The sequence below is a fragment of the Sphingopyxis bauzanensis genome (genome assembly GCF_002205675.1).
Lineage (GTDB): Bacteria > Pseudomonadota > Alphaproteobacteria > Sphingomonadales > Sphingomonadaceae > Sphingopyxis > Sphingopyxis bauzanensis.
This window is the reverse complement of record NZ_NISK01000004.1, coordinates 1-57671: the sequence shown is the minus strand read 5'-3', so window position 1 is coordinate 57671 and position 57671 is coordinate 1. Positions and strand designations below refer to the sequence as shown.

Here is a 57671-nt window from a genome sequence, read left to right as displayed (position 1 = left end):
CAATTCGTTCCTTCCAGCGCGGCGCGGGCCGCAGCGATCGCCTGCCTTACCCGTTCGGGGGCAGTGCCGCCATAGCTGGTGCGACTGGCGACCGATGCCTCGACGGTCAGCGCCGCGAGCACCTCGGATGTTACCGCGGGGTGGATTGCGGTGGCATCGGCGGCAGGCAATGCCGACAGCTCGACGCCCAATTCCTCGGCGCGCTTTACGCAGGCGCCGACGACATGGTGTGCCTCGCGGAACGGCAGCCCGTTTTCGCGCACCAGCCAGTCGGCGAGGTCGGTCGCGGTCGAATAGCCCGACGCGGCGAGCGCGCGCATGCGGTCGGTGCGGAAGGCCAGCGTTTCGACCATGCCGGTCATCGCGGCGAGCGACAGCGCCAGCGCGTCGAAGGCGCCGAACACGGTTTCCTTGTCGTCCTGCAGATCCTTCGAATAGGTCAGCGGAAGACCTTTGACGATCACCGCGAGCCGTTGAAAGGCGCCGAGCAACAGCCCCGCACGCCCCCGCACCAGTTCGGCGGCGTCGGGGTTGCGCTTTTGCGGCATGATCGAGCTGCCGGTCGACCAGGCGTCGGGCAGGCTGATGAAACCGAAGGGCTGGCTGGCCCAGATGACGATTTCTTCGGCGAGGCGCGACAGGTGGATCGCAGCGATCGAGGCGGAGGCACAAAATTCGAGCGCGAAATCGCGGTCGGACACGGCGTCGATGCTGTTCGCCATCGGGCGGTCGAAACCCAAAGCGGCGGCAGTCGCGGCGCGGTCGATCGGAAAGCCGGTCCCCGCGAGCGCGGCGGCGCCGAGCGGCGATTCGTTGAGGCGGCGGCGCGCATCGGCAAAGCGACTGCGGTCGCGGCCGAGCATTTCGACATAGGCGAGCAGATGATGGCCGAGCGTCACCGGCTGCGCGACTTGCAGGTGTGTGAAGCCGGGCATGATGCTGTCCGCATGTTCGTCGGCGCGCGCGAGCAGCGCGGCCTGCATCGCGGCGAGCCCGACGTCGATGCGCTCGCACGCGGTGCGCGTCCACAGGCGGAAGTCGGTTGCGACCTGGTCGTTGCGCGAGCGCGCGGTGTGGAGGCGTCCCGCGGCTTCGCCGACGATCTCTTTCAGCCGCGATTCGACGGTCATGTGGATGTCTTCGAGCGCGAGGTCGACGGGGACGCCGTTCGCGGCGAATTCTTCGGCGATCTGGGCGAGGCCGCGATCGATCTGGACCGCATCGTCGGCGCCGATGATTCCGGCGGCGCCGAGCATCGCGGCATGCGCGCGGCTGGCGGCGATATCTTCTTCCCACAGGCGCTTGTCGATCGGGATCGAGGCATTAATCTCTTGCATGATCGCGGCGGGACCGCCACCGAAACGGCCACCCCACATGCTGCTCTTGTCCGGAGTATCCGTCATTCGCCGCGTCCCAAACCCGTATCTAGCGATCCTCGCCGTCCTGCTGGCCGGATCAATCGCGGGCTGCGATAGGGAAAAGGCGGGCGGCGGGCAACCCGCAGACGGCCAAGCAAATATTTCGGCGGGCCAAGCGGAGGGCGTCGGCCAGTTCGAATATATGATCGACCGCAGCCACAATGGCGAAGCGGCGCCGACCGCGGCCTTCACCGGCCCCGACGACGCGGCGGTGACGCTGGCGGCATTTCGCGGGCGTCCGCTGCTGGTCAATCTGTGGGCGACCTGGTGCGCGCCGTGTGTCGCGGAGATGCCGACGCTCGATGCATTGGCGGCCAAGAGCGGCGAGGCGATGACGGTGATCGCAGTGGCGCAGGATTTGCAGGGCGCCGAGGTGGTCGATCCGTGGTTTCAAAAGGCGGGGTTGAAGGCATTGCAACCCTATCTCGATCCCGAAAACGGCTTGCTCGATGCCGCGAACAGCGCGTTGCCGACAAGCATCTTTTACGACGCCGAGGGGCGCGAGCTGTGGCGTGTCATCGGCGCGATCGACTGGCAGGGTAAGGAAGCGCAGGCGTTGCTGGCGGAGGCGAACTGATCCTCACTGTCGCGTAGCGATGGGGAGGTGGAAGCGCGAAGCGCTGACGGACGGGCCTTGGCGCACCCATCCGCGCGCACGCCATCGCCGCGCTGGGCGACCTTGGCGATCTCGGCCCATGACCGGCCGCTAACCCCTTGTTTCCGGGGGCGATGCGGCGACAAGTTTGACAACTTCCGCGCGCGCCCCTGCCGACCGGTCCGCTCCCTGCTGACAGCGCGCATTTCCCCTGCTAACGCGCCCGCATGACCACGCCCATGTCCCACATCCGTAACTTCTCCATCATCGCGCATATCGATCATGGCAAATCGACGCTCGCCGACCGGTTGATCCAGTTCACCGGCGGGCTGACCGCGCGCGAAATGTCGGCGCAGGTGCTCGACAATATGGACATCGAAAAAGAGCGCGGGATCACCATCAAGGCGCAGACGGTGCGCCTGAAATATAAAGCGCATGATGGCGAGACCTATGAGCTCAACCTGATGGACACCCCGGGCCATGTCGACTTCGCCTATGAAGTGTCGCGGTCCTTGGCGGCGTGCGAGGGCGCGTTGCTGGTCGTCGACGCGGCGCAGGGTGTCGAGGCGCAGACGCTGGCCAACGTCTATCAGTCGATCGAGCACGACCATGAAATCGTCCCGGTGATCAACAAGATCGACCTGCCCGCCGCCGACGTCGACAAGGTGAAAGCCGAGATCGAGGATATCATCGGGCTACCTGCCGACAACGCCGTGCTCGCCTCGGCGAAATCGGGGATCGGGATCGAGGAAGCGCTCGAGGCGATCGTCACGCGCATCCCGCCGCCCAAGGGCGACGCCAATGCGCCGCTGACCGCGATGCTCGTCGACAGCTGGTATGACCCCTATCTCGGCGTCGTCATCCTGATCCGCGTCATCGACGGGGTGTTGAAAAAAGGCCAGCAGATCAAGTTCATGCAGGCGGGTACCACCCACCTGATCGACCGCGTCGGCTGTTTCACGCCCAAGATCGAGCAGCTTGCCGAGCTTGGCCCCGGCGAAATTGGCTTCATCACTGCGCAGATCAAGGACGTCGCTCAGGCGCGCGTCGGCGACACCGTGACCGACGCCAAGCGCCCCGCGGCGGCTGCGCTGCCGGGATTCAAGGAAGTCCAGCCGGTCGTGTTCTGTGGCATGTTCCCGACCGACGCGAACGACTTCGAGAAACTGCGCGAGAGCATCCAGAAGCTGCGCCTCAACGACGCGTCGTTCAGCTTCGAGATGGAGAGCAGCGCGGCGCTCGGCTTCGGCTTCCGCTGCGGCTTCCTCGGCCTGCTCCACCTCGAGATCATCCAGGAGCGGCTGACCCGCGAATATGACCTCGACCTGATCACTACCGCGCCGTCGGTGGTGTACAAGTTGAAGCTCGGCCACACGAAGAATGAGGCGGCAAAGGAAATCGAGCTCCACAACCCTGCCGACATGCCCGACCCGAACCGCATCGACGAGATCGAGGAGCCGTGGATCGAGGCGGTGATTTATGTCCCCGACGAATATCTCGGTTCGATCCTGAAGCTGTGCCAGGACCGCCGGGGGGTGCAGAAGAACCTGACCTATGTCGGCGGCCGCGCGCAGATCACCTATGAACTGCCGCTCAACGAAGTCGTGTTCGATTTCTACGACCGGCTGAAAAGCATCAGCCGCGGTTATGCGTCGTTCGACTATCACCAGATCGGTCACCGCCCCGGCGACCTCGTCAAGATGAGCATCCTCGTCAACAACGAGCCGGTCGACGCGCTGTCGATGATCGTCCATCGCGGCACCGCCGAAACCCGCGGCCGCGGCATGTGCGAGCGGCTCAAAGACCTGATCCCGCGCCACATGTTCAAGATCCCGATCCAGGCCGCGATCGGCGGCAAGGTAATCGCCCGCGAAACCATCGCCGCGCTGCGCAAGGATGTGACCGCCAAATGTTATGGCGGCGACGCGACCCGCAAGAAAAAGCTTCTCGAAAAGCAGAAAGAGGGCAAAAAACGGATGCGCGAATATGGTAATGTGAACATCCCGCAGGAAGCATTCATCGCTGCGCTGCGGATGGGCGACGACACCTGATCGGGCTTGGCAAAAGTGCGGTTGTCGGGTTGGCGCTGCTCCTGGCCGCCTGCGCCGCGGCAACTACCGGACCGGTGAATGGAGAACGGGCGGTGAACGACAAGCCGATCATGAGCTGGCCCGATCTGCTGACCCGCGCCAAACCCATCGCCGATGCGACCGTCCGCTATGGCGAGGACGCGTTGCAGATCGTCGATGTGTGGGTGCCAAAGGGGAGGGGACCGTACCCCGCAGTAATCATGATCCACGGCGGCTGCTGGCAGACCGCCGTCGCCGAGCGCGACATCATGAACTGGATCGCGGACGACCTGCGCGCGCACGGAGTCGGCGTGTGGAACATCGAATATCGCGGCGCCGACCGCGGCGGCGGGTTGCCGGGAACCTATGAAGATGTCGCCCGCGCCGCCGACCTGTTCGTTACCGAGGGCTCAAAGCACGGCTTCGACACCAGCGGTATCCGGATCGCGATCGGCCATAGCGCGGGCGGACATCTGGCGTTTTGGCTGGCGCGGCGCCCCGCGCTGGCCGCGGACGATGCGCTGCGAGGAGCTGATCCGATCCACGTTGATCTCGCGATCAGCCAGGGCGGCTTGCCCGACCTGCGCGCGGGCGCAGCAAGTGTCGGCCATGCCTGCGGCGCCGACGCCCCCGCCGCAATGGCGCGCGGCGACTATGCCCGCACCTCGCCCCCCGAAATGCCGCTCGGCACCTCCCGCGAGGTCCAGTTCAACAACGACCGCGACCATGTGACTCCGCCTGCAACCGGTGCCGCCTACAGTGCCGCGATGGCCAAACGCGGCGTGACGGTGCCGATGGAGGTGACCCGAGGTGAGGGCCATGTCGAACTGATCGCGCCCGACAGCGCCAGCTGGGCGAAGCAGCGCGGCGCGATCCTGACAGCGCTGGGGCGATCGGTCGCCGCGCCTGCATCTCGATAACGATCCGCACCGGACGGGATTTGCCAGCCGGGCGTACGGTGCTTATCATATCCCGATTGGGAGGCTGCGATGACCGCGACGGACGGAAAGGCGCCACGGCGAGCAAAGGCGATCGCGGACATCGCAGTGCATAGCGCGCTGAACGACGGCACGATCATATGCCTGCGCACGATCACGCCCGACGACGAGCAGTTGCTTCGCGAAGGGATCGCGCAATTGTCCGCAGAGTCGCGCTATCTGCGCTTTTTCTCGCCGGTGGCAGTATTGCCCGACGCGGTGATCGAGCGGCTGGTCGATGTCGACGGCCACGACCATATCGCGTGGGGCGCCATCTGCACCGAGTGCGAAGGGCAACCGGCGATCGGCGCGGTCCATGCGGTGCGTTATGACGACGGCGGCCGCGCGGGCGAGTTTTCGGTCGCAGTGGTCGATGAATTTCAGGGGCAAGGGCTGGCGCGGATGATGACTGCGGCGTTGCTCGTCCACTGTCTGTCGGAGGGGTTGGCGGTGCTTGACGTACACATATTGTCGGAAAATGCCGCCGCGAAACGACTGATCAAATCGCTTAATGCCGAATGGACCGGAGAGTCGGCCGGGGTGGCCGAATATCGGCTCGACGTGGCGGCAGGGCTGGCAGCTCTCCGCGCCGATACCGAAGCGCCCGGGGTGCAGGATGTCCTGCGCGCACTCGACGGCGATGCAGCAGGTTCAGCCTAGTCCCTCCCGCCGCCGGGGGTCGCTACCGGCGCCGGTAGGCCGTGGTGCAAGAACGCCAAAACGCTCCGTCCACACCGCCCCATAGCGGCGATAGGATTACAAAGTGGTGACGGGCGTCACATGTGGCACGAAACGCTGAAAAAACTGGAGCACACGACAAAGGGCGCCGGAACCAGGTTCCAGCGCCCTTCACCCTGCCTGTTTAGGGACGGCAGTATTATTTTTGCGTGTCGCCGACGCCGGTTTCCGACGGAGCGATCTCGCCATTATCGTCCATGGCGTTAGCCTTCTCTTCGCCCATTTCTTCGACGACGTCAGCCTTGTTTTCCATGGCTTCCTTGGCCGGACCTTCGGGCATGGCGTCGGCCTGCTCGTCGATCGCGTCAGCCTGAGCTTCGGCCTGATCTTCGACCTTGTCGGCGGCGGGGCTCTGGCAAGCGCCGAGCGCGAGGGCCGAAGTGGCGGCGAGGGTAATGAACATCTTACGCATATTGAGTGACTCCCAAAGTTGACTCCGGGGCTTAACGCGGGGTGAACAATAGGGTTGCAACGAAAACGTCAAATTGCGGAAATGGGTTGGAATTTTGGGTGTTCGCGCGCTGACTGCGCTTATTGCGCGCAAAAAAAAGAGGACGCCGAAGCGCCCTCTTTCGTTTGATCTTCGCGCAATCGCGGTCAGAAGCGCTGTTGGCGCTCGTAAAGGTCACGATAGTGCTGGATACGCGTAACGCGCAGCCCGGGCATGCCGCTGCGATCAATCGAACGCTGCCAGCTGGCAAATTCCTCGAGCGTCAGGCTGTAGCGTTCGCACGCTTCGTCCACGCTGAGCAAGCCGCCATTGACCGCCGCGACAACCTCTGCCTTGCGGCGCACGACCCAGCGCGTTGTCGACGGTGGCGGCAACGAATCGATCGTCAGGGGTTCGCCGAGCGGACCGATGACCTGAGCGGGCCGGATTTTCTGATTCTCGATCATATTCATTCCATGGTTTCTACGTCGGGGGGGGGGTGGTCCGACGCAATTGTCTCTAAATCAGAGGGACTCAACATCGGCTGAAATCCTCTGGTAAACAGGCTGTTCATAGTTTTCGGCAAGGCGTTCACACCGTCCGACAGATCGAAGAAGCGAACGATATGCGGCGCATCTTGCTCCGTCGGACGGCGCGATCCTCCAAGCATTTGCCGTAGCGCGTTAAGGGTTGCGGCGTGCGCCTGGCGAGTCGCGTCCGCTTGCAACAGGCGGACGGTCGGCTGCGCCGCCTGCCGCGCGCTGGACACGGCCAGAATGATGTCAAAGCCGGGCTTCGACAGCCTGGCCGCACCGGCAAGGCGCGGAAATTCGGACGGGGCGATGTTCATGAGGCTGGTCTAGCGCCGACCGCCTAAGGTCACGTAAATGCCTATTTCATGCCTTGTTAGCGAAGCTTAACCCGCGTCAATATCTTGACAGTGATGGCGGAAAAGCTGGCATTTTTGGCGTCTCGTCCCTAGATGGCGCGCATCATGGCGACGATTATTTCTCCTGCCGGGCTTGCCCAGGCCGACTTCCAGCTGGCGATGCCGATGAAAGATCGGCGAATCGTGGTCGCGATGTCGGGCGGAGTCGACTCGAGCGTCGTCGCCGCGCTCGCCGCGCGATCGGGCGCCGAAGTCATTGGCGTGACACTGCAACTTTACGACCATGGCGCGAAGGCAAAGCGCGTTGGCGCCTGCTGCGCGGGGCAAGACATCAAGGACGCGCGCGCGGTCGCCGACCGGCTGGGGTTTGCGCATCATGTCTATGACCATGAAAGCCGGTTTCGCGACACGGTGATCGACCAGTTCGCCGACGAATATCTGAACGGGAGGACGCCGATCCCGTGCGTGCGCTGCAACATGGGGGTGAAGTTTACCGACCTGTTTGCGCTGGCCAAAGAGCTTGGAGCCGACTGCCTTGCGACCGGCCACTATGTCCGTCGCATGATGGGACCGAACGGTGCCGAACTCCACCGCGCGGTCGATCCGGCGCGCGATCAGAGCTATTTCCTGTTTGCGACCACGCAAGATCAGCTCGACTTCCTGCGTTTCCCGCTAGGCGGCATGGAGAAGAGCGTCGTGCGCGAGATCGCGCGCGAACTGGGGCTAGGTGTTGCTACGAAGCCCGACAGCCAGGACATCTGCTTCGTCCCGGACGGCGATTACGCGACACTGGTGCGCAAACTGCGTCCCGAGGCCGACGATCAGGGTGAGATTGTCCATGTCGACGGGACCGTGCTTGGCGCGCACAAGGGATTGATCCATTATACCGTCGGCCAGCGGCGCGGGATCGAGATCGGCGGTCAGGCCGAACCGCTGTATGTCGTGCGCCTCGACGCACCGGCAAAACAGGTGATCGTCGGGCCGCGGCGCGCGCTGGCAGTGGCGGGCGCACGGCTGGGCGAAGCGAACTGGCTGGCCTCGGTCGAGAGCCGCGAGGTGCTCGCTAAGGTGCGCAGCATGGCGCGGCCGGTGTCAGCGCGCGTTTCGGACGACCGGCTGATCTTTAACAATGCCGAATATGGCGTCGCGCCGGGGCAGGCGGCGGTGCTTTACGATGCGGTGGATGAAAGCCGTGTGCTGGGTGGCGGCTGGATCGAAGAGACATTTGCTGCCGGCGCCGGATAAGCCGATGCAACCATTGACATTCCCGCCTGTTGGTTCAGCTTGGACGACAACAACGGGGAGGCAATGATGACCAACTGGATATGGCGCGGCGCGGTGCTTCTGTGGGCCGCTTTTTTTGCGATCGTTGGTTTGCGGGGAGTCATTGATCCGGCGAGCTATTCCGAGACCTTCAATTTCTCCATCACCGGGGTCGCGATCAACACGCTGCGGGCTGATCTGTCAGCCTTTTTCATCGTTGCGTCGGGTGCCGCGGTGTTGGGGGCGCTGGTTCCCGGCTGGGTGCGCGCGTTGCTTGTGCCCGCAGCGCTGTTCGGAACGGCGCTCGTTGGCCGTCTGATCGGCGCGGCGATGGGCGATCCGACCAATTGGGGCATTATACAAGGCATGATTGTCGAGGCTTTGACGGTAGTGCTGATGCTGGCCAGTTGGTGGGCCTTGTCGCGCCCGGGGGAAACGGTGAGCGCCGCGAACAACCCGGGTAATCCCGACGATATACCAAGCTGAAGTGCACCGGCCGCGCCTCAAACGGGGCAGTTATTGTATTTTTCGCTTTTCTGTGAGCACATGTGTGCCGGGTCGCTTCTTTTTCCTTTAATGGTGGAGGGGAGCGCATGGCAGCGGACGACGACAAGCGGGCACGGTCGGACAGACGGTCCACGGATCGGCGTGTCACTGATGATCCCGGTTACAAGGGTCCGGAGCGTCGCAAGGACGACCGGCGCACGGGCAAGGATCGCCGGTTACCCGACGGGGCGTGACGGGCAGGAGACTTTCGTTGACCGAACCGAACATTCCGCGCTTAAGCGTCGACATCGTGTCTGACGTCATGTGCCCCTGGTGCATCATCGGCTGGCTGAAATTTCAGGCCGTACTGGCGCATTTTGAAGGTCGATTGAATTTCCGCGTCCAGTGGCACCCGTTCGAGCTCAATCCCGATATGCCGCCGGAAGGCGAAGATGCCGCAGAGCATGTAATGCGTAAATATGGTATCACCGCCGAACAGAGCCGCGCGAATAGTGGTAAGATGGCGGGCGTCGCCGCAAACCTCGGCTTTGTGTTTAACCGCGGCCCCGATTTCCGGATGCGCAACAGTTTCGACGCACACCGCCTGCTGACGTGGGCGGGTGCGCTGGAAGAGCCCGAGCAGGCGGCAGCGATCGGCGTGCAGACCGCGCTGAAGCTGGCGCTATTTGCAGCGCATTTCACCGACAATCGCGATGTCAGTGATCATGTCGTGCTAGCAGACGTCGCAGCCTCGGTCGGCCTAGACCGCGCCCGCGCCGAGGCGATCCTGGCATCGGGCGAGTTCGGCGAGATGGTCCGCACCGAGGAGACCTATTGGGCGGACCGGAATATCACCGGCGTCCCGGCCTTCATCCTGGACGGCCGGATGCTGATCCCCGGTGCGCAGGATCCCGAGGTGTTTATACGCATCATCGAGAACAAGGTGCTCGCCGCGGCGGCCTGATTGGCGAGGCCAGCGCGCGCCTAATGGTCCGTGGGTTCGTCCGGGGCCGACGGCAAGTCTTCACGCAGCAGCGCGTTCGGACCGGTGAGTTGGCGGGCGATGTCAGCGGCCAGCAGCTGCGCCACGGGATTGTCGAGTTCGGCAGCATATTTGTCGCGTCGGGCGGTCAGATAGGCAGTGCGTTCGCCGGGCGGCAGCGCTGCGGCTTCGCCATAGAGGCGGACGACTTGTAGCCACGGTGCGTTGTCGGTCAGCACATCTTCGGCCCAGCGGCTGAACGGCCCGCCGGCGGCGCGCCAGTGATCGCCCTCCCATTTCAGGAAGAACAGGACGCGCGAGCCGCGTGGGAAGCCGAGACGATAGCATGCGCCCGCCAGGCTTTGCGGATGCGCGTCCTTCAGCTCGTAGGGATTGCTGAGCAGCGCTTCGTCGCGGCTGGCGATCCATCCCGGCATCGCGAACGGGCCGGATGGCAAATCGCCCTTTATCGCCGCAACGGGTTGCACTGCGATTCGCTGTTCGGGAATTGCATCGGGCGCAGCATCGCCGTCCGCAACGGTTGCGAGCAGGATCAGGTCGGCGCTTTCCACTAGCTCCACATTCGTCGGCACGCGGTAGCCGGGCACGACTGAACAGGCGATGGCGGGAAGCGGCGCGGCGACCAGTGCCGCTGCGGCGAACAAGAGCAGGATACGCATCGGGGTAAGGTAGAGCGCGGCGGGGTGGTTGGGAAGCAACCGATGCATTAGGGCGGCTCGTCGGTGGGACTGGATCGAATGCCGCCACCGGGCGTATAAGTCCCGTACTTCGCGGGTTGCCCCGCAAAGCAGCAAGGAGAATGACGATGGCTGAGCATGACCATAGCGCGATCAAGGAACATATGAAGATCATTGGGGCTGACGGCGTCCATGTCGGTACGGTCGATCATCTCGAGGGCGAGCGCATCAAGATGGCGAAGAGCGACAGCGTCGACGGCAAGCACCGCTATCTGCCCGCCGGCCTCGTCGCGACCGTCGAAGGCGACACGATCCGTCTTTCGGCGACCGGCGCGACCGCGGTCGACCTGTTCGAAGAGGCGGAATAGCCCGCAAGATCATCCGGCATCGGTAGCGCGATAGCGCGCACCGGGACCGAAACTGGCCCGCTCTCGGCGTCCGTCGGAGCGGGCCATTTTCGTGTAGCGCTTTGGCAGCGACGGGGCCGTTTGCGATTTTTCAAGACGCGAGGCATATTGGTCGCGCGATGAGTTTGGAGCGAGGGGATAGAGCGCTGCGCAGGCGGTTCGCGCGGTTGGCGGTGTCGGTGCTGCTTTTCGCAGTCGGCTATGCCATCGCAAACCGGTTCCAGCTGACCCATGACGTCGCCTATCGACTGGCGGCAGGTGATCCCCGGAGCGCGATTATCGCGCTGAGCTTCCTAGCGTTGCAAGCGAGCGCATTTCTCGTGGCGCTGCTGTTGTTCTCGCGCCGCTGGGTCGTATTACTGCTGCTACTCGCGGCGCTCTCGATCCTGATCAATATCGGTTACACCCAGATCATTCCCGAGCTGCTAAGCGGCGGGACGCTGGCGTGGATGCTCGCTGAGGTACGCCAGTTTGGCAATGCGGCAGGCGAGTTCGGCGGTGAGTTTCTGTTTGTCGGTGCACAGGTGGCGGCGTCGCTGGCCCTGTTTGTCGGTGCGCGCCGGGTGGCGCGAAGCGTGGTCGCGATTCCGTGGAGCCGGGGAATTGCCGCTGTCAGCCTTGCGATGCTGGTCGCGCCTAGCCTGATCTATCGCCATGCCGAAGTCTGGCCCGAGGGGACGGAGCGGAGCCTCTATGGCCTCGGCTGGGATCTTGTCAGCGCGCCGCCGCCGCCGCCGCGCGCCGCGCCGCCGCTGACCCCATATTCACGGGCCGAAGTACCGCGGCATATTGTCTGGGTGATCGACGAGAGTGTGGCGGAGGCGCCCTTTCGTCGTCTGATTGCGCCGACGTTGGCGAACGTGCCGCACAGCGACTTTGGGATTGCGGCGGCGATGGGGCATTGCAGCGCACCGGCGCAGGTGGCGCTCCGATCCGGGGTCGATGTCCTAAATGTTAGAAAAGACACTGATTTAAGGCGAACGCCGTCAATCTGGGGCTATGCGAAGCGCGCCGGCTATCGCACCATGCTGATCGACGGACAGACCGCCGGCGCGCCGCAGAACCTGTTGCTGGCACCCGAACGTGCCATGATCGACGAATATCGCCCGATGGTCGGTGGCATCGACACCGACCTGAAGATTGCCGACGCGCTGAACGCCCAGATGAAAGGCGGCGGCGAAAGCTTTACCTATGCCGTCCTGCGCGGCGTCCACTTCCAGTATCGCGACCATTATCCGAAAGGTGCGATCCCCGCCGACAGCCCGGTCTCGCTGCAATATGGCACCGCGCTGCGCTGGTCGAAAGCGCGGTTTTTCAATCGCTTGCTGTCAGGCATCGACCGCGAAGCGGTTGCAATCGTCTATACATCCGACCATGGCCAGAACCTGACCCCCGGCGCGCTGCCGCATTGCAGCCGCGAAGGGGTGGCCGACGAATTTCGCGTTCCGCTGCTGGCGTTCCTTCCCGAACGACAGGCGGCGCGCTATACCGCCAGCCCCCGCTCCGGCCATTCGGTCAGCCAGATCTTTCCGGCAACTTTGGGGTGGATGGGCTATGATACGGCGGCGGCCAAGGCGCGGTACGACCACGACCTGACCCGCCCGACCGCGCGCTACGTGTGGTTCGGCCGCACCGTGATCCCGTCTGCCGAGGGCGGTACGGTGTCGGTCACCGCGAGCTCCGATTTTCCGGGCACCGACCGCGAATAGGCCCGACAAGCGCGCGGGGATTTTGTGCAAGTTCAAAGACTCCCCCCGCGAATTGCGCTACAAGCATGCTGCAATCGGGCCGGCACCGGACGGCGTCCCCGATCGGGTCGTTCGGGCTGTGCGACAGGCCAAAAGCGCCGCGCCATCCCCCATGTGGCAATGCATTAGGGGAAAGCGAATGAAGAGTTTTTCGATGAATTCTGTCGCGGCGCTGGTGGCGGCGTCGATGCTGGCGACACCGGTGCTGGCGAAGCAGGTGCCGGGATTGCAGGACCTGGTCGGCGCGCGCGGCGCCGGCGGCGAGACGCAGCTGGAGATGCGCGGCTACACGCATATCGAAACCCACCATGATGGTGACCGCAAGCATAGTTATTGGTGGAACCGCGACAACAAGCAATGCGTGCATATCGTCACGTGGGACGGCCGGTACCAGTCGGTCGAGACCGCGTCGAAGTCCGATTGCAACCAGGGTGGTAGCGAGGACAATGCCGGGGCCGCGGTTGCGGCGGTTGCGGGGATCGCGCTGATTGCGGCGCTGGCAAGCAAGAAGCATCACAAGGACAAGGAATATGACCAGCAGGGGGCCAGCGATTTCGACCGCGGATACCGCGACGGCCTGTATCACGCGCCCTATCACAATTATGGCCGGTCCGACGCCTATTCGAGCGGTTATCAGGCGGGGGTGAACGAGCGCAGTTCGAACCTGGGCCATCATTATGGCGGCGGCGGTTATGCCGAGGTCGGGCAATTTATGGACCTGAACGGCGCGCGCGCGTCGAGCGCCGACAGCGCGATGCGTGACCGCGGGTTCAGCAATGTCGACAGCTTCAAATCGGGCAACACCGCGTACAGCGTGTGGAACCGCCGCGCGAGCCGCCAGTGCGTGCAGATGACGGTCGCCGACGGGCGCTTTTACGACATCCGCGACATCGGCACCCACCCGCGCTGCCGATAAGGGGCAGCGCCATAGCGACTGGCGCCGCGCCGCCGCTGTGCCTATAGGCTCGGCGATGGCGCAGTGGGACCACAGGATAGTCGTGATCGGGCGGTTGCAGGCGAAGCCACTGGCGGCCGGGCAATTGCTGTGCGCGCTGACGCTGACCGGGCTGCTGGCGCGGCAGGCACGCGGCAGCAGCGCGCTGGAAATCGTCGGCAGCATATTGTTCGGCAACCTGCTGGTGACCGCGCTGATCGTGGCGGCGGCGCTGGGACTGACGCATTTTCACCGGCTGTGGCGCCAGCGCGACGCCTATATTTTTCACGACGGTTCGCGGTTGTACCGCGGCAGCGCGGATAGCTGGCCGCTGAGCCTGATCCGCGATGTCGTGGTTTCGCGCAACGAAATCGGCATCGAATCGCTGCGGCTGGTCGTCGACGACGACAGCGAAGTGACGCGCGAGCTGGTCAAGCTGGCGCTGCTCGCCGACCCGCCCGAGGCGGTGCGCGACGGGGTGATGTTCGCGGTCGCGGGAGTGCGCGGGTTTCCGAGCGGGTCGGCGCTGTATTAGCCGGTGCGCGGCGGAATCTGTGGCGCCAAAGTTCAGGAAAGCTCAGCCCAACGCGCCCGAATTACGGCCACCGGTTGCCGACGGGACGTCGTGGCGACGGAAGGTTTCAAACTTGCCACCGCATCGACCCCGGAAACAAGGAGTTGGCGGCTAGGCACGGGCCAAGATCGCCAAGGTTACCCAGCGCGGCGGGGGCATGAAACATCGCAAAGGTCGCACGCGGGCGCGATGCTGGCGCGCAGGGGAACAGCAGGTTATGACGAGTAAAAGAGCCAGACCGCGAGCGCGGCATGGTAGAGAATAGTAGGAAAGGGGTTCTGGGGTGGCGCGTGCGAAATAGGATTCCACGCGGCAGGCGCCGTTCCGGCTCGTCGGTGATGCAGCGAGGCCGATGGCGGGTCCCGGCGGCAGCGCCGGAACCCGCCGGACCATCAGTTCGCGGTCACGGGCGCCGGGGCGGGACTTTTCGCCGGATCCGCGACGGGCGCGGGTAAAGGCGCGGCGGCGGGGGTTGCGGCCACCGGCGCGGTTTCGACGGCGACCGCCATCGGCGCGGGCGCCGCGGTCGGGGTGCCTGCCGGCACCGCAAAGGCCAGCGCTTCCTTGGTGCGGACGCTGAGTTCGCGGCCCGCCGGAATCCGGCCCGATTTGCCGGTGATGAACGCCGCGAATACCCCCGCGAGGATGACGCCGCCAATGGTCGCGACGGTATTGCCTTCGCCCTCCTGACGGAAGGTGCCGGTCAGCGGCACGCGGTTATTGCCGATTTCGACATAGCGCAGCTCGATGTCCATCTTGCCCGACTTGCCGAACGCGCCTTTGCCGGTGCGCCAGGTGATCTCGCCGGTCGCGCGCGTGCCCTTTGGAATCACGATGAAGCCGTCCTGGACGACATTGTGGACGACCGACATGTGAAAGGTGTCGCCTTCCTGGTTGCGCTTGGTTGACAGTTCCTCATTCATGCTCAGCAGTATTTCGGTGTTGGCGGGCAGCATGCGCGCCGGATTCGCGGTCGGCGCCGCGACGGGGACAGCGACCAGCACCGGCGCGGCATCGACCGATGCGGGCACAGCGGGCGCGTCCTGCGCCGCGACCGGAGCGAAGGCAGGCGTGACGAGCGCGAGCGCAACGGCGCCCGCGAGCAATTTCGATTTCATGATTATACCCCCAAATCGGCACGCCCCCTGCGCGCCGTTCACGGTGAAGAACAGGAAATGCGCGAGCCGTCAATGTCGTTAATAATCAGCGCCCTGCGGGGATGGTTCGGATGGGGGGGGATGGTCGTTTGGCCACGCTTTGGTCGTCACCCGCGGAGGAGACTCGCGGCTCGTCCGCCTTGATCCGGGGTCGATGCCGCCGCTGCCGGAATGGAAGCCGGATCAAGTCCGGCATGACGAAGGAGGGGGAGTTGCGCGGTCGCGGCCGTCGCCCGCCTGGCGGCGGCAACCCCAGTTCCTCGGCAAAAAAGCGCCATTCGGGGTTAACCGCCTCGATCAACTCGATCTTTCACTTGCGCTGCCAGTTCTTGATCTGTTTCTCGCGCGTGATCGCGGCGTGCATCGTCCCGGCGAGTTCGAACCAGACGAGCGTTTTGACCGGCGGCGAGGCCTCCGATTACACCACTGCCGAACCGCTGATGGCGATCCCCGTCGCCACACTCAAGGCGCTGCTCGCGGACAAGGGCTATGATGGTGATCGCTTCCGGGAAAGTCTCCTGGTCCGGGGCATCCCGCCTCGCTCGAACCGCAAGGTGCCAGAGCATCCCGACTATCCCCGCTACAAGGTCCGCAACCGCGTCGAGCGCATGTTCAGCAAGCTAAAACAGCAACGACGCATTGCAACCCGCTATGGACAAAACCCTGCTCTCGTTCGAGAGCTTCCTCAACCTCGCCGCCACGCGACTATTGCTGAAATCTTTTGTCAACACGACCTAAATCAAACCGAAAATCCGCCCGCATTGCGCCGGTTTGAGCTCGCCGCCAGCACCTTCTTGCCCTGCGGCGTCAGCGCCCACTTCGCGCCCTGCTTCACCACCAGTCCCAGCGTGACGAGTTCGTCGCGGATCGGGTCGGTGGGGAGTTGCGGGCGGCGGTTCGACAGGCCCTCGAGTGTCGAGCGCTGCGGCTGGCTGAGGATGATGAGTTTTTGTTTTTCGGTCATTTGGTTGGCCTTGATTTGATTGGTTTGCGGCGGGGGTGGTGTTGCTACCCTCCCGCTACGACCAAGGAGCAAGCCCCTAAGTCTCGCTGCCCCTCCCGCTTGCGGGAGGGGCAGCGAGGTTTACTCTGCGGCGATCCCTGCCTTGGCGAACATGTCTTCGCCGTCGGTTTCGGCGGTGATCACCGGGGCGGTATCGTCGTTCGCCTTGGCTTTCTTGCGGTTGTCGAAGCTGGACCAGACATTGTTCCATTCGCCGCGGGTGGCGCCCTTGCTGTATTCGGTGGCGCGCGTTTCGAAGAAGTTGGCGTGTTCGACGCCGTTGAGCAGCGGGGCGAGCCAAGGGAGCGGGTGTTCCTCGATCATGTAGATCGGCGCGAAGCCGAGCTGCCCCAGCCGCCAGTCGGCGATGTAGCGGATGTAGCGCTTGATTTCCTTCGGCGTCATGCCGGGGACCGGCCCCTGTTCGAACGCCAGGTCGATGAACGCATCCTCAAGCCGCACCGTTTTCTGGCAGGTGTCGATGATGTCTTCCTTCACCGCCTTGGTCAGGCAGTCGCGTTCCTTGGTAAAGGTGTGGAACAGCTTGATGATGCCTTCGCAATGCAGGCTTTCGTCTCGGATCGACCAGCTGACGATCTGGCCCATGCCCTTCATCTTGTTGAAGCGCGGGAAGTTCATCAGCATCGCGAAGCTGGCGAAGAGCTGAAGCCCTTCGGTAAAGCCGCCGAACATCGCGAGGGTGCGTGCAATATCCTCGTCATTGTCGACGCCGAACTGCTGCATATAATCATGCTTGGCGCGCATCTCGTCATATTCGAGGAACATGCCGTACTCGCTTTCGGGCATGCCGATGGTGTCGAGCAGGTGGCTGTACGCCGCAATATGCACGGTTTCCATGTTACTGAACGCGGTCAGCATCATCTTGATTTCTGTCGGCTTGAACACGCGGCCATATTTGTCGTGGTAGCAATCCTGCACCTCGATATCGGCTTGGGTGAAGAAGCGGAAAATCTGGGTGAGCAGATTGCGTTCGTGGTCGCTGATCTTCTGCGCCCAGTCGCGGCAATCCTCGCCCAGCGGCACTTCCTCGGGAACCCAATGGATCTGCTGCTGGCGCTTCCAGAAATCGAACGCCCAGGGGTATTCGAAGGGCTTGTAGGTGTTGCGGGATTCTAACAAGGGCATGGCGGGCTATCCTCGGTTCTTGTCTCTTGTTTCGTGTGCCCCGGCGAAGGCCGGGGTCCAGTCTGGCTTGGCGTAAGGCCGCTCCGGGCCCCGGCTTTCGCCGGGGATCAAAGAGGGCGCGTACTTATTGGCAGGCCAGACACTCGTCGTAGTCGGTGGTCTGCAATTCATAGACCGGAGCTTTTGCGGTGTTGTCGGCCTCGACCCCGCCCGCGAAGCCGGCGCGCTGCACCGACTTGGACCGCAGATAATAGAGCGATTTGATGCCGAGTTCCCACGCGCGGTAATGAAGCATGAGCAGATCCCATTTCTCGACGTCGGCGGGAATGAACAGGTTCAGCGACTGCGCCTGATCGATGTACGGGGTGCGGTCGGCCGACAGTTCGAGCAGCCAGCGCTGGTCGATCTCGAAGCTGGTCTTGAAGCAGTCCTTTTCGTCCTGCGTCAAGAAGTCGAGGTGCTGGACGCTGCCGCCGCGTTCGAGGATCGAGTTCCAGATATTGTCGCTGTTCTTCGCCTTGTCGACGAGCAGCGCCTCGAGGTGCGGGTTGCGGATCGAGAAGCTGCCCGAGAGCGTCTTGTGCGTGTAGATGTTCGCCGGAATCGGCTCGATGCAGGCGCTGGTGCCGCCGCAGATGATCGAGATCGACGCGGTCGGCGCGATCGCCATCTTGCAGCTGAAGCGCTCCATCACCCCCTGATCGGCGGCGTCGGGGCAGGGGCCGCGTTCCTTGGCGAGGAGCATCGACGCCTGATCGACTTGGGCGCGGATATGCTTGAAGACGCGCAGGTTCGACGATTTCGCCATCGCGCCCTCGAACGGCAGGCCGCGCGCCTGGAGGAAGCTGTGGAAGCCCATGACGCCGAGGCCGACCGAGCGTTCGCGGCTGGCGCTGTACTTGGCGCGCGTCATTTCGGGCGGGGCGCGGTCGATATAATCCTGCAAAACGTTGTCGAGCATGCGCATCACGTCTTCGATAAAGCCCTTGTCACCGTTCCACTCGTCCCAGGTTTCGAGGTTGAGCGACGAGAGGCAGCAGACCGCGGTGCGATCGTTACCGAGATGGTCGCGGCCGGTGGGCAGGGTGATTTCGCTGCACAGGTTCGAGGTGGTGACCTTGAGGCCGAGATCGCGGTGATGCTTGGGCATCATGCGGTTCACCTGGTCGATAAAGATGATGTAGGGCTCGCCGGTCGCGAGGCGGGTTTCGACGAGCTTCTGGAACAGCGAGCGCGCATCGACGCTGCCGCGGACGCTCTGGTCCTTGGGGCTACGCAGGTCGAATTCGGTGCCGTCGCGCACCGCTTCCATGAACTCGTCAGTGATCAGCACGCCGTGGTGCAGGTTGAGCGCCTTGCGGTTGAAGTCGCCCGACGGTTTGCGGATTTCGAGGAACTCCTCGATCTCGGGGTGCGAGATGTCGAGATAGCAGGCGGCCGAACCGCGGCGCAGGCTGCCCTGGCTGATCGCGAGCGTGAGCGAGTCCATGACGCGGACGAAGGGGATGATGCCGCTGGTCTTGCCGTTGAGGCCAACGGGCTCGCCAATGCCGCGCACGCTGCCCCAATAGGTGCCGATGCCGCCGCCGCGTGATGCGAGCCAGACATTCTCGTTCCACGTCTCGACGATGCCTTCGAGGCTGTCGGGGACCGAGTTGAGGTAACAGCTGATCGGCAGGCCGCGGCCGGTGCCGCCGTTCGACAGCACGGGGGTCGCGGGCATGAACCACAGGCGGCTGATATAATCATAGAGGCGCTGCGCATGCTCCTGGTCATCGGCATAGGCCGACGCGACGCGGGCGAAGAGATCCTGATAGGATTCGCCAGGAAGCAGGTAGCGATCCTCGAGCGTTTCCTTGCCGAAGTCGGTGAGCAGCGCGTCGCGGCTCTTGTCGGTGATGATATCGAATCGGCGCGCGTGGACCTTCGCCTCGCTGCTGTCGTTAAGCTTAGCGGTCGGGGCCGCTTCGGGGGCCGATTCGTTCGCTACTGGCACTTCGTTCTTCGTCAATTCCACCGTCGCCACGTCGCTCGTCTCCACCCGTTCTGTCTCGCGAAAATCCATCTTGTTCGTCCCCGATTGCCCATGCGCCGCAGCGCATATGTTCCTGTCTTGTTCGACTCGGGACGAAGCCCCAGCCTAGCATCTATTCGATCCGTGGGGGCACATATTTTTGGCCGCACGAAGCAGTTTTCCGAGCCCATGTGATATGGGCGACGGAAATCTGCCAATTTTGGCCAAGCACTAATTCTTGGGGTGCCCCCTCGGCCGACCCACCATCTATAGTGCCACGTCGGCGCGACGATGCAAGACAGTAAATGACGGTTTAGGGACTCGGTTCGTCGATATTTTGATTCGTCTCGTCGCGTGCAAGGCGCGATCAGGCGGGGTCGCGCCCGCGTTTCCGAGGGATTGCCCGGATCTCTGTGCAACAGCGATGTGAACGGAATTTTTTCTCGGAAGCCAGACGGCTGTAGTGGCGCCTTGGGCCGATGGTCCCACTGCCGCAGCGAGCATCAAGCGGTCGCGCGGGCCGCGGACAAAAAGAAAGGGCCCCGGCAATGCCGGAGCCCTCTCTCTGAATTTACATCCAGGTTAGGCCGATGCACCACCGTTACCGGTGCCGCCGCCACCCAGAAATTTCCAAAACCAACCCATGTGAAATCTCCTGTCGGCACTGCCCACGAAGAACAGTTAACGGAGCGTTTACCATCTTTTGTAAGGTAAATCGAGTCTTAACCATATAATTGCCGCCAATCTGGCAGTTATGCGGTTCGGTTTTGCGATGGGGCGGAGAGGGTCGCAGCGAGTTCGGAAAATAATTGTGGTTTGCCAAGATGATAGCCTTGGCCAACGTCGCAACCGAGCTGGCCCAAAAGGGCCATGGTTTCGGCATCTTCAATGCCTTCGGCGACCGCAACCGCGCCCAGGCGATGGGCTAGGTCGATGGTCGATTTCACCACTTCGCGGTTCCGCTGCGAATCGCGCATGGTCATCACGAATCGCTTGTCGATCTTGATTTCGTCGGCCTCGATTTCTGTCAGATATTCAAGGTTTGACTGGCCGGTGCCATAATCGTCGATCGACAGGCGGATGCCGGTGCGGCGGAGCTGGGCGAGCGTCAGGCGCGCCTGGCGGCTGTTTTCGATCTGGGCGGTTTCGGTGATCTCGATTGTCAGGATCTCCGGCGGCAAATGATGCGCCGAGAGCATCACGCGGATCGTGCCGACCAGGTCGCTATGATCAAGCAGCGTCGCGGACAGATTGACCGACATGTTGATGCGGTGGCCGCGCTCGTGCAACTGCGCCGCCGACCGGATCGCCTGGTCCATCACGAACAAAGTCAGGCGATAGATGTCCTGGCTCTTTTCGGCCTGGACGATGAACTCGTCGGGCGGGATCGGACCGCGCGTCGGATGCGTCCAGCGCGCCAGCGCCTCGACCCCGACCAGCCGGCCCGTCGAAAGCGCATATTGCGGCTGGAACGCGACCCAGATATCGCCGCCGGTAAGCGCGTCCTCAAGCTGCGAGTGGAAAGAGAGCTGCCAACCGGCGTCGTCCTTTTGGCGCGGCACATATTTGGTCCACAGCGCGCGGGTGCGGATCGCTCGTTCGGCGGCGACGAGCGCGGCAGCCAGACGCTGGGCGTTCGAGCCTTCAAACTCGTCGTTGACCCCGAAAGCGATCGCGACATCGACCCGCAATTCGCCAATCGTCAGCGGCGCGTTGAACAGCGCGGCAAGCCCGGCAAGCTGTCCCTCGATCTGGCTGTGCTGATAATAAGGAACCAGCCAGGCAAAAGTGCCATCTAGGTCGTGATGAAGCGCCGTACCTTGTGACGCGAGCAACAGGCGGCGCGTGACCTGCTCGATCAGTTTGCCAATCCCGTCACCTGGGATGAAAGCAGCGAGATCCTCGAAATTGACGACCTTAGCGGCGACGACCGTCGTGCTGCCAAACGGCGCCTGCGATCGCAGCGCTTCGAAATTGGGGAGACCCGATACCGGGTTTTCGCGCTGGGCTGAACGATGACGATTCGTGCGCGATACGTTCGCACCTATTGTCGCCACCAGAAACAGGCCGGCCCCGATCGAACTGCTGACCAAAATGGTCGTCAGGAGGATCTTGCCTATTATCATGATTCCGACGGTTGCCAGTGCAGCAGCGTTGAACCAACGCGCCCGCCGGAAAGCCATGCCAACGAGCAGCGCAATTACTGCGAAAAGCAGGCCCGGCAGCCATCCAATGTCGATGGGCATGCCACGTTTCAGCGTCTCGGCGCCAACCACATGGATGTAGGCTCCTGGTACACGATCACTGCCCGGAAGATAATGATTGTCTTGAAAAGTGGCTGCCGTCGGTGCGAAGACCACGTCTTTGCCTTCAAGTTCGCGGCGGCCAGCATCACCAGACAGAACGTCCGCAGCACTGACATATGGGATCGTGTCGGTCCTGTACGAATAGTCGAGAGCATAAACTCCGCCCTTGTCGGAGGACCGGTGGGCCAGAAGCGAGGAAAAGCTAGGCACCGGTTTTCCGTCGACTTCCAACGTAATTGGAATGCGCCACACCTGCCAGAATTCATACTGCCATCCGATGCACGCAATCAACGCTTGAGTCCCGAAAGCGGGGCCCGGTAGGTTGGTAAGTTCGGCTTTGCCTCCCTGGGCATTTTTTGCCGAGGCAGCCAGCACGACCCGATTTTGCCACCGCTTCACGGCATTGGCCAGCAGCGCCAAGTCCGGATCATTCTGGCGTCGTTCGTAAGTGAAGTCGATAAACAGGCGCTTAGCACCAGCGTTTTTTATTGCATCGACAACATCGGCGTGCCGCCGCATCGAAAAGTCGTTTTTGCCATATTTGGCGAGCGTCTTTTCGTCGAGCGCAACCACGACGATATCGCCCGAAACCGCCCGCCACGCGAGGCGCCCGATCGCCGCTTCGATGATGCGATCGGCAGGTTCGGCGATCGACGAAAGTCCCGCTGCTACGCTTAGTAGCAGCGACAGCGCGAGCGTGCGCCAGCTGATGATCAGATTTTTGACCGGAATGGGCACCCACGTCTCCAGCAATTGCCGGTTGTGCCTAGTCCCAGATCGTTATCATCGCGTTAATCATGAACAAATTCTTGCCGTTGGCGACGCGAGGAAAAGCGGCTTGAATCTGCCAGTTTCAGGCCAATCTCGGCAGCGGCGCGAGCGCCGCGTCGCCCGCCAGCGCCGAGGGAGCAAGGCCTGTCGCTGCGGGGACAATCTGCCCAAGGTAAAAGCGTGTCGAGGCGATTTTGGCCTCGAGAAACGCGCGGTCGCCGCTGCCTTCGTCGAGTGCCGCCTTTGCCGCCTGATGTTGCAGCGCCATCAGCCAGCCGCAGGTCGCAGTGGCTAGCATCGTGAGATATGGATAGCTGCCCGCGAGACGATCGCCGGTGATTGCGCCGACCATCCAGTCAGTCACTGCGCGGCAGGCATCGGCGAGCTGCTGGAGCTCGGGGAAATCCGCGGCGCCGTGCGCGATATCATCGATCAGCCCGCGGACAAGATCGCCGCCCGCCATGCCAAGCTTACGGCCGACCAGATCGGCGGCCTGAATGCCGTTGGTACCTTCATAGATCGGGGCGATGCGCGCGTCGCGATAGTGCTGCGCGGCGCCGGTTTCCTCGATAAAGCCCATGCCGCCATGGACCTGGATGCCGAGGCTGGCGACTTCGCAGCCGATGTCGGTCGCGTGCGCCTTGACCAGTGGGATCAGGATTTCGGCGCGCATCGCGGCGGCTTCGTCGCCGAGCTTGCCGAAATCGGTCTGCGCCGCGGCGTAATAGGTCAGCGCGCGCGCCGCCTCGGTCTGGGCGCGCATCCGCCACAGCATGCGGCGGACGTCGGGGTGCTGGTCGATCGTCACCGGGGAGCGGTCGATGCCGCCCACGAGCGCCGACTGGACGCGCTCGGCGGCGAAGCGCTGCGCCTGCTGCGTGGCGCGTTCGGCGATCTGGACGCCCTGACAGCCGACGAGCAGGCGCGCGGCGTTCATCATCACGAACATCGCGCGCATGCCGCCCATTTCGGCGCCGACGATTTCGCCTAGGCAATCCTCGTCCTCGCCATAGATCATCACCGCGGTCGGCGAGCCATGGATGCCCAGCTTGTGCTCGATCGACGCGCAGCGCACGCCGTTCGAATGCGCGGGTTTGCCATCGGCATCGAGGCGGTATTTGGGGACGAGGAAGAGCGAGATGCCGCGCGTCCCCTCGGGCGCGCCTGGGGTGCGCGCGAGGACAAGGTGGACGATATTGTCGGTGAGGTCGTGCTCGCCAAAGGTGATGAAGATTTTCTGGCCCTTGATCCGGTAGAGCCCGGCATGTTCGCCTTCGGTGACCTTCTCGGCGGTCGAACGCAGCGCGCCGACATCGCTGCCCGCGGCGGGCTCGGTCAGGTTCATTGTGCCGTTCCATGCGCCCGAGACGAGGTTCGGGAGCCAAGTCTGGCGCTGCTCTTCGGTGCCATAGGCCATCAACGCGTGGATCGCGCCGGGGGTCAGGATGTTGCAGAGGGTAAAGCCCATGTCGGCGGTGCCGAGCGCCTCGATGATCACGGTTGCCAGCGTGAAGGGCAGGCCTTGGCCGCCATATGCTTCGGGTGCGTCGATGCTTCCCCAGCCTGCGTCGACGAATGCCTGATAGGCTTCCTTAAAACCGGGGGGCATCGTGACTTTGCCGTCCTCCCATTTAGGGTTCTGAACGTCGCCGACGCGGTTGAGCGGAGCGTAAACCTCGGCGGCGAACTCGCCGATGCCGTTGACGATCGCCTCGACCATGTCGGGGGTCGCGGCGGCGAATTTGTCGTGCGCAGCCATCGCGTCGATGCGCGCGATATGATCGAGAACGAAGAGTTGTTCGGTGGTCGGTGGCGTATAGGTCATCGTGAGGGTTCCGACTTTGCTGGTGAATCTCGTTGCGCGGGCGCTATAGCGCGGCATGGCCGATGCCTCAAAGCCCAGTCTTGTTCGTGCGTTCGATAGCGCAGCTATTGCGCACGCTGCCGAATTGGTGGCGGCGGGCGAACCGGTCGCGGTGCCGACCGAGACCGTCTACGGCCTGGCTGCCGATGCGCGCAATGCGGAGGCGGTGGCGCGCATCTATGCGGCGAAGGGGCGGCCCGATTTCAACCCGCTAATTGTGCATGTGCGGGATCTGGCGGCAGCCAAGCGGCTAGGGGTCTTCGGTGCGGTTGAATGCGCGCTGGCGGCACGGTTCTGGCCGGGGCCGCTGACTTTGGTGGTGCCGAGGACGACCGACTGTCCGGTCGCAAGCGTCGCGACTGCGGGGCTCGACACGATCGCACTGCGGGTGCCGGGTCATCGCGCGATGCAGGCGCTGCTCGCGGAAACCGGCGCACCGTTGGCGGCGCCGAGCGCCAACGCGAGCGGGGGGGTGAGCCCGACGAAAGCTGAACATGTGTTGGCGACGCTGCACGGCCGGATCGCGCTGGTGATCGACGATGGTCCCTGCATGGCGGGGGTGGAATCGACGATCGGGCGGGTGAAGGATGACGCCGTTGAGGTGCTGCGTCCGGGGCCGGTGACAGCGGAGATGCTGGCCGCGGCAAGCGGGTTACCGGTGATCGGGGTGACGGGATCAGAGATCGTCGCGCCAGGGATGCTTGAGAGCCATTATGCGCCGGGCAAGCCGGTGCGGCTGGGCGCGGTGGATTTTGCGGACGACGAGTTCGGGATCGGGTTTGGTTCGGCGACGGGCGATTACCAGTTGAGCGCAAAAGGCGATCTGACCGAGGCGGCGGCGCGCCTGTTCGATGCGCTGCACGCGGGGGCAGCGGGCGCGAAGGCGAAGATTGCGGTGGCGAGGATTCCCGGCGAGGGGTTGGGCGCGGCGATCAATGATCGGCTTTCGCGCGCCGCGGTGTGATTTTTTGACTCACACAAAGACACAAAGAGGGCGGGGCAGGTACGCCGATGTCGTTCGTCGGTTGCGCGTAGCTCTTTCATGAAATCGCCTGCGGCGACGAGCCCACGCGCGGGGTGTCGACGGCCGTCTTTGTGTCTTCGTGTGAGACTAATCTAAGCCGCTGCCGGTTCGATCGGATCGAGCTGCGGGGTTTTGCGCGCCACGATCAGACAGCCGACGACGATCAGTACCGCCCCGACGATCGTCGGCCAGGTTACCGCTTCATCGAAGAACATCCAGCCGAACAGCATCGCCCACAGGAAGCCGGTATATTCGGTGGTCGCCAGGATTTGCGCTTCGGCGCGGGCATAGGCCCAGCTCAGCAGGAGCAGCGACGTTACCGCGAGGAAGGCGGCGCCGACGAGCGGGATCGCCTGATCGCTGCCGGGAACCGCGAGGAACCAAGGGGCGCCGAGCGCGAGGATCAGCGCGACGAAGCCGTTCTGGAAAAAGGCGATCTCCATCGGCTCGGCCATCTTGGCCTGCCGCCGCGCGAGGATGAGGTTATAGGCATAGAGCAGCGCCGAGGCGACGACCGCGCCGACCGCCCACAGGGCTTCGGGCGCATAGTCGCCGCGGCCGAGCTTGCCCGCGACGATGACCAGCACCCCGGCGATGCCGAGCACCGACGCCATGATCGAGCGCGGCCCGATCTTCTCGCCGAGGAAGATCGCGGCCATGTAGAGCGTCGCGAGCGGGGCAATGAAGGCGATCGCGATCGCCTCGGCCATCGGCAACCGCGCGAGCGCCCAGAAAAAGCTGACCGCCATGCCCGCGACGAACAGTGAGCGAATGGCGTGAATACGTAGCGTTGCGCGGTCGGGCATTGCGGGGCGACTGGCGAAATAGATCGCGCCGCTGAGGATCGTACCGGCGCCGGTGCGCCACAGGACAGCGTTATAGGCACCGATGTCGATCGACAGCCCCTTCATGAGCACGTCCATCGCCGAAAAGGTCGCAATACCCGCGCATGCGATCAGGAACGGGATGACGGGAGAGGCCGAATCGGGGCGCATGACCCGCCACTAGCCGAGGGATTCGGGCTTGCACAACGAAACTAACGCGCGCAGCATCGCGCCGGGTCATGGGTGGAGTGGGGCTATGACGAAACCGAGCAAGTTCGCGCACGTCGTCTATATGACACGGCGCTATGACGCGATGATCGCCTGGTACCAACAGGTGTTCGAGGCCGAGGTCGTGCATCAGGACCCGGCGCTCGCTTTCCTGACCTATGACGACGAGCATCACCGCTTTGCGTTCGCGAACCTCGAGTTGCTGAAACCGGGCGGCGATGGCGGGCGCGGCGATGTCGGGGTCAATCATGTCGCCTATACCTATGCTAGCGCGGGCGATCTGATGGAGGTTTACAAACGGCTGAAGGCGGCGGGGATCACACCCTATTGGCCGATCCACCACGGGACGACGCTGTCGCTCTATTATACCGACCCCGACGGCAACCGGATGGAGTTTCAGGTCGATCACGGCACAGTGGCGGACGCGGTCGCCTATATGCAGAGCGAAGCGTTCGGCGGCAATCCCATCGGGATCGAATATGATCCAGACGAATTGCTAGCGCGTTATGAGGCGGGCGCGAGCGAGGCCGAATTGATGCGAATGCCGGTGGGGCCACCGTCGGGGATTCCGGCGGAGCATGGGATGGTGTGAGCTTTTTATTCTCCCTGTGACGAATTCACGGGGAGGGGTGGAGGGGCTGCGACAGTCGCGCCAATGACCCTCCGTCAGCGCTTCGGGCTGCCGCCTCCCCATCGCTGCGCGACGAGGAGGATTGTTTTTATCGAAACGTCGCTTGTCCCGCACCATCGATATTGAGTTTCTGGCCTGAGCAATAGCTGTTCGCGTCGCTGACGAACCACAGCACCGCCGCGGCCACATCGGCGGGGACGGCGACGCGGCCGAAGGGCATTTTGGCGGCGAGATGCTGGATGTCGTCCTGGCCAGTGATCGCGCGCGAGAGTTTTTCACCCATATCGCTGACGGTGAGCGCGGGCGCGACGATGTTGACGCGGACGCCGTACGCGAGTTCCTCCTTGGCCAGCGTCAGCGCGAGGGCTTCGCCCGCCGCTTTCGCCATCGTGTAGGGGGCGCCATTGGGCGAGTTCACATAGGTCGCAATGCTGGAGATGAAAATGATGTCGCTGCGTGCGTGGGTGCGAAGCTGCGGCAGCGCGAGGCGCGACAGGCGGTGCGGGCCACCGGCGTGGACGGCGAAGAGTTTGTCGACTTCTTCGGGGCTGGTGTCGGCGACCGACTGGCCGCGGCTCGCGATGCCCGCGTTGTTGATCAGGATCGACATTGGACCGAAGTCGGCTTCGACCGCAGCAATCATCGCGGCGCAGGCGGCTTCGTCAGTGACCGACGCTTGATAGGCTTTTGCCTTGCGCCCGATCGTTTCGATTGCGGTGACGGTTTCGGCGGCGGCCTCCTCGCCGCGGGTGAAGTTGACCGCGACGTCGGCGCCCGCCTCGGCGAGCCCGATGGCGATGCCGCGACCGATCCCGCGCGACGCGCCGGTGACGAGCGCGACGCGCCCCGCAAGGTTCATATCGGCCATGTCTCTCTTCCTAATTCATCAGCTCGTTATAGATGCCGTCGTCGCTGCGGCTGGCGGCGTTGCGCCATTTGGGCGCCGCCTTGCGATTGAGCACGCGGCCTTCGGTGTCGAGCACGGCGACGGTGGGCGTGCCCTTGATGCGGAAGCGGAAGCGCTTGGGCACTTGGGGGTTGCGACCAAGCCCGCGGACGTGCGGCATGCCGATGTCGGCATAGACGATCTCGTATCGGTCGCGCACCGCCGCAAACCAGGCGCTGTCGTGACAACCGCCGGTGCCCATCACCAGTAACACGCGCTTGCCCGACGCCTTTGCCGCGGCGAGGGTGATGTCGATGGCGGGCATTGGGTCGGCGTTGAAGGCGTCGCTTTTATAGGCGTCTTCGATGCCGGTGAGGGTGCGTGGGACGGCGCTGTCAGCGGCGAGTGCGGGCGCCATCAGGAGCAGCGAGGCGGCCAGGGTAGCGAAGAATTTGCGGATCATCGGACAACGATAGCAGCGGGGCAGAGGCGGGCAAGGTTTTGCATGACGTTTCCGTCAACGTCAGATAGCCTTTATCCCATGAGCTGGAAAAAAGAGATCGACGAACTCGCGGCGCGGCGCGCGCTGGCCGAGAAGATGGGCGGCGAGGAAAAGGTCGCGCGCCAGCACAGCCGCGGCAAGATGGACGCGCGGGCGCGGCTCGCGGGGATGGTCGATGCGGGTAGTTTTCGCGAGATCGGCAAGATCGCGGGGCGCGGCAAATATGGCCCGGACGGCGAGCTGGAAGACCTCGCCGCGAGTAATTTCATCTTTGGCCGCGCGAATATCAACGGGCGGCCAGTGGTTGCCAGCGCCGACGATTTCACGGTGCGCGGCGGCGCGGCGGATGCGGCGCTGCACCGCAAGTTCGTGCAGTGCGAGGCGATGGCGCATGAATATCGGCTGCCGTTGATCCGGATGATCGACGGCACCGGCGGTGGCGGGTCGGTCAAGACGCTGGAGGATATGGGCTACACCTATATCCCGCATGTGCCGGGCTGGCAGGAGATCATCGCCAATCTCGACACGGTGCCGGTGGTGGCGCTCGCGCTGGGGCCGACGGCGGGGCTCGGCGCCGCGCGGGTGGTGGCGAGCCACTACAGCGTTATGGTGCGCGGGCTGTCGCAGCTGTTCGCGGCGGGGCCGGCGGTCGCGGCGGTAATCGGCGATACGCTCGACCGCGAGGAACTGGGCGGCACCGGCGTGCATACGCGCAACGGCGTTGTCGACGACGAGGTCGCGAGCGAGGCCGACGCGTTTGCGGCGGCGCGGCGCTTCCTGTCGTACTTGCCCTCGTCGATCCATGATCGGGCGCTGCGGACCGAATGCAGCGATCCGGCCGACCGGCGCGAGGAGAGCTTGCTGGCGGCGGTACCGCGCGAAGCCAAGCAGGTTTATGCGATGCGGCGGATCGCGGACGCGGTGTTCGATCGCGGGAGCTTTTTCGAAATGGGTGCGCGTTGGGGGCGGGCGGTGATCACCGCGTTTGCGCGGCTCGATGGCTATCCGGTCGCGGTGCTCGCTAGCGATCCCTCCTATCTTGGCGGATCGTGGGATGCGAAGACGAGTGAGAAGGCCGAGCGGTTCGTCAAGCTGGCCGACCAGTTCCGACTGCCGATCGTGCACCTCGTCGACAATCCGGGCTTCATGATCGGCGGCGAGGCCGAGCGGACGGGGACGATCCGTTACGGGGTGCAGGCGATGAACGCGATCTACCGCGCGACGGTGCCGCTGGCGTCGGTGGTGGTGCGCCGCGCCTATGGGATCGCGGGCAGCGCGATGTCGAATGCCGAGCGGTTCCAGTACCGTTTCGCGTGGCCGTCGGGCGATTGGGGGAGTCTGCCGATCGAGGGCGGGGTCGAAGTTGCGTACAAGAGCGAGCTCGAGGCGGCCAAGGATCCGGCCGCGCATCTGGAGGCGATTCGCGAGCGGTTGAATCGGGTGCGTTCGCCGTTCCGGACGGCGGAGAAATTCGGGGTCGAGGATATTATCGATCCGCGCGACACACGGCCGTTGCTGTGCGAGTTTGCGGACTTGGCATGGCGGGTGTTGCGATAGGCGGCTGATGAACAGATACGTAGTTGCAGGGTGCAGTTTAGGCGTAGAGACATTGCCTGATTTCGTCATCCCCGCGAACCCGAGGCCACCGATGTTATAACTCGGCTGGCGTCGGGCGACGGGTTGTCGTTAGCGAAGTCGAGTATCCCCATCAACGACCCGTGAAGGGTCGCATGGATTTCCCCGCGCTTCGCGCCGGGATGCAGCACGATCTTTCCAACGAGCGAGCGAATGTCGCTCGAAGCATCGAGCCGCGTTTCAGGGTCAGCGAGTGTCTCGGTCAGCCGTTCCACCTTGCGCTTGTAGATTTCGGCGATGCCGGGATGGATGTCTGGAACATCCTGCGGCGCCTCGGCAAGGCGCGCGGTGATTTCGGATTTTTCGCGTTCCAACTCGGCCATGCGCGCCTTCATGGCAGGCTGGTATAGTCCGTCCTCGATCGCAGCCATGATGCCCGCGACGGCCTTGTCGATCTTCGCGAGCGCGCGCCGATCGGTATCGGCCTCAATCCGCCGCTCGCGGTTCTCGCGGTTGATGTGCGCTGTATAGGCTGCGACCGCTGCCTCGATCTTGTCCGCCGACACGAGCTTGTCGGTCATGCCTGCCAGCGCCCTTCGCTCTAATAGCTCGCGCCGGATCGTCCGACCGTTGGTGCAGGCACGACCGCGATGATGACCGGCGCAGCCATAGCGGTCTGCTACGACGATCGCATAGACACCGCCGCAGGCGCCGCATTCAAGGAGCCCCGAGAGAAGATAGGCGGGCCGACGAGCGCCATGCAGCGCGCGCGCCTGTGCGGCTTCCTTGACCGCTGTGTGGCGCTCGGCAAGCGCCGCCTGCTGGCGCTTGACCGCTGCCCAGAGGTCATCGCTGACGACGCGAAGCTCTGGAGCCGCTTTCCGCACCCATTCGCCTTCGGGATTGAGGCGCATGACGCTCTTGCCGGTGCTCGGGTCTTTGACCGAATGCTTGTGGTTCCAGACCCGGACGCCGACGTAAAGCTCGTTGTTGAGGATACCGGTCCCCCGGCGAACATCGCCGCGGATGCTGGTATCGCGCCAAGCCTTGCCCGCTGGCCCCGATATGCCATCGGCGTTGAGGCCGCGCGCGATTGCGAGCGGGCTCTTGCCCGCCGCGAATTCGCGGAAGATGCGCTCGACGATCAGCGCCGCGGCGGGGTCGATCTCGCGCTCGCCGCGCACCAGCTCGCCTTCGCTCGAAAGGCGCCGGATCATGCGATAGCCATAGCCCACCGCCCCAGCCGAGAAGCCCTTCTCAACGCGCCCGCGCAGGCCGCGATGGGTTTTCTTCGCAAGGTCCTTGAGGAACAGCGCGTTCATCGTTCCCTTGAGCCCCACGTGCAGTTCGGAGATTTCCCCTTCAGCGAGCGTAACCAGCGGCACCCGCGCAAACTGCAAATGCTTGAACAGTGTCGCGACATCGGCCTGATCGCGCGACACGCGGTCGAGCGCCTCGGCGAGGACGATATCGAACTTGCCCGCCTGCGCGTCGGCAAGCAGCCGCTGAATGCCGGGGCGAAGAATCATGCTCGCGCCCGAGATCGCGGCATCCTCATAGGCGCCTTCGATCTGCCACCCTTCGCACGCTGCGCGTTCGCGGCAGATGCGCTGCTGGTCGGCGATCGAGGCCGAACTCTGTTGATCGGAGGAATAGCGGGCATAGAGCGCGGCGCGGATCATGACATCTTCCTTTGGAGTAGAGGCAAGCGGACACCGGCCCGCTTGCTCCCCTATGACGGTCTCGCGCGCCATGCCCCTAGGGTCAACGCTCGCGGGCCTTCGCATATTTACGAAAGATCATTGTCGTTGGCGGCTTTCCGCGCCCGCACATGCTCGCGCGCGATGTGTCGTCCGATCGCCTCGGCGATGCGCGTCAGGGCCGCGTCAACCGCGGCAGGAGCAAGTGCGGAAGAGTTGTCATTCGCGGCCGTGAGCGGCCGCGAACGCGGCGCTTCGTCCTTTTTCATACCGGCCCATCGCCAATGGGCCGATTGTCATTTTCGGCGCGGTAGCCGGGCGGGTCGGCGATCCACCGATTGATGGCGGACTCCCACCACCCGGCACCATGCACGCTGATCTGCACCTGCGCGGGGAAGGTGCCCTCGGCGATCTTACGATAGAGGGTGGAACGTGACAGTCCGGTGCGATTGAGAACGGTGGGTAGGCGGATGATCCTTTCGGAGACGGGCATGGCAAACACTCCATCGGCTGGCTTCGGTTGGGCTCCCCTGGATGTATAATTGGCGATACGAAAAAATCGCGCAAGAGTGCCAAAAATGGTGCCATTCGCCTCTGTCGTGTCCTGTCGTTTCTTGGCGTTTTCTTTCGGCTCCCGGCGTGCGATTTTTGGGCGAAATTAATCTCCCATGCTGTCCCAGCGAAGAGCTTTGGTGCCAAGATTTGCACCCTCTCACGTCCCCCCTAGATCGAAAGGGCCGATCCGAATCGGCTGTGTCTCTTGGGCGGCATAATCTGTTTTCCGAGTGGAGATCGGCAGCTTAGCGCCTCGGCTAAGTCTTGGCCGGCCGCAAGACGGCTGTCCGACCTGCGTGAGCGTATTGCGGAACAAGACGAGAGGTACGCACTTAAAATCAACACTCCGCCGCATGGTGCGTCTGCTGCAAATGCAGCGCTCCAAGCATTTAAGTGGAATTGCCAAGAGACCCGATCCCGTCTTCTCGCTGGTCCCGCCACACACCGCCCCGGCACCGATATCAATGCCGGGGCAGGATGCTGGCCTCAAAGAGGCAAGGCAGACGCCGCCAAGACGGGTCCGCTGACCGGAGGAATAACTTCTTCGGATGGCGCCAAGGTGCGGTCTACCCAATCCCTATGGATGTCAACATGACAGTGTCCGGCGATGTCGCAGTTTATAAGTCGGCCGAGAGGGCGGACGAGAAGCCATTAGATATAAGGCCGACAAAGGCCTAGACCCGGTCGATGCTGACGGAGATTCAATGCCTTGCGAGAGCTGCGGGCTTCGCTGATCAGGCGAGCATTTGCCAGACAGACTCCCTTCGCCTGTCCTACCTCGCATTGGCGGCAGGTTGGCGGAAAGTGGCCGCAATGGCTGCATATCAAGACGACTGGCATCGCCTTCACGATTGATCGGGCGCAAATCTGGCCGAGCCGGGAGGACGAAAACGAAGAACGCCTGCTCGATTGTCATGAAAAATCACGCGATAGAGCCGCCGTCGCCGCAATTGCGATTGCCGGAGGCTCGGCGCCTGCGCTGTTACGTGACTTATCAGGCCGGTTCGAGCGCAGGTCGCCGCGGTATGGGAGTCGGGTCGCCAGCATAGGTCTTGGCTGCCGGAGTTTTCAGATGGGCCTCGAGCAGATCGAAGATCACCGCATCTTCTTCGAGGTTGAATTTGCGTGCGAACAGGTCAGGGCTGAGCGTCAGGCGGAGCGCATCGGCAGTGACGAAGGTGCGCGGACGCAGCTTGATATCGCCGTCAGGTATCCAGTCGATCGTGCGTAGATCATCGTTCACCACCTCGCCCTGGTTGGGCTGTTCATGATCAGGGTCTGGAAAAAGGCCTCGTCAGGGAGGAAACTACGACGATAGAAGGCCTTGAAACGCGCGGCGCTGGGGTGATGCACCGCGAACTGGCAGAAGCTGCGCTCACCACTTTCCACTGCGTGCCGATGAAAGGCGTCGCGCCTTTCAGAAAGGTGCGCGGCAACCGCGTGTGATACATCTGTCCCAGCGCTTCGACGAACATATGGCTGACGCGGTTCATGGTCTCGGGGCGGACAGCGCGCTGATCGAGCGCGCGCATATCCGCGGAGCGGCGGATTGCGCTCCGCCTCGCCTGGTTAGACGAAGATTTCGACGGCGATCAGCGGGCGATCGAATGTCAGCCCGGCGGGAATCCCGCCGGTCAGAAGCAGCGCGTCCTGCTGCGCCAGCGCGATCGCATCGCCGTGGACGCGCACCGTCGTCGGCTGCTCGGCTAGCAACAGGCATTGCGCCGCGGTGCTCGGCCGCGCTGTCGTCCAGCAGTCCACCGCTATCCGGCTGCGCCCGCGACGTGCCATGAGGTTGAACACGGTGCAGGGGCCTTCGACGGGGCGGGCCGCAACCGCCGCCTCACCGGCGAACCGGATGGCGCGCGCGCCGGGGGAGATCCGCTGTTCACCGGAGTCGCCGATCGTTAGCAACAGTTCGCGGCGCAACAGCAGGAACGCGCGATCAACCTGGGGCCAGAATGAAAAGGGCCCGGCGGCAGCAATCGTCGCGATGCTCGCGCGCCACCAAAAATCATCTTCGCCCGCGCCCGCCGGAACGGTGACGATATCGTGGGTGATGCCGCCGCCGTTCCGCCACGGCCGCGCGATGTAGGCGCGGCTGGCAAGGTGCAGGACGCCGGTCACCCGGTGATGGCGGGCAGGTCGAGACCTTTGGCGCGGGCGCAATCGAGCGCGATGTCATATCCCGCGTCGGCGTGACGCATCACCCCCGTCGCCGGGTCGTTCCACAGCACGCGCCCCAGCCGTTCGGCGGCTTCGGGGGTGCCGTCGGCGACGATGACCATGCCGCTATGCTGCGAAAAGCCCATGCCGACGCCGCCGCCATGGTGGAGCGACACCCAGGTTGCGCCGCTGGCGGTGTTGAGCAGGGCGTTGAGCAGCGGCCAGTCCGAAACCGCATCGCTGCCGTCGCGCATCGCTTCGGTTTCGCGGTTGGGGCTGGCGACCGATCCCGAATCGAGATGATCGCGGCCGATGACGATCGGCGCCTTCAGCTCGGCGTTCGCGACCATGTCGTTGAACGCGAGACCCAGCCGGTGGCGGTCGCCCAGCCCGACCCAGCAAATGCGCGCGGGCAGCCCCTGAAACTGAATCTTCTCGCGCGCCATGTCGAGCCAGCGGTGGAGATCCTGGTGGTCGGGTAGTAGCTCCTTCACCTTGGCATCGGTCTTGTAGATGTCCTCGGGATCGCCCGACAGCGCGGCCCAGCGGAACGGACCGATGCCGCGGCAGAACAGCGGGCGGATATAGGCGGGGACAAAGCCCGGGAAATCGAACGCATTCTCGACCCCCTCGTCCTTCGCGACCTGACGGATATTATTGCCATAATCGGTGGTCGGCACTCCCGCGGCCTGGAAATCGAGCATCGCGCGGACATGCGCCGCCATCGACGCCTTGGCGGCTTTGGCGACCGCGGCGGGATCGCTTTCGCGCTTGTCGATCCACTCGGCGACGCTCCAGCCGGCGGGAAGATAGCCGTTGACGGGGTCGTGGGCGCTCGTCTGGTCGGTGAGCAGGTCGGGACGGATGCCGCGGCGATACAATTCGGGCAGGATTTCGGCGGCGTTGCCGAGAAGCCCGACCGAGACGGGCTTCTGGTCGGCGCAGCTCTGTTCGATGATCGCCATCGCTTCCTCGATCGTCGCGGCCGAAGCGTCGAGATAGCCGGTGCGCAGCCGCATTTCGACGCGGCTCGGCTGACATTCGATCGCCAGGCACGACGCCCCCGCCATCACCGCCGCAAGCGGCTGGGCGCCGCCCATGCCGCCAAGCCCGGCGGTGAGCAGCCATTTGCCCGCGAGGCTGCCGCCATGATGCTGACGGCCCATCTCGACAAATGTTTCATAAGTGCCCTGCACGATGCCCTGGGTACCGATGTAAATCCACGATCCGGCGGTCATCTGGCCGTACATCGCGAGCCCGCGCTTATCGAGTTCGTTGAAATGCTCCCAGTTCGCCCAGTGCGGGACGAGGTTGGAGTTGGCGATCAGCACGCGCGGGGCGTTTTCATGGGTGCGGAACACCCCGACCGGCTTGCCCGACTGGACGAGCAGGGTCTCGTCGGGCTCGAGCCGCCGCAGCGTTTCGACGATCTTGTCATAGCTTTCCCAGTCGCGCGCGGCGCGGCCGATGCCGCCATAGACGACGAGTTCTTCGGGACGCTCGGCGACGTCGGGATGGAGGTTATTCATCAACATCCGCAGCGGGGCCTCGGTCAGCCAGCTTTTGGCCGACAGTTCGGTCCCGGTGGGCGCCTTGATGATGCGGCTGTTGTCGAGGCGGGTCATGTCTTTCCTTTCGTGGGCGCAGCGAACACGAGGCACGCGCGCAGAATGTCATGGAGAATAGGGGTGAGGCTGGCAGCGCGTGTCGGGTCGAGCGGCTGTGGCCAGTTGGCTTCATCGATGGCGGCGGGCTCGACCAGATAGCCGCGCATTGCCAGTTCTATCTGCACCGCGTGCATGCCGTCGGCCGGACGGCCATAATGGCGCGTGGTCCAGCCGCCCTTGAAACGGCCGTCGAGGACATGGCTATGCCCGCTCGCGGCGCAGACGCCTTCGATTGCCGCCGCCAAGGCGGGATCGCAGGTCACGCGGCCGTTGGTGCCGATATTGAATTGCGGCAATTCGCCGTCGAACAGGCGCGGGACATGGCTGCGGATCGAATGGGCATCGTAGAACACGACGCGGGGGTACAGCGCTTTCAGCCGCGCGATCTCGGCTTCGATGGCGGCATGATAGGGGTCGAACCACCGCGCCCGGCGCCGCGCAATTTCGGCGGCGTTGGGGCCGGCATCGGGGTACAGCGGTTCACCGTCGAAGGTCGTCGCCGGGCACAGCTCGGTCATTGCCTGCCCCGGGTAGAGCGACGCCCCCGACGGATCGCGGTTGACGTCGATGACGCTGCGCGAAATGCCGGTGCGGATCGTCGTCGCGCCGAGGTCGGCAGCAAAATCATAGAGCCGATCGACCCACCAGTCGGCGTCGCGGCGCGCGAGCCATTCCGAACGAAAGGCGGCGCCGATATCGGCCAAGTCGGTTCCCGTGTGCGGAAACGCGACTACGAGCGGCGCCTCGCCGCGCCTGATGTCGAGCCAGTCGGTCATGCGATGCCGGGGAGCAGGTCGCCTGCCGTCGCCGCCAGCGCGCCCGACCGGACGAGCGCGTTTGCCGCCGCGATATCAGGGTGGAAATGGCGGTCGTCGGCGAGCGTCGGGACGCTTTCTCGCAGCAGGCGATGCGCGCGTCCGAGCGCCGCGCTCGATTGCAGCGGCGCGTGGAAATCGACCCCCTGCGCCGCGGCGAGCCATTCGATCGCGATCACCGCGGCGGCGTTGGCCGCCATGCCGTGCAGGCGCCGCGCGCCATGCGCCGCCATCGACACATGGTCCTCTTGATTTGCCGAGGTCGGGATCGAATCGACGCTGGCGGGATAGGCGCATTGCTTGTTTTCGCTGACCAGCGCCGCGGCGGTGACCTGCGGGATCATGAAGCCCGAATTGAGGCCGGGCCGCGGTGTCAGAAACGCGGGCAGCCCCGACAAGGCGGGGTCGACGAGCATCGCGATGCGACGCTCGGAAATCGATCCGATCTCGCAGATCGCGAGCGCGATCATGTCGGCGGCGAAGGCGACGGGCTCAGCGTGGAAATTGCCACCCGACAAAGCTTCATCGGTGTCCGGAAAGATCAGCGGATTGTCCGAAACGCCATTCGCCTCGATCGCCAATGTCGTCGCGGCCTGCCGCAACAGGTCGAGCACCGCGCCCATCACCTGCGGCTGGCAGCGGAGGCAATAGGGGTCCTGCACCCGCGTGTCGTTCTCCAGATGGCTGGCGCGGATCGGCGATCCCGCCATCAGGCAGCGCAGTGCGCCCGCGACCTCGATCTGGCCGCTATGGCGGCGCAGTTCGTGGATGCGCGGGTCGAACGGGGTGTCCGATCCCTTGGCGGCCTCGGTCGACAGCGCGCCGGTGACCAGCGCCGACCGGAACAGCAATTCGGTCTCGAACAATCCCGCGAGCGCATTGGCGGCCGAAAATTGCGTGCCGTTGAGAAGCGCGAGTCCTTCCTTGGCGGCGAGTTCGATCGGCGTCAGGCCGGCTTTTGCCAGAGCTTCGGCGGCGGGCAGACGTTCGCCCGCGACAAAGATTTCGCCCATGCCGATCATCGTCACCGCCATGTGCGACAGCGGCGCCAGGTCGCCACTCGCGCCGACCGATCCCTGCGCCGGGATCACCGGGGTCAGCTCGTGGACCAGCATCGCATCGAGCAACGCGACGGTTTCGGGCCGCACCCCCGACGCGCCCTGCGCCAAGCTGGCGAGCTTGAGCGCCATCATCAGCCGGATGACCGGCACCGGCGACGGATCGCCGACCCCGGCCGCATGGCTGAGCACGATATTGCGTTGCAAGGTTGCGAGGTCGGCGTCGTCGATGCGGACGCTCGCCAGCTTGCCAAAGCCGGTGTTGATCCCGTAAACCGGCTCGCCATGCGCGAGGATGCGGCCGACCGCGGCGGCGCTGGCGGCGATGCGCGGCGCTGATGCCGGGTCGAGCCGGGGCACGGCGCCGCGATAGATGGCGCGCCAGTCGGCGAGCGAGGCGGCGCCGGGAACAAGCAAAATGTCGGTCATCGACCACTCCAGATACGGGCATGGAGCGGGTTATACCCCATGCGATAGACAAGTTCGGCGGGGCGTTCGACGTCCCAGATCGCCAGGTCGCAACGCTTGCCGGCCTCGAGCGTCCCGATGCGGTCGGTCAGCCCGAGCGCCTGCGCGGCATTGCGCGTCACCCCCGCAAGACATTCGGCGACCGTCAGGTGGAACAGCGTCGCGCCCATGTTCATTGTCAGCAGCAACGAGGTGAGCGGCGAGGTGCCGGGGTTGCAATCGGTTGCAAGCGCGATCGGCACACCCGCGAGGCGCAACGCGTCAATCGGTGGCAGGTGCGTTTCGCGAATGAAATAATAAGCGCCGGGCAGCAGCGTCGCGACCGTGCCCGCCGCCGCCATCGCGGCGATGCCCGCATTGTCGAGATATTCGAGGTGATCGGCCGACAGCGCGCGATATTTCGCCGCGAGCGCCGCGCCATGCTGGTTCGTTAGCTGTTCTGCGTGGAGCTTGACCGGCAACCCGGCGCGCTGCGCCGCATCGAACACCCGCCCGGTCTGCGCGGTGCTGAAACCGATCCCTTCGCAAAAGGCATCGACCGCGTCGGCGAGACCGAGCCGCGCGATTTTGGGCAGCATCTCCTCGACCAGAAGCGCGATATAACCGTCGGGATCGGCGGCATATTCGGGCGGCAGTGCGTGGGCGCCGAGGAAGGTAGTCGCGATCTGGACCGGGCGCTTGCCGCCGAGCCGGCGGGCAGCGCGCAGCATCCGGATTTCGCTGGCGGTATCGAGCCCATAGCCCGATTTGATCTCGACCGTCGTGACCCCCTCGGCGATCAGCGCGTCAAGCCGCGGCAGGGCGCCCGCGACGAGTTCGTCCTCGCTGGCTTCGCGGGTCGCGCGCATTGTCGACACGATCCCGCCCCCGGCCCGCGCGATCGCTTCATAAGATGCGCCGTCGAGCCGCATTTCGAATTCGCGGGCGCGGTCGCCGGCGTGGATCAGATGGGTGTGGCAGTCGATCAGTCCCGGCGTCATCCAGCGCCCGTCGCAGTGGATGGTTTCGGCGGGGTCGAGCTCGGGGGCTTCCGCCGCGGCACCGGCGTAGACTATGACGCCGTCGGTTGCGGCGACCAGACCCTGTTCGATCAGGCCCATACCGTCGCCGGCCATTGTCGCCAGCCGCGCGTCGCGCCACACTTTGTCGCATCGCATCGTTCGAATCTCCCTGGGAGCGATCATTGCATCGATCAGCTTTAATGTATAGACATTAATTGTCTACTGAGAGGAATCGGGATGATTGATCAAAATAATGCCGAGAAAACAGTGCATTTCGGCCAAGCGCTGCTGGCTACCGGCTGGGCGGAGAAGGTCCGCGTCGCCATCAGCGGCGGGTTGATCGCGACTATCACGGTCGACGTAGAAGCCCAGGGCAATGATGATCGTCACGCCATCGGCCTTCCCGGCATGTCCAATGTGCATAGCCATGCCTTCCAGCGCGGCATGGCGGGGCTCGCCGAGGTGCGGGGTCCCGGCAGCGACAGTTTTTGGACTTGGCGGGATATCATGTACCGGTTTGTCGATCGAATCGATCCAGATGGCCTGCGCGCCATCGCGGCGCTGGCCTATGCGGAAATGCTGGAAGCCGGTTTCACCCGCGTTGGCGAGTTTCACTATCTGCATCGCGATCCTGCGGGAGTGGCCTATGCGAACCCTGCGGAACTGTCGCACGCGATTATCGCGGCTGCCGCCGACACCGGAATAGGCTTGACGCATCTGCCGGTCTTCTATGCTCATTCCGGTTTCGGCGGTACCGCGCCCCGCCATGCGCAGCGCCGCTTTGTCCATGACCTCGATGGCTTTGCGCGCTTGCTTGATGCAGTGCGCGCGGGCACGGCCGCATTACCCGATGCGATCGTCGGCATTGCGCCGCACAGCCTGCGCGCGGTCACGGCCGACGAGCTTGGACATCTGCAGACGCTGGCCGGTACCGGGCCGATACATATTCATCTTGCCGAACAGCTGAAGGAGGTCGAGGATTGCGTGGCGTGGAGCGGGCAGCGACCAGTCGAATGGCTGATGGATCACGCTAACATCGACGCACGCTGGTGCCTCGTCCATGCAACTCACATGACCGGCGAGGAAACGGTGGCGCTGGCACAAAGCGGCGCGGTGGTCGGACTGTGCCCTATAACCGAGGCCAATCTGGGCGACGGCCTGTTTCCCGCCGTCACCTACCAAGCGGCAGGCGGGCGCTTCGGAATCGGCACCGATTCCAACGTGCTGATCGACATGTCGGAAGAAATGCGGCTGCTCGAATATGGCCAGCGTCTCTTGGCGCGCGCGCGTAACATCATGACTGCGGCGCCAGGTCAATCGACGGGACAGGAGATGTTCGACGCTGCGGTGCGGGGCGGTGCGCAGGCGTTGGGGGTTGCAGGCGGACTCGCCGTCGGCCATGCCGCTGACATGATTAGTCTCGACAGCAGTCACGTCTCGCTCGTTGAACGAAAAGGTGCGCAGATTATGGATAGCTTTCTGTTTGCCGCCGGACGCAGCGCGATCGATGGAGTATGGCGGCGCGGCACGATGGTAGTTCGCAGCGGCAAACATGTCGCGCGCGATGCGATATCCGATCGCTATCGCCGCGCTTTGCAACTACTGGTCGCGTGACCCTGCCGCTGCACGAACGTATCCGTAGCAAGATCGAGGCGGCGATCTTGTCGGGGGCGCTACGTCCAGGAGCCCGCTTACCCACCGAACATGAATTGATGCGCGAGTATGATTGCGCGCGGATGACGGTCAGCAAGGCGCTGTCGTCGCTTGCTGCGGCAGGCCTGATAGACCGGCGCAAACGAGCAGGCTCGTTTGTAGCACGCCCCAAAGTCCATTCGATGGTGCTTGACGTTCCCGATCTCGAGCAGGAGGTGACCCAGCGCGGACAGCGCTACCGCTTTGAACTGGCGAAGCGGATCGTGAAACGGCCGGACATAGGCCATGACGAGGAAATTCAGCTCGCCGGGAGCGGCGACCTGTTGCTGATCGAGGGGGTCCATTTTGCCGACGATGTACCTCTGGCCGTTGAGGCGCGACTGGTCAGCCTGACGGCGGTGCCGGAGATCGCGGCACAAGCCTTCGATCGCTCGTCACCCGGCGCCTGGCTGATACGCTACGTCCCCTGGACCGAAGCGGAAACGCGAATCGGTGCGGTCCCCGCCAACCGCGAGGTCGCCGCGCGCCTGAATTTGCCCCCGGGATCGGCTTGCCTGTTCATCGAACGGCGCACTTGGCGTGGTGATGAGGGCATCACCCTGGTGCGCCAGCATTTTGTCGGATCGGCGTACGACCTGATCGCTCGCTTTGGTTCGGCGCGGAGCATGGCGGAAGTTAAGAAGCAATCCGTTCAAAATGGCGATGCTTCGGCACAAGAGTAGCCGCCAGGGCTGACGGAAATCAGCTGTGGCTGTTACCAGGACGGCTTGAAACTCCCATGCAGGCTATGATCGCCCCCAGGGTACCAAAACCGACCAAGAGTCACTGGGACGTTGGCGTTCCAAGTCCTGCGTTCGACGACTAGGCATGGGTCGCCAACCGTCAGTTCAAGGAAATTGGCTACCTTCTCGCTAGCCGCGCGCGCGGAGATTAGGTGACGGGCCTCGGTATACGCTACATGCGCTAGCAGCCATTGCCCAGGACTGACTGCGTGCAGATTTTCATGCGCAATCTTGGGTGCAGCCTCGAGGTTGATGACCCGCTCCTCGAACTGAAATGGACGCTTGTTTGATAAATGCAGGCACTGGACCTGAAAAAGCGGCGTTGTTTCATCGCAGTTAAACTGCCGGCTAAGTTCGGACGCGCTTGATATGATTGCAGTATCGATCAGCCTGTAGCTGTAGTGAGCTCCTGACTGGTGAACCATATCGGCCGGATCCCATATCTCGAAAACGGGGCGCTCTCGCGCCTTTTCGGTTACAATTGTCCCGATTTTTGGGCGTCGCTGGACCAAACCTTCGGTCGCCAGGCTCTGGATCGCCTTGTTCACCGTCATGCGCGATGTTTCAAAATGAGCGGTCAGCAATATCTCAGTCGGGATACGTGTACCTGAAGGCCACCGTCCGCTGACAATCGGCAGCGAAAGCGATCGTCGAATCTGCAACCACAAGGGACCCTCGCCGTCCAACGGCGGAATGGCGCTGATGCTAACTTTCGCCTCACTCACGGCCACCGCTACTCCCATCAATTTGCAGGATTTGCATCCGCCGTACGTAACGCAGATTATTTTTAGCGCGCGAAATACCCCAAATTTCCGACACTTCCATGGCGTCCCCCATCGCGATTTACGAGCAGGAAAAAAATGTGAGAACCCCTCTTGACGTAATAAAAGTTTAAGATCAACCTCAATTGACTATACAAATACGAGTCGATGGCCTTGGGAGAGGCGATCCATTCAACAGGGGAGAACATCATGCGTGGCTTTGCCGGAAACCGACCGTTGTACGCTTCTCTTTCGGTCATCGCGTTGCTGTGGTCCACGTCTGGTTTGGCGCAAGACTCGGCGGTGGATACGACCGTCGAAACCGATCAGTCCAGTGCCGATACGCAAGCCGCCGATGAAGCGAATGAAATTACGGTCACGGGCTGGCGCTTGCGTCAGCTCGACCGGGAGAGCGAGACGGCGAGCCGGCTTGGGCTTACGATCCGGGAGACCCCGGCGACAGTCGATCAGATTACGTCGAACGAGATTTTGACCCGCGGCTTTCGTACCGTCGAGGAAGCAACGGTCAGTCTGCCGGGCGTGACTTCCGGGGGTTCGCCCGGAGCACCATCGCTATTCTCGATGAGGGGCTTTACCGGCGGGCAGGTGACGGTGCTGCACAACGGCCTCTATCTCGGACCCGCACAAACGATCAACCGGCCAGGCAACACATTCAACATCGAGAGCATCGACATCCTGAAGGGGCCAGCATCAGTGCTTTTCGGTCAGGGAGCGGTGGGCGGTGCAGTCAACATCGTCAACAAAAGTCCTGATTTCAAGGAAGATAGCCTGCAGGTTCTTGGATCATATGCGACCTTCGACACGGTCAGCGTCGGGGTCGGCGGCAACAAGCTTCTGTCCGATAATCTCGCCGCCCGGTTGGATGTCAGCTACCACCGCACCGGTGGTTTTGTTGAAGATGCGCCCGCCGACTCGTTTAACGCAACGGCGGCATTGCTGTTCGAACCCAGCGCAGATTTCTCGATCGAGATCGGGATGGATTTCCTCGAAGATAATCTTTCACCATACTTCGGCACCCCGCTGGTGCCTACGTCGTTCGCGACCGACCCGATTGACGGCATACTTACGACCGCCAATGGTTATGTTGTCGATCGCCGGACCCGCTTCAAGAACTATAATGTCGAAGACAGTCGCGCGCATTCGAGGCATTTTTGGCCTCGCATGGTGATAAATTGGGCGCCTTCGGACTCGGTGAGCATCTCGAATACAGCCTATTACTTTCATGCAACCCGGCAGTGGCTCAACGCCGAGAATTTCATTTTCAATGAAGCGACCAACCTGATCGATCGCGATCGTTTCTTCGTCTTGCACAACCAGGATCTCGCCGGCAATCAGTTTAGCGTAACCTTCAAACACAAGCTGTTCGGGCTTGATAATCGGCTGGTGGCGGGCATCGACTACAGCCACCTCGATTTTAAGCGTGAGCGCGGCTTTCCGGACGGTGACAGCGTCGATCCGCTGAATCCGTCGCGCGGCCTGTTCGGTCCACTGGTCGGTCGTGTCAGCCCCACCCGATGGGACCAAGTCGCCCTTTTCGCTGAAGATGCCCTCGACTTGGCCGATGGCTTCAAGCTGGTCACTGGAGTACGCGCCGAACGATTGTATCTGACACGCGAGAATTTCGATTTTGCGGGCAACTTTGAGGCAGATACGAGTTTCACGCGTACGTACAAGCTGCTGAATTGGCGACTGGGTGCCGTTTATGACGTGACGCCGAATATCACCACTTATGCCTCCTTCAGCACCGGCAAGGATCCGGTCGGTTCCGACATCTTTCTGGTCGACGCCAACGAAGATTTCGGATTGAGCAGCTCGCGTCAGTACGAAATCGGCCTGAAAGCCGATGCGCTTGGCGGTCGCGCGTCGTTCACGCTTTCCGCCTATAGCATCAAGCGCAAGAATATTCTGACCCAAGTTGCGCTCGATCAGTTGAGCAACATCGGCAGCCAGAAATCGAAGGGCATCGAGTTTACAAGCGAGATGAAAGTAACCGACAACTGGACCTTGATCGCCAGCGGTTCGTATGTCGACGCCAAGTTCGGCGAATTTGTCGATCCGTTCTTCGGCATCGCCGCCTCGGGCAACAGGCCGCCGAATGTACCGAAGTGGGTGGGCAGCATCTGGACCACCGTCCGCGATATTGGCGGCCTACCGCTAGAGATGGGCGGCGGGATGAAATATGTCGCCAGCAGTTACGGCAACACTGCCAATACGCTCAAGCTCAACAGCTACGCGACCGGCATCGTCTATGCGTCCTATGAACTGACACCTAACATCTCGCTCACCGGCCGGATCAACAACGTGTTTGACAAGACCTATGTGCAGTGGGCTGACATCTACTATCCGGCCCAGGTGCTTATGGGCGAGCCGCGTCGCTTTGAGGTGAGCGTTCTTGGCCGCTTCTAATTGGCAGAGATGGAAGGCAGGAGGCACTAGCGCGCTCGTCTGGTTTCATCGCTGGCTGGGGGTCGCGACATGCTTGATCTTGGCGATGTGGTTCGCGAGCGGCGCGGTGCTGGTCTTTCAGCCTTTTCCGTCGCTTCCAAAGAGCGCGCAGATTGCCGCCGCGCCCATGCTGGACATGAACGCGATAGCAATTTCACCGGCGCAGGCAGCCGCCAAGACTGACTTGGACTCAGAGAGCGTGCGGCTGATCCAACGCGCCGATGTCCCCGCCTATCTTGTTCAATCCGGCGCTGAGACGGTCGCGATCGGAGCGCGGGACGGCAACGTCCTGCCTCCGATCAATGCCGCTATTGCATCCGCATCCGCGCGGGCGTTCTTGCATCTAGAGGCGCCCACCACGCATGGTCCAATCGAATATGATCAATGGATCGTCGACAACGGCTATGATGCCGGGAGGCCATTTTATCGTGTCGCAGCGAACGATCAGGCTGGAACGCAGATCTATATCTCTGCTCGTACCGGCGAAATCGCGCAGCGTACGACCACGTCCGAGCGCGGGTGGAATTGGGTAGGCGCAGTGCTCCACTGGGTCTATTTCACGCCCTTGCGCGCCAGCTTCTCGATCTGGGATACGCTCGTCTGGTCACTGTCCCTGCTCACGACATTGGTGGCTGTTGCTGGCATGACGTTGGGCTTGATCCGGACTTTCGCCGCTCGAAAGGCGGGGCGCAAACAGCTGACATTCTTTCGTCTGAAATGGCTAAAGTACCATCACATCCTCGGACTCTTTATAGGAATAGCGGTCATCAGCTGGGCTGCGAGCGGCTGGCTGTCCATGGACCACGGCAGACTATTTTCACGCGGGCAACCAACTGCCAGCGAGTTGAGTGCCTATCAAGGGCGGCCAATCGGTGAAGCGGTTTCCCAAATTAGTGCGACCGCGCTCCGGCGCATTGGCTCGGCAAAAGAGATTAAGTTCTCGGCGGTCGACGGTCAGGCATTGATGACCGTGCAGGGCACCGAGGAGATGACTAGATTCGACGCCAACGGGATGCCCTTGTCCGTCGCATCGCTCGATAAGCGAGTTCGAAGTGCAATATCCAAAGGCTGGCCGGATATGAAACTCACTGGCGCGGCAGACGTGCACCCGTCAGATTTCTACGCTTTGGCGGAAGCCATGCCCGGAACGGTACGCAAATACGAGTTACAGGGCGATACAACCTTGTTTCTCTATATCGATATGACGACTGGCTCGATTGTGGCGTCGATGGATGAAAGCAGATTGGCCTATTCCTGGCTTTATTATGGCCTGCACACACTCAAGGTTCCGGGCCTCATAGATCGTCCCGTCCTCCGGAAAATATTGGTGCTCATTCTTCTAGGCGCTGGTTTTGCGTTCAGCTTGACTGGGGCGATAATAGGCGTCCAGAGACTACGCAAATCCATATCCTAGTGGAAATCGCTCTGAACGATCGGGCCCATCGAGGATCGGACCTATTTGCAGGGATCGAGGTTTGTTGAGGCGGTTAGTTCGCCAACTCGGATGCGGTTCGTCGATGAACACCCGTGCGTTGGACTGTGCGCTTTAACGAGGTGCGCTTGCTTTCTTGCGATGATTGGCGAAGGCCGCAACTGGCGTCTCCAGGCTGCGCATGCGCGCCTTGCGGATGCAGAAGCAGTTCAGCATCCAAAGGGGGGCGTGGGAAGGATCGAGCGATAACTGGCCGTCAGGCTGATGAATCACCGAGTGGGGTTCGCCGCGGCGTAGCGGCTGCGCCACCCCGCCGCAAACGTCTCCGATCGCTCATGCCAATTGCCGCGGTCACTCGCCGGCCGAAAAGGTGGCTGAAAGCTCGAACCGCGTACCGGGGTGCGTTAGCAAGGCATGGGAGACAAGGCGCGAGTGGCTCCAAGTCCGCCGCGTCATCTGCAATATGGGTTCACCCTCGAACAGCCCGAGCATGCTCCGCATCCGCCCATCGGGCATCGTCGCGCAAACGCGATGTTCGACGCGCTCCAGGGGTGCGATGCGCATGAGATACGCGTTCGGCGTCATCTGGGTAAAATCGAGCTTACCATAGGCAGGTGCGATCGATGCGAGGACAAACCGCTCCTCGATCTGGATCGGAAATTCGTCCTCATGATGGACAATGATCGAGTGGAACAACTTCGTTCCTACACGAACGTTGAGGAGTGGCGCCGTTTCGATGCTGGCACGTACTTCGCGATTCTGGATGACGCGGGCGCGGTAATCATGACCACGCCCGCGGACTTCGTCGGCGATGTTCCGAATCTCTATCGTCTGGCCGATCGGCTTTGCTTCGGCGATAAACGATCCACTGCCAGCGCGGCGGACCAGGATGCCTGCTGCCTGAAGCTCGCGAAGTGCTCGGTTCGCGGTCATGCGCGATACACCGAATTGGTCAACCAGTTCGGCTTCGGAAGGGACGCGGTCGCCGGGCTTCAAACACCCGCGCCGGACGGCGTCCCGAATGCTCTGCTTGATCGCCGCATAGCGCGGCGGCGACCGGGTGTCCTTGCGATCCGGGCGGCTTTGCCGAGCGGTTGCCGGATCGTTAGAAACGCCTGATCGGCGGCCGGTCGAGGGAGAGCGAGAATCCATAAACTTTCCTCACAGGTCCGGGCGATCGATTCCCGACGTTTCAAATGGGAGGGCCGGGCGCGGTCGAGGCTTCGACCGACGTGTCAGCTTTGCGGGGTTTACGAGCCGCCGTGTGTTACAGCGCCGGCCAATTGGGATGCTGTTCGTCGATCATGGGTGTGCGTCCCTAGCGGGGCGATCGTTTGCGTGAACATGTAGATAGCATCCTTATACTCGGGTGCCCCGCGCACCGCGAGGGCGCGCGGGGCGAGCGGTCAGGCCGGTGAAGGCTTGGCCGCTGGGGGCTCGTATTTTTGGTTCTTCGAACGGCGGCCGTGGACCATGCGGTAGAGCGCGGGCAGGATGAGCAAGGTCAGGATCGTCGACGAGACGATGCCGCCGATCACCACCGTCGCGAGCGGGCGCTGCACCTCGGCGCCGGCGCCGACGTTGAACGCCATTGGCACGAAGCCGAGACTGGCGACCAGCGCGGTCATCAGCACCGGCCGCAAGCGTGTGAGCGCGCCCTCGCGGATCGCCTCCTCCAGCTCGCTGCCCCCTTCGCGCAGCTGGCGGATGAAGCTGAGCATGACGACGCCGTTGAGCACCGCGACGCCCGAAAGGGCGATGAAGCCCACCCCGGCCGAGATCGACAGCGGCATATCGCGAATGAGGAGCGCGGCGACGCCCCCGGTGAGCGCGAGCGGCACCCCCGAGAAGACGATGGCGGCATCCCTGACCGAGCGAAACAGTGCGAAGAGCAGGCCGAAGATCAGCAGTAGCGCCGCCGGCACGACGATCTGGAGCCGCTGGGCTGCCGAAATCAACTGTTCGAACGTGCCGCCATAAGCGATCCAGTAGCCGGAAGGCACCTCGACCTCGGCATCGACCTTTGCCCGGAGCTCCTCGATGAACGAGCCAAGATCGCGGTCGCGCACGTTTGCGGTCACCACGACGCGGCGTTTGCCGTCCTCGCGGCTGATCTGGTTGGGGCCGATGACAACCTCGACCTTCGCGACATCGGCGAGCGGCACGAAACCGCGCAGGCCGGCACCGGGCGCCGCACCCATCGTCACATCGGCGGACGGGCCGATGGCGCGGAGCGGAATCCGCAGCCTCCCGATCTCGTCGACCCGTTCGCGGACGTTCTCGGGCAGACGCACGATGATTGGGAAACGCCGATCGCCCTCGAAAATCTGTCCGGCCTGAACCCCGCCGATCGACACCGCGACGACGTCCTGAATGTCGCCGACATTGAGGCCGAAGCGTGCAAGCGCGCCGCGGTCAGGCGTAATCTGCAAAGTCGGCAGGCCGGTGACCTGTTCGAGGCCGACATCCTGGGCGCCTTCGACCCCGGCTGCGATACCTTCGATCTGTTCGCCCACTTCAAGCAAAGTATCGAGGTCGTCGCCGAAGACTTTGACCGCGACGTCGGCGCGCACCCCCGAAAGCAGTTCGTTGAACCGCATCTGGATCGGCTGGGTGAACTCGTAATTATTGCCTGGTATCTGCTCCACGGCGGCCTGCATTTCGCGGACAAGCTCGGCCTTGGGTTTTCTGGGATCGGGCCAGTCGGCGCGGTCCTTCATGATAATGAAGGTGTCGGCGACCGATGGCGGCATTGGATCGGTCGCGACTTCCGCCGTGCCGATCTTGGACACGACCCGGTCAACCTCCGGGAATTGTTTGATCCGCGCTTCGAGCGTTGCCTGCATCGCGACGGCCTGGCTGAGGCTGGTGCCGGGAATGCGAAGCGCGTGGAGCGCGATATCGCCCTCATCGAGGTTCGGGATGAACTCCGAACCCATCCGACTGGCAGCGAACCCGGAGATCAGAACGAGTGCAACTGCACCCGCAACGAAAGCGGTGCGCAGCCGCATCGCCTTGTCGAGCGCGGGCGCATAGATACGCCGCGCCCAGCCCATCAACCGGCTTTCCTTCTCCTCGACCTTGCCCGTGACGAACAGCGCGACGGCTGCTGGCACGAAGGTGAGCGAGAGGATCAGCGCCGCCGTCAGCGCCATCACGACGGTGATCGCCATCGGGTGGAACATCTTGCCCTCGACTCCCGTGAGCGCGAAGATCGGCACATAGACGAGCGCGATGATCATCATCCCGAACAGCGAGGGACGGATAACTTCAGACGTTGCCGTTGCCGCGAGCTGGAAGCGCTCGCCGCGATCGAGCAGGCGGCCGAGCCGGTGCTGTGCCTCGCCGAAGCGGCGAAGGCAATTCTCGACAATGATGACCGCGCCATCGACGATCAGGCCGAAGTCGAGAGCGCCGAGGCTCATAAGATTGCCCGACACCCCGCCGCGCACCATGCCGGTAATCGTCATCAGCATCGTGATCGGGATGACTGCCGCTGTGATCAGCGCCGCGCGGACGTTGCCGAGCAGCAGGAACAGCACGACGATGACGAGCAGGGCGCCTTCGATCAGGTTTTTCTCGACGGTCCAGATCGCGCGTTCGACGAGATTGGTGCGGTCGTAGATCGCGACGGCTTTCACGCCTGCGGGCAGCGCCTTGGCGGCTTCTTCGAGCCGTTCGGCGGCAGCACGCGCAACGATGCGGCTGTTCTCGCCCGCGAGCATGAACACCGTGCCAAGCACGACCTCCTTGCCATTTTCGGTCGCGGCGCCGGTGCGTAGTTCTTCGCCCATGCCGATGTCGGCGACGTCGGCGACGCGGATCGGCACGCCGTTCCGGTTGCTGACGATGATCATCCCGAGTTCGTCGGTGCCGGCGGCCTGACCCGGCGTGCGGACAAGATATTGTTCGCCATAGCGTTCGACATAGCCCGCGCCGCGATTGTCATTGTTGCGTTCGAGCGCCTGCACCACATCGCCGAGCGTCAGCCCATAGGCCGAGAGCCGCGCCGGGATCGGGGTCACATGATATTGGCGCTCGTAGCCGCCGATGCTGTTGACCTCGGTTACCCCTGGCGTGCTGCGCAGCTGCGGCCGGATCACCCAGTCCTGCAAAGTTCGCAAATCCTCGGGGGTGTAAGCACTGCCGTCAGGCTTTTTCGCCCCCGGCTCGGCCTCCAGCGTGTACATGAAAATCTCGCCGAGGCCGGTCGCGATCGGCCCCATTTCGGGCGTGACACCGGGCGGGAGTTGCTCGCGCGCCGATTGCAGCCGTTCGTTGATCAGCTGGCGAGCGAAATAGATGCTCGTGCCATCCTCGAAAACCGCGGTGACCTGAGAGAGACCGTAGCGCGATACCGAGCGGGTGTATTGCAGCCCCGGCAGGCCGGCGATTGCCGTCTCGACGGGGAAGGTGACACGCTGTTCGGCTTCGAGCGGTGAGAAGCCCGCCGCCTCGCTGTTGATCTGCACCTGGACGTTGGTGATGTCGGGGGTGGCATCGATCGGGAGGCGCTGAAAGCTCCAGACCCCGATCGCGCAGAGCACAGCGACAATCGCGAGAACCGACCAGCGAAAGCGGATTGCGGCCGCGATCAACCGTTCCAGCAAAGGAAGGCTGCCCGGTGGGGCTGGATCAATGGTCATGGCTGGCCCCCGATTTTTCGACGTCGGCGCGGATCAGGAAAGCGCCGTCGGTGACATAGATTTCGCCGGGCGCGAGCCCGCCAAGCACTTCGGTCCATTCGGGGGTGCGGCGGCCGATTTCGAGCATCCGCACCTCATAGGTGTTGCCGACCTTGGCGAAGACCACCTCGAAGTCGCGGAAACGCTGGATTGCCTTCGTGCGCACCGCGAGCGGGACGTTGGCTTGCGCGACGGCGAAGCTGCCCTCGACCCCCATGCCGGGCCGGAACGTGCGCGAAGCGACCGGCGGCAGATGGACGTGCGCGATCATCGTTTGGCTCGCGACATCGGCGGCAGGCAGCACCGCCTCCACTTCGGCCTGAAACCGGCCCTCACCCGACAGGCTTTTGAGGCTCACGGGCTGGCCGACGCGCACCCGTTCGGCGTCGCGCGGATAAACGAAAAACTCCGCATGAAGCTTGGTCGGATCGGCAATGACGAACAGCGCGCGGTCGCCGGTCGTGTCGCCGACATTGACGTTCTTCTCGACGATCGTGCCGCTGATCGGGGCGGGCACCGTGTAAATCTGGAGCGAGTGGCTCGATTCAACCCGTGCGAGCACCTGCCCCCGCCGCACCTGTTGACCCAGCTTGCCATTCAGCGACACGATAAGGCCCGGCAGCCGCGCGCGGACATCGGCCTTGCCTTCGGGGGTGATCTCGATCCGGCCGCCCATGTCGATGAGGTCGCTGACCGTCGCCGGTCCCGCGGCCTCGACCTTGACCCCGCCAGCCTTGGCGGCTTCGGGCGCGATCGTCGTTCGTCCTTCGTAGGAGGCATAGGACCATTTATGATTGCGCCCGCCTTCCGATGCCGCGACGCGGACATCAAAGCTGTGCGGTTCGGTGACGACGCCGCTGCCGCGCAGGAAATCCTCCTGCGGGGTGAAGCTGAAGCGATCGACCTTGCCGCCGAGGCGGCCGAGTTCGATCGTCAGCTGGACGTCCGAGGGTTTGACCGGCTTGTCGTTCCGATAAGCGTAAACGCGAAACTCGGGGTCGACGCCGTCTTCGAAGATGGTGACCTCGAGCGCAAGATCGCCGTCGCGCAGCATTCGGCCGCGGTGCGGGCCGCGCTCATATTCGCCGGCCTTCGCCGTTGTGGCGTCCTTGTTTTCCGTGCCGCTGTCGCTACAGCCAGTGAGCAAAGCGAGGCCAATGACCGACGCCGCCCCGAGCAGATATTTGGTCATCGTATCGTCTCCATATTAGCAAGCAGGGGTGCGTGGCGACCGGTCAAACGGTCGAGCCGGACCCCCAGAAGGTGGAAGCGGCGCAGCAGCTCGATCCGCCGCGCGCGCGCATCGGAAACCGCCGCCTGCGCCTGCGAAAATTCGAGGAAAGTGAAGGCGGTGCCGCCCCGCGCCAGACCGTCGCGGATCAGCCGAACTGCGCGCGTCGCGCTGGGCAGCACCTCGGCATCGATGCGCCTGATCTCGGAGGCGATGAGCTGGCGCTCGGCGACGAGCCTGTCGATCTCGCGATCGATCTCGACGCGGGCCACGGCGATGTCTGCCTCGATGGCACGTTGCTCGGCTTGAGCCCGCACGACATTGCCACGGTTGGCCCCCTTGGTGCCAAGCGGGACCGAGCCACCCACCATGATGGCGAAGTCATTTCCTTCGCCGAAGTGACGAAGCCCGACACGGCCGCTCGGATCGGCGATATTGCCGGTCTCGGCGAGCCTGACCTTCGCTCCGGCTGCCGCGCGCTCTGCCACGAGCAGGTCGACATCGGCGGACTCGCGCGCGGGCGGCACCGAGATATCGACCGTCTGGAATATCGTTGGATCGAGCCTGAAATCGCCGCTCCCGCCCCACCACGCCGCGAGGTTCTTGCGCGCGATGCGCGCGGCTTCGCGCGCCTGTTCGAGTGCGATGTCGGCCTGCGCGACGTTGGTCCGCGCACGCTCGGCAGCGAACCAGGGATCGAGCGCGCCGATGACGCGCTTTACGACGTCGAGTTCGACACGCTGGAGGTCGGTGAGCCGCGTCTCGGCGATCGAGATCGCCGCTTCGGCGGCAAGGGCATCGACCCACGCTGCCTGCACGCGCGCGAGGCGGTCGAGCAGGCGGACGCGGTTCTGTGCGCCGACCACGGCGACATCGGCGCGCGCGGCGCCGATGCGCGCCTCGCGCTTGCCGCCGCGCTCCCATGTTCGCTCGTACCAGCCGGTGGCTTGTGACCTGTTTAGCGGCGAATAGGGACCGGTGCCCGCGAAATCCTCGAAGTCTGCGCCAACGACATCGCGCGGCCGGACGTCGGCCTGCAAGACGGCGGCATCAGCGGATTCGAGACGCGCTGCGCCGGCGGCGATGGCGGGATCCCGTGTCGCGACCCGCGAAAGTGCCTCGTCGAGACTTAGATTTTGTGCCCATGCGGGCTGCGCGGCGGCAGCCAGTAGTACGCCTCCGCAGAGCAGGGCTCTGCGGGTGGCACGCGCGCCGGAGCGCGCACGAGATTTTGAAAACATGTGATAGCAGCCTCGCTGAAAGGCGTGGAAACATCCCACGCCTCGTCAGAGGGCGCGGGAACTCAGGCGTTCAGCGAGGCGGTTCTGGGCGGGCGTTCGGGTCCGATGGATCGCAGGCCGGCAACATGTCGGTCCTTTTCGGCTACCTGCATATGGGGAGGCGATAGAATCGTGGGGGCGGTTGCCGCATCGGGAACGAGCAGATTCGGACCATTATCGCCATGATGATGATGGCCGCTCGAGGCAGGGTCGCCCGGTTCTTCGTCACCATCGGGCACATCGTCGTGATGAACGGCATGGTGATCGACACTGTCATGAATGACATCGACGGAGAAATCGGCGGCGTCCTTATGATCGTGCGTCATAATGAAGGACGGCGCATGCTGAAGTTGATTCGCTGCCTTGGCGGGAATCGTGGTCGCATAGAGCGTCATGAGCAGCGCGCAGAGCAACAGGATCAGACGGCTCGGCAGAGAGGAGCGCGGCTTCGGCATGCGCCCGCGTGTAACTGCGCACGACTGCATTGACAAGCGAAGCGCCAGGGATCGTGTCTCTTTCGACTGTCCTGCCGACGACCTCATGCGCTTTGCCGGGGTTCATGCACCCCGATCGTAAGATGGGCGATCCCGCGGATATGGGCTAGTTCGTGTCGCAGATCGGCCGAATCGATCGCTCCCTCGACTTCGACAATCGCCGCATTGGCGTCCGGTCCCACACGCCACACATGAAGGTCCGTAAGACGAACGTCTGCGAATTTTCCGACCCGGTCGCGGATCGCCTTATCCATCCGCTTATTGGTTCGATCGAGCAAAACGGCAGCCGTGTCGCGCATCAAGGACCAGGACCAGCGAGCGATCACGACCGCGCCGACGATCCCCATCGCAGGGTCCATCCAATGGAGGCCAAGATACCGCCCTGCGAGAAGAGCCGCGATCGCGAGAACCGACGTCAGTGCGTCGGCAAGGACATGCATATAGGCCGAGCGCAGATTATTGTCGTGGCCGCAGGCATGATCGTGACCGGGGTGATGATGATCGTCCTCAGGGTGCGCATGTTCGTGATGATGGTGGTGGTGATGGTGATCGGAACCTCCCATCAGCAGCAGCGCGCTTACGATGTTGACCAGGAGGCCCAGCACCGCAACCAGCGCGGCATTGCCGAAATCGACGCGCACCGGGTCGATCAATCGCGTGACGGATTCGCTCGCGATACCGAGCGCAAAAATGCCGAGAATCAGAGCCGATGCGAAGCCGGTCAGGTCGCCGACCTTTCCGGTGCCGAAACTGAATTTGGGATTATTGCGGTGTTTTTTGGCATAGCTATAGGCGGCCGCCGCAAGGCCGAGAGCACCGGCATGGGTCGCCATGTGGAAGCCATCGGCGAGAAGGGCCATGGAGCCGGTGACGTAACCGGCAATGATTTCGGCGACCATCATCACGGCCGTAAGACCGACTACCCAGAGCGTTCGCTGGGCGTTTCGATCGTGGGCTGCGCCCAGAAAGACGTGATCATGTGCCGGATATTCAGCGTTTGTCGAAGCAGTCATGCGGTATCGCCTATTTGGAATATCGACGGATAACGGCAAGCAGCTCATCGGCGCCGGTCGCGCGTTCCTCGTGGGAAAGTCCATCCGCAGCAACGTGCGAGGTGAGGTGCTGGGCGATGATTTCGTCCAGCAGCCCATTCACCGCGCCGCGAACAGCGGCGACGCGATGAAGAACCGTCGCGCATGGCGAGTCGGATACCAGCGCTTTCTCGACAGAGGTCACTTGTCCGGCGATGCGCCTGACCCTCGCGACAAGTTCGGAATTATCTTTCAGATGGCTCATTAGGGAACCTAGGTAGGGTATATCCGCTCGGAAGGCAAGAGGACCATGTCCGCGGCTACGGACATGTTAAGCGCGCGCCGAAACCCGGGTTGGCCTCCCGATTGAGCATCGCCAGAAAATTGGATATGGGTCCTTTTCGCCCGGATTTGGTACTCGAACCGCTCAACTGGATTTTTTGCGGGTCACAAACGGGGTCAATTTGAAAACCAAATCTGATTTTATCAATAAAATAGTTTTATCGACGGAAATTGAGTCTTCTTCTGCCATGCCGGTCAGAATTCGACACCGCGTCGCCGGGACGGCGGTCACCCCGAACGAAAGCAGGACGGGAGCGCACGTTTCGATCCATAGATGGTGATCTTACAACGGCGGCACTTCATGCGAAGCGGCGTTCGCGCTCCCATAGTTGAATGACGTATTCTTGTCGGTAGCCATCGCTGTGCCAACGGCAGCTAGACCAGATTCTCCGCCCTGAACCGGACAGTCTCGTTCCGGCCACTTTTGACCAAAATGAGAAGCTAGATGGCGTTTGGTTAGTCACGCATATCCGCTCAAGTCGTTGCGGTGCGGATCACCACCGGAAATTATGCCCATCCCATTGTGCGCGGTAATCTGTCCTTGCCAAAGTGGGCGAACTTCCCGAAGATTCTCCCCAATATGCGCACCGACATCGATCATCTTCCTGCCGCGAAGCAGCGCGAGCTTGAGCGCATTGTCGAGATTTTGTTCGACGAGTTCGGGCAGGCAACGGAAAACGCGACCGGGCGCCGCAAGGGCGCCCGCATCCTCAAGATCATCCTGTTTGGCTCGCACGCGCGCGGCGATTGGATCGATGCGCCGTTGTCGGCGAACCAATATAAATCCGACTACGACATCCTCGTCATCGTCAGCCAGAAGGAACTGACCGACCGCGCTGCGTATTGGGCGAAAGCAGAGGAACGGCTGATCCGCGCTTACACGATCGAGAAGACGCTGCGCACGCCGGTGAATTTCATCGTCCATTCGCTGCATGAGGTGAACGACGGCCTCGCGCATGGCCGTGTCTTCTTCATGGAAGTCGCAAAGGATGGCGTCGCCCTCTACGAAGTCGACGGTTCCGAATTGGTCGCGCCGAAGCCAAAGACGCCGCAGCAGGGGGTGGACACGGCACGAGAATATTTTGAGGAGCATGTCGCGAGCGCCGCCGAACTTCTCGAAATTTACAAATTTTGCATTGAGCGTCGGAGTTGGAAAAAGGCCGCGTTCAACCTTCATCAAGCTGCCGAGAGCTTATACCAAGGCCTGTTGCTCACGTTGACCTATTACACGCCGTACAACCATAATATCGCCTTCCTGCGCTCGCTCGCAGAAGGGCTTGATCGTCGCCTCTATGGCATCTGGCCGGCGGACACCCATCGCGAGCGCGCGATGTTCCAGAAGCTGAAAGAAGCCTACACGAAGGCGAGGTACTCAAAACATTACCGGATCAGCGAAGAGGAGTTGTCCTGGCTCGGTGCGCGCGTCGAAGAATTGGGCCGCGTCGTCCATCAGGTTTGTTCGGAGCGCATCGCCGAACTGGAGGCAGCGGCGCGCAAATAGGCGCGTGCGCCGGTAGCTTGCCGGGACTCCCAGATTCTGGCATAACCTCGCCCACGGGATGGAGTGACTGGCGGTCATCCCGAGGATAACCCTGCCAGGCATCATGTAGGTTCGGCCATCACGGTCGGGCAGTTGCTGATCGCCGCAATAGCGGCCCAGCGGACACCGCTTGCACGTCCGCGCGACAACGCGCGGACCGCCGCTGTGCGAGCTTACCATGACCACCCCAACGAACGACGTTTACGCGCGCGAAGTCGTAATGGCGCGCGTCGGCCATCTTGTCCGCCGCAAGCAGCGCGAGATCGAGCGGATCACGTGCATCCTGCGAAGTTTCTTCGATCCAAATCAGGTGCAGGCGCCCGAGCCGGGCCGGATCAAACGCATCATCCTGATCGGTCCCTACGCGCGGCGATCCTGGTACGAAGACAGTCGGACGATCGACTT

General features: G+C 63.2%; 51 protein-coding genes and 2 pseudogenes (1 of these 53 running past the window's edge). 21 read left to right on the top strand and 32 right to left on the bottom strand.

The features are described from left to right. Positions 1-1403 carry the 5' portion of an argininosuccinate lyase gene (gene argH / locus CDQ92_RS15680; RefSeq protein WP_229667439.1) on the bottom strand. The gene continues 1 nt to the left of window position 1, outside the view, so 1403 of the gene's 1404 nt are visible here — the first part of the coding sequence; its start codon is at positions 1401-1403; only part of the stop codon is in view: it crosses the left edge, with 2 bases visible at positions 1-2. Between argH and CDQ92_RS15675 the strand changes: the two genes are divergently transcribed. From CDQ92_RS15675 to CDQ92_RS15660, 4 genes are all read left to right on the top strand, one after another. Further along, a complete protein-coding gene (locus CDQ92_RS15675; protein ID WP_088442406.1) occupies positions 1375-1995 on the top strand; it encodes a TlpA family protein disulfide reductase in 621 nt (206 codons plus the stop codon). The two genes, argH and CDQ92_RS15675, sit on opposite strands and share 29 nt — an antisense overlap. A gap of 245 nt (positions 1996-2240) precedes the next feature. Then, positions 2241-4064 carry a translation elongation factor 4 gene (gene lepA, locus CDQ92_RS15670; RefSeq protein WP_088442404.1) on the top strand — a complete coding sequence of 608 codons (1824 nt, stop codon included), beginning with the start codon at positions 2241-2243 and terminating at the stop codon, positions 4062-4064. 29 nt (positions 4065-4093) lie between these two features. Continuing rightward, positions 4094-5002, top strand: a complete 909-nt coding sequence (locus tag CDQ92_RS15665) for an alpha/beta hydrolase family protein (protein ID WP_229667441.1) — start codon at positions 4094-4096, stop codon at positions 5000-5002. Positions 5003-5071: 69 nt separating this feature from the next. Continuing rightward, the gene (locus CDQ92_RS15660; protein WP_088442402.1) at positions 5072-5719 is read left to right on the top strand and encodes a GNAT family N-acetyltransferase; all 648 of its coding nucleotides are present in this window, start codon (positions 5072-5074) and stop codon (positions 5717-5719) included. Positions 5720-5936: 217 nt separating this feature from the next. On the opposite strand, the gene CDQ92_RS15655 is transcribed toward CDQ92_RS15660, so the two are convergent. The 3 genes from CDQ92_RS15655 to CDQ92_RS15645 all read right to left on the bottom strand — a co-directional run bounded on the left by CDQ92_RS15655 (position 5937) and on the right by CDQ92_RS15645 (position 7077). Then, on the bottom strand, positions 5937-6209 hold the full coding sequence (locus tag CDQ92_RS15655; protein ID WP_088442400.1) for a hypothetical protein: 273 nt from the start codon (positions 6207-6209) through the stop codon (positions 5937-5939). Between the two features lie 185 nt (positions 6210-6394). Continuing rightward, positions 6395-6694: a CtrA inhibitor SciP gene (sciP, locus tag CDQ92_RS15650; RefSeq protein WP_088442398.1), complete on the bottom strand. Its 300-nt coding sequence runs from the start codon at positions 6692-6694 to the stop codon at positions 6395-6397. 2 nt (positions 6695-6696) lie between these two features. Continuing rightward, positions 6697-7077 (bottom strand): hypothetical protein, encoded by a 381-nt coding sequence (locus CDQ92_RS15645; RefSeq protein WP_088442396.1) that lies wholly within the window; start codon positions 7075-7077, stop codon positions 6697-6699. 144 nt (positions 7078-7221) lie between these two features. On the opposite strand from CDQ92_RS15645, the gene mnmA reads away from it, so the two are divergent. From mnmA to CDQ92_RS15630, 3 genes are all read left to right on the top strand, one after another. After that, a complete protein-coding gene (gene mnmA / locus CDQ92_RS15640; RefSeq protein WP_373289655.1) occupies positions 7222-8361 on the top strand; it encodes a tRNA 2-thiouridine(34) synthase MnmA in 1140 nt (379 codons plus the stop codon). A 39-nt stretch (positions 8362-8400) separates the two neighbouring features. Continuing rightward, positions 8401-8865 (top strand): hypothetical protein, encoded by a 465-nt coding sequence (locus CDQ92_RS15635; RefSeq protein ID WP_229667443.1) that lies wholly within the window; start codon positions 8401-8403, stop codon positions 8863-8865. A 271-nt stretch (positions 8866-9136) separates the two neighbouring features. Then, positions 9137-9829, top strand: a complete 693-nt coding sequence (locus CDQ92_RS15630) for a DsbA family oxidoreductase (RefSeq protein WP_229667445.1) — start codon at positions 9137-9139, stop codon at positions 9827-9829. A 20-nt stretch (positions 9830-9849) separates the two neighbouring features. Here the strand turns inward: CDQ92_RS15630 and CDQ92_RS15625 are convergent, their stop codons facing one another. Beyond that, entirely contained in the window at positions 9850-10575 is a 726-nt protein-coding gene (locus CDQ92_RS15625) for a hypothetical protein (protein WP_088442392.1), read from the bottom strand. Positions 10576-10673: 98 nt separating this feature from the next. Here CDQ92_RS15625 and CDQ92_RS15620 point away from each other — a divergent pair, with 98 nt between their 5' ends. From CDQ92_RS15620 to CDQ92_RS15605, 4 genes are all read left to right on the top strand, one after another. Beyond that, positions 10674-10913: a DUF2171 domain-containing protein gene (locus CDQ92_RS15620; protein ID WP_088443366.1), complete on the top strand. Its 240-nt coding sequence runs from the start codon at positions 10674-10676 to the stop codon at positions 10911-10913. A 218-nt stretch (positions 10914-11131) separates the two neighbouring features. Then, complete coding sequence (locus CDQ92_RS15615) at positions 11132-12661, top strand: sulfatase-like hydrolase/transferase (protein WP_158213875.1); 1530 nt, start codon at positions 11132-11134, stop codon at positions 12659-12661. 178 nt (positions 12662-12839) lie between these two features. Beyond that, positions 12840-13616, top strand: coding sequence for a hypothetical protein (locus CDQ92_RS15610; RefSeq protein WP_088442388.1), 777 nt, complete (start codon positions 12840-12842; stop codon positions 13614-13616). A 55-nt stretch (positions 13617-13671) separates the two neighbouring features. Continuing rightward, on the top strand, positions 13672-14169 hold the full coding sequence (locus CDQ92_RS15605; protein WP_229667447.1) for a hypothetical protein: 498 nt from the start codon (positions 13672-13674) through the stop codon (positions 14167-14169). 431 nt (positions 14170-14600) lie between these two features. On the opposite strand, the gene CDQ92_RS15600 is transcribed toward CDQ92_RS15605, so the two are convergent. Then, entirely contained in the window at positions 14601-15326 is a 726-nt protein-coding gene (locus CDQ92_RS15600; RefSeq protein ID WP_088442386.1) for a hypothetical protein, read from the bottom strand. Positions 15327-15760: 434 nt separating this feature from the next. Between CDQ92_RS15600 and CDQ92_RS21990 the strand changes: the two are divergent. After that, positions 15761-16103: pseudogene (locus CDQ92_RS21990) on the top strand (transposase); the annotation flags it as partial. Position 16104: 1 nt separating this feature from the next. Here the strand turns inward: CDQ92_RS21990 and CDQ92_RS21985 are convergent. From CDQ92_RS21985 to CDQ92_RS15565, 5 genes are all read right to left on the bottom strand, one after another. Continuing rightward, entirely contained in the window at positions 16105-16329 is a 225-nt protein-coding gene (locus CDQ92_RS21985) for a hypothetical protein (protein WP_088442384.1), read from the bottom strand. A 120-nt stretch (positions 16330-16449) separates the two neighbouring features. After that, positions 16450-17514: a ribonucleotide-diphosphate reductase subunit beta gene (locus tag CDQ92_RS15580; RefSeq protein ID WP_088442382.1), complete on the bottom strand. Its 1065-nt coding sequence runs from the start codon at positions 17512-17514 to the stop codon at positions 16450-16452. A 124-nt stretch (positions 17515-17638) separates the two neighbouring features. Beyond that, positions 17639-19579: a ribonucleoside-diphosphate reductase subunit alpha gene (locus tag CDQ92_RS15575; protein ID WP_088442380.1), complete on the bottom strand. Its 1941-nt coding sequence runs from the start codon at positions 19577-19579 to the stop codon at positions 17639-17641. A 701-nt stretch (positions 19580-20280) separates the two neighbouring features. Continuing rightward, positions 20281-22572, bottom strand: a complete 2292-nt coding sequence (locus tag CDQ92_RS15570) for an EAL domain-containing protein (protein WP_088442378.1) — start codon at positions 22570-22572, stop codon at positions 20281-20283. Positions 22573-22687: 115 nt separating this feature from the next. Beyond that, complete coding sequence (locus tag CDQ92_RS15565; protein WP_088443362.1) at positions 22688-24430, bottom strand: acyl-CoA dehydrogenase family protein; 1743 nt, start codon at positions 24428-24430, stop codon at positions 22688-22690. Positions 24431-24485: 55 nt separating this feature from the next. Here CDQ92_RS15565 and CDQ92_RS15560 point away from each other — a divergent pair, with 55 nt between their 5' ends. Beyond that, on the top strand, positions 24486-25433 hold the full coding sequence (locus CDQ92_RS15560) for an L-threonylcarbamoyladenylate synthase (RefSeq protein ID WP_088442376.1): 948 nt from the start codon (positions 24486-24488) through the stop codon (positions 25431-25433). Between the two features lie 152 nt (positions 25434-25585). On the opposite strand, the gene CDQ92_RS15555 is transcribed toward CDQ92_RS15560, so the two are convergent. Next, a complete protein-coding gene (locus CDQ92_RS15555; protein ID WP_088442374.1) occupies positions 25586-26488 on the bottom strand; it encodes a DMT family transporter in 903 nt (300 codons plus the stop codon). Positions 26489-26573: 85 nt separating this feature from the next. Here CDQ92_RS15555 and CDQ92_RS15550 point away from each other — a divergent pair, with 85 nt between their 5' ends. Next, a complete protein-coding gene (locus CDQ92_RS15550) occupies positions 26574-27137 on the top strand; it encodes a VOC family protein (protein ID WP_088442372.1) in 564 nt (187 codons plus the stop codon). 127 nt (positions 27138-27264) lie between these two features. Here the strand turns inward: CDQ92_RS15550 and CDQ92_RS15545 are convergent, their stop codons facing one another. After that, entirely contained in the window at positions 27265-28044 is a 780-nt protein-coding gene (locus tag CDQ92_RS15545; RefSeq protein ID WP_088442370.1) for an SDR family NAD(P)-dependent oxidoreductase, read from the bottom strand. A gap of 10 nt (positions 28045-28054) precedes the next feature. Beyond that, positions 28055-28525 carry a thioredoxin domain-containing protein gene (locus CDQ92_RS15540; protein ID WP_088442368.1) on the bottom strand — a complete coding sequence of 157 codons (471 nt, stop codon included), beginning with the start codon at positions 28523-28525 and terminating at the stop codon, positions 28055-28057. A 78-nt stretch (positions 28526-28603) separates the two neighbouring features. Between CDQ92_RS15540 and CDQ92_RS15535 the strand changes: the two genes are divergently transcribed. Next, a complete protein-coding gene (locus tag CDQ92_RS15535) occupies positions 28604-30121 on the top strand; it encodes an acyl-CoA carboxylase subunit beta (protein WP_088442366.1) in 1518 nt (505 codons plus the stop codon). Between the two features lie 65 nt (positions 30122-30186). Here CDQ92_RS15535 and CDQ92_RS15530 read toward each other — a convergent pair whose 3' ends face one another. The 10 genes from CDQ92_RS15530 to hutI all read right to left on the bottom strand — a co-directional run bounded on the left by CDQ92_RS15530 (position 30187) and on the right by hutI (position 39725). Then, positions 30187-31821 (bottom strand): recombinase family protein, encoded by a 1635-nt coding sequence (locus tag CDQ92_RS15530; protein WP_088442364.1) that lies wholly within the window; start codon positions 31819-31821, stop codon positions 30187-30189. A 107-nt stretch (positions 31822-31928) separates the two neighbouring features. Next, the gene (locus CDQ92_RS15525) at positions 31929-32108 is read right to left on the bottom strand and encodes a hypothetical protein (RefSeq protein ID WP_088442362.1); all 180 of its coding nucleotides are present in this window, start codon (positions 32106-32108) and stop codon (positions 31929-31931) included. Next, the gene (locus CDQ92_RS15520; RefSeq protein WP_088442360.1) at positions 32105-32332 is read right to left on the bottom strand and encodes a helix-turn-helix transcriptional regulator; all 228 of its coding nucleotides are present in this window, start codon (positions 32330-32332) and stop codon (positions 32105-32107) included. The genes CDQ92_RS15525 and CDQ92_RS15520 overlap by 4 nt, the downstream gene beginning before the upstream one ends. Positions 32333-33388: 1056 nt before the next feature. Further along, positions 33389-33637, bottom strand: a complete 249-nt coding sequence (locus tag CDQ92_RS15510; RefSeq protein ID WP_088442356.1) for a hypothetical protein — start codon at positions 33635-33637, stop codon at positions 33389-33391. Positions 33638-33665: 28 nt separating this feature from the next. Continuing rightward, entirely contained in the window at positions 33666-33926 is a 261-nt protein-coding gene (locus tag CDQ92_RS20925; RefSeq protein WP_144035805.1) for a hypothetical protein, read from the bottom strand. A 37-nt stretch (positions 33927-33963) separates the two neighbouring features. Beyond that, on the bottom strand, positions 33964-34521 hold the full coding sequence (locus tag CDQ92_RS15505; protein ID WP_158213873.1) for a HutD/Ves family protein: 558 nt from the start codon (positions 34519-34521) through the stop codon (positions 33964-33966). Beyond that, a complete protein-coding gene (gene hutU / locus CDQ92_RS15500) occupies positions 34518-36185 on the bottom strand; it encodes a urocanate hydratase (protein WP_088442352.1) in 1668 nt (555 codons plus the stop codon). Before hutU ends, CDQ92_RS15505 begins: the two co-directional genes overlap by 4 nt. Further along, the gene (hutG, locus tag CDQ92_RS15495) at positions 36182-37003 is read right to left on the bottom strand and encodes an N-formylglutamate deformylase (protein WP_088442350.1); all 822 of its coding nucleotides are present in this window, start codon (positions 37001-37003) and stop codon (positions 36182-36184) included. The genes hutU and hutG overlap by 4 nt, the downstream gene beginning before the upstream one ends. After that, the gene (hutH, locus tag CDQ92_RS15490; protein WP_088442348.1) at positions 37000-38529 is read right to left on the bottom strand and encodes a histidine ammonia-lyase; all 1530 of its coding nucleotides are present in this window, start codon (positions 38527-38529) and stop codon (positions 37000-37002) included. The genes hutG and hutH overlap by 4 nt, the downstream gene beginning before the upstream one ends. Further along, positions 38526-39725, bottom strand: a complete 1200-nt coding sequence (gene hutI / locus CDQ92_RS15485; RefSeq protein ID WP_088442346.1) for an imidazolonepropionase — start codon at positions 39723-39725, stop codon at positions 38526-38528. Before hutI ends, hutH begins: the two co-directional genes overlap by 4 nt. An 81-nt stretch (positions 39726-39806) precedes the next feature. Between hutI and CDQ92_RS15480 the strand changes: the two genes are divergently transcribed. Together CDQ92_RS15480 and hutC (CDQ92_RS15475) are read left to right on the top strand one after the other, a co-directional pair. Beyond that, a complete protein-coding gene (locus CDQ92_RS15480) occupies positions 39807-41183 on the top strand; it encodes a formimidoylglutamate deiminase (protein WP_088442344.1) in 1377 nt (458 codons plus the stop codon). Continuing rightward, complete coding sequence (gene hutC / locus CDQ92_RS15475) at positions 41180-41944, top strand: histidine utilization repressor (RefSeq protein WP_088442342.1); 765 nt, start codon at positions 41180-41182, stop codon at positions 41942-41944. Before CDQ92_RS15480 ends, hutC (CDQ92_RS15475) begins: the two co-directional genes overlap by 4 nt. A gap of 32 nt (positions 41945-41976) precedes the next feature. On the opposite strand, the gene CDQ92_RS15470 is transcribed toward hutC (CDQ92_RS15475), so the two are convergent. Then, positions 41977-42729, bottom strand: a complete 753-nt coding sequence (locus CDQ92_RS15470) for a UTRA domain-containing protein (RefSeq protein ID WP_229667449.1) — start codon at positions 42727-42729, stop codon at positions 41977-41979. Between the two features lie 204 nt (positions 42730-42933). Here CDQ92_RS15470 and CDQ92_RS15465 point away from each other — a divergent pair, with 204 nt between their 5' ends. Further along, complete coding sequence (locus CDQ92_RS15465) at positions 42934-45192, top strand: TonB-dependent receptor (protein WP_237246130.1); 2259 nt, start codon at positions 42934-42936, stop codon at positions 45190-45192. Further along, on the top strand, positions 45179-46645 hold the full coding sequence (locus CDQ92_RS15460) for a PepSY domain-containing protein (protein ID WP_268239167.1): 1467 nt from the start codon (positions 45179-45181) through the stop codon (positions 46643-46645). Before CDQ92_RS15465 ends, CDQ92_RS15460 begins: the two co-directional genes overlap by 14 nt. Positions 46646-47014: 369 nt before the next feature. Here CDQ92_RS15460 and hutC (CDQ92_RS15455) read toward each other — a convergent pair whose 3' ends face one another. The 7 genes from hutC (CDQ92_RS15455) to CDQ92_RS15425 form a co-directional block, all read right to left on the bottom strand. Then, positions 47015-47815, bottom strand: a complete 801-nt coding sequence (gene hutC / locus CDQ92_RS15455) for a histidine utilization repressor (protein WP_088442332.1) — start codon at positions 47813-47815, stop codon at positions 47015-47017. Between the two features lie 254 nt (positions 47816-48069). Then, the gene (locus tag CDQ92_RS15450; protein WP_088442330.1) at positions 48070-51309 is read right to left on the bottom strand and encodes an efflux RND transporter permease subunit; all 3240 of its coding nucleotides are present in this window, start codon (positions 51307-51309) and stop codon (positions 48070-48072) included. Continuing rightward, the gene (locus CDQ92_RS15445) at positions 51299-52540 is read right to left on the bottom strand and encodes an efflux RND transporter periplasmic adaptor subunit (RefSeq protein ID WP_088442328.1); all 1242 of its coding nucleotides are present in this window, start codon (positions 52538-52540) and stop codon (positions 51299-51301) included. The genes CDQ92_RS15450 and CDQ92_RS15445 overlap by 11 nt, the downstream gene beginning before the upstream one ends. Continuing rightward, positions 52537-53820: a TolC family protein gene (locus CDQ92_RS15440; RefSeq protein ID WP_088442326.1), complete on the bottom strand. Its 1284-nt coding sequence runs from the start codon at positions 53818-53820 to the stop codon at positions 52537-52539. The genes CDQ92_RS15445 and CDQ92_RS15440 overlap by 4 nt, the downstream gene beginning before the upstream one ends. 62 nt (positions 53821-53882) lie before the next feature. Beyond that, entirely contained in the window at positions 53883-54254 is a 372-nt protein-coding gene (locus tag CDQ92_RS15435; RefSeq protein WP_144035803.1) for a hypothetical protein, read from the bottom strand. Between the two features lie 143 nt (positions 54255-54397). Beyond that, positions 54398-55366, bottom strand: coding sequence for a CDF family Co(II)/Ni(II) efflux transporter DmeF (gene dmeF / locus CDQ92_RS15430; protein WP_088442322.1), 969 nt, complete (start codon positions 55364-55366; stop codon positions 54398-54400). A gap of 10 nt (positions 55367-55376) precedes the next feature. Continuing rightward, positions 55377-55649, bottom strand: coding sequence for a metal/formaldehyde-sensitive transcriptional repressor (locus tag CDQ92_RS15425; protein ID WP_088442320.1), 273 nt, complete (start codon positions 55647-55649; stop codon positions 55377-55379). 657 nt (positions 55650-56306) lie between these two features. On the opposite strand from CDQ92_RS15425, the gene CDQ92_RS15420 reads away from it, so the two are divergent. Further along, positions 56307-57227 (top strand): HEPN domain-containing protein, encoded by a 921-nt coding sequence (locus CDQ92_RS15420; RefSeq protein ID WP_088443360.1) that lies wholly within the window; start codon positions 56307-56309, stop codon positions 57225-57227. A gap of 217 nt (positions 57228-57444) precedes the next feature. Then, positions 57445-57671: pseudogene (locus CDQ92_RS15415) on the top strand (hypothetical protein); the annotation flags it as partial.

Excerpts from the sequence above, each read along its gene's own strand:
- CDQ92_RS15645 (WP_088442396.1), bottom strand. The coding sequence starts at position 7,077 with ATGAACATCGCCCCGTCCGAATTTCCGCGCCTTGCCGGTGCGGCCAGG.
- hutC (WP_088442332.1), bottom strand. The coding sequence starts at position 47,815 with ATGGATTCTCGCTCTCCCTCGACCGGCCGCCGATCAGGCGTTTCTAAC.
- CDQ92_RS15660 (WP_088442402.1), top strand. The coding sequence starts at position 5,072 with ATGACCGCGACGGACGGAAAGGCGCCACGGCGAGCAAAGGCGATCGCG.
- CDQ92_RS15465 (WP_237246130.1), top strand. The coding sequence starts at position 42,934 with ATGGCCTTGGGAGAGGCGATCCATTCAACAGGGGAGAACATCATGCGT.
- hutI (WP_088442346.1), bottom strand. The coding sequence starts at position 39,725 with ATGCGATGCGACAAAGTGTGGCGCGACGCGCGGCTGGCGACAATGGCC.
- CDQ92_RS15600 (WP_088442386.1), bottom strand. The coding sequence starts at position 15,326 with ATGAAATCGAAATTGCTCGCGGGCGCCGTTGCGCTCGCGCTCGTCACG.
- CDQ92_RS15560 (WP_088442376.1), top strand. The coding sequence starts at position 24,486 with ATGGCCGATGCCTCAAAGCCCAGTCTTGTTCGTGCGTTCGATAGCGCA.
- CDQ92_RS15575 (WP_088442380.1), bottom strand. The coding sequence starts at position 19,579 with ATGGATTTTCGCGAGACAGAACGGGTGGAGACGAGCGACGTGGCGACG.
- CDQ92_RS15550 (WP_088442372.1), top strand. The coding sequence starts at position 26,574 with ATGACGAAACCGAGCAAGTTCGCGCACGTCGTCTATATGACACGGCGC.
- CDQ92_RS21985 (WP_088442384.1), bottom strand. The coding sequence starts at position 16,329 with ATGACCGAAAAACAAAAACTCATCATCCTCAGCCAGCCGCAGCGCTCG.
- CDQ92_RS15535 (WP_088442366.1), top strand. The coding sequence starts at position 28,604 with ATGAGCTGGAAAAAAGAGATCGACGAACTCGCGGCGCGGCGCGCGCTG.
- CDQ92_RS15440 (WP_088442326.1), bottom strand. The coding sequence starts at position 53,820 with ATGTTTTCAAAATCTCGTGCGCGCTCCGGCGCGCGTGCCACCCGCAGA.
- CDQ92_RS15520 (WP_088442360.1), bottom strand. The coding sequence starts at position 32,332 with ATGCCCGTCTCCGAAAGGATCATCCGCCTACCCACCGTTCTCAATCGC.
- CDQ92_RS15445 (WP_088442328.1), bottom strand. The coding sequence starts at position 52,540 with ATGACCAAATATCTGCTCGGGGCGGCGTCGGTCATTGGCCTCGCTTTG.
- CDQ92_RS15450 (WP_088442330.1), bottom strand. The coding sequence starts at position 51,309 with ATGACCATTGATCCAGCCCCACCGGGCAGCCTTCCTTTGCTGGAACGG.
- CDQ92_RS15525 (WP_088442362.1), bottom strand. The coding sequence starts at position 32,108 with ATGAAAAAGGACGAAGCGCCGCGTTCGCGGCCGCTCACGGCCGCGAAT.
- CDQ92_RS15580 (WP_088442382.1), bottom strand. The coding sequence starts at position 17,514 with ATGCCCTTGTTAGAATCCCGCAACACCTACAAGCCCTTCGAATACCCC.
- mnmA (WP_373289655.1), top strand. The coding sequence starts at position 7,222 with ATGGCGACGATTATTTCTCCTGCCGGGCTTGCCCAGGCCGACTTCCAG.
- CDQ92_RS15605 (WP_229667447.1), top strand. The coding sequence starts at position 13,672 with ATGGCGCAGTGGGACCACAGGATAGTCGTGATCGGGCGGTTGCAGGCG.
- hutH (WP_088442348.1), bottom strand. The coding sequence starts at position 38,529 with ATGACCGACATTTTGCTTGTTCCCGGCGCCGCCTCGCTCGCCGACTGG.
- CDQ92_RS20925 (WP_144035805.1), bottom strand. The coding sequence starts at position 33,926 with ATGCGCGCGCTCGATCAGCGCGCTGTCCGCCCCGAGACCATGAACCGC.
- lepA (WP_088442404.1), top strand. The coding sequence starts at position 2,241 with ATGACCACGCCCATGTCCCACATCCGTAACTTCTCCATCATCGCGCAT.
- CDQ92_RS15565 (WP_088443362.1), bottom strand. The coding sequence starts at position 24,430 with ATGACCTATACGCCACCGACCACCGAACAACTCTTCGTTCTCGATCAT.
- CDQ92_RS15435 (WP_144035803.1), bottom strand. The coding sequence starts at position 54,254 with ATGACGCTCTATGCGACCACGATTCCCGCCAAGGCAGCGAATCAACTT.
- CDQ92_RS15610 (WP_088442388.1), top strand. The coding sequence starts at position 12,840 with ATGAAGAGTTTTTCGATGAATTCTGTCGCGGCGCTGGTGGCGGCGTCG.
- CDQ92_RS15675 (WP_088442406.1), top strand. The coding sequence starts at position 1,375 with ATGCTGCTCTTGTCCGGAGTATCCGTCATTCGCCGCGTCCCAAACCCG.
- CDQ92_RS15545 (WP_088442370.1), bottom strand. The coding sequence starts at position 28,044 with ATGGCCGATATGAACCTTGCGGGGCGCGTCGCGCTCGTCACCGGCGCG.
- CDQ92_RS15620 (WP_088443366.1), top strand. The coding sequence starts at position 10,674 with ATGGCTGAGCATGACCATAGCGCGATCAAGGAACATATGAAGATCATT.
- CDQ92_RS15530 (WP_088442364.1), bottom strand. The coding sequence starts at position 31,821 with ATGATCCGCGCCGCGCTCTATGCCCGCTATTCCTCCGATCAACAGAGT.
- dmeF (WP_088442322.1), bottom strand. The coding sequence starts at position 55,366 with ATGACTGCTTCGACAAACGCTGAATATCCGGCACATGATCACGTCTTT.
- CDQ92_RS15655 (WP_088442400.1), bottom strand. The coding sequence starts at position 6,209 with ATGCGTAAGATGTTCATTACCCTCGCCGCCACTTCGGCCCTCGCGCTC.
- CDQ92_RS15420 (WP_088443360.1), top strand. The coding sequence starts at position 56,307 with ATGCGCACCGACATCGATCATCTTCCTGCCGCGAAGCAGCGCGAGCTT.
- CDQ92_RS15540 (WP_088442368.1), bottom strand. The coding sequence starts at position 28,525 with ATGATCCGCAAATTCTTCGCTACCCTGGCCGCCTCGCTGCTCCTGATG.
- CDQ92_RS15625 (WP_088442392.1), bottom strand. The coding sequence starts at position 10,575 with ATGCATCGGTTGCTTCCCAACCACCCCGCCGCGCTCTACCTTACCCCG.
- CDQ92_RS15425 (WP_088442320.1), bottom strand. The coding sequence starts at position 55,649 with ATGAGCCATCTGAAAGATAATTCCGAACTTGTCGCGAGGGTCAGGCGC.
- hutG (WP_088442350.1), bottom strand. The coding sequence starts at position 37,003 with ATGACCGACTGGCTCGACATCAGGCGCGGCGAGGCGCCGCTCGTAGTC.
- CDQ92_RS15555 (WP_088442374.1), bottom strand. The coding sequence starts at position 26,488 with ATGCGCCCCGATTCGGCCTCTCCCGTCATCCCGTTCCTGATCGCATGC.
- hutU (WP_088442352.1), bottom strand. The coding sequence starts at position 36,185 with ATGACCCGCCTCGACAACAGCCGCATCATCAAGGCGCCCACCGGGACC.
- sciP (WP_088442398.1), bottom strand. The coding sequence starts at position 6,694 with ATGATCGAGAATCAGAAAATCCGGCCCGCTCAGGTCATCGGTCCGCTC.
- CDQ92_RS15480 (WP_088442344.1), top strand. The coding sequence starts at position 39,807 with ATGATTGATCAAAATAATGCCGAGAAAACAGTGCATTTCGGCCAAGCG.